The sequence below is a fragment of the Pseudomonas sp. RT4P38 genome, from assembly GCF_054897765.1.
This window is the reverse complement of record NZ_CM142703.1, coordinates 4,300,037-4,357,707: the sequence shown is the minus strand read 5'-3', so window position 1 is coordinate 4,357,707 and position 57,671 is coordinate 4,300,037. Positions and strand designations below refer to the sequence as shown.

The 57,671-nt window shown below is 61.9% G+C and carries 24 protein-coding genes and 4 pseudogenes (2 of these 28 running past the window's edge); 15 read left to right on the top strand and 13 right to left on the bottom strand.

All coding sequences use genetic code 11. From position 1 onward, the window contains the following. The 7 genes from ACYZT7_RS19995 to ACYZT7_RS19965 form a co-directional block, all read right to left on the bottom strand. Positions 1-2,873, bottom strand: the 5' portion of a protein-coding gene (locus tag ACYZT7_RS19995; protein WP_462037924.1) for a non-ribosomal peptide synthetase. 952 nt of this gene lie to the left of the window's left edge; the window shows 2,873 of its 3,825 coding nt (coding positions 1-2,873); it begins with the start codon at positions 2,871-2,873; its stop codon lies beyond the left edge, outside the window. A gap of 52 nt (positions 2,874-2,925) precedes the next feature. Further along, complete coding sequence (locus ACYZT7_RS19990) at positions 2,926-12,021, bottom strand: amino acid adenylation domain-containing protein (protein WP_462037923.1); 9,096 nt, start codon at positions 12,019-12,021, stop codon at positions 2,926-2,928. A gap of 87 nt (positions 12,022-12,108) precedes the next feature. Beyond that, positions 12,109-26,055, bottom strand: coding sequence for a non-ribosomal peptide synthase/polyketide synthase (locus ACYZT7_RS19985; RefSeq protein ID WP_462037922.1), 13,947 nt, complete (start codon positions 26,053-26,055; stop codon positions 12,109-12,111). A 58-nt stretch (positions 26,056-26,113) separates the two neighbouring features. Then, positions 26,114-29,176, bottom strand: coding sequence for a non-ribosomal peptide synthetase (locus ACYZT7_RS19980; RefSeq protein WP_462037921.1), 3,063 nt, complete (start codon positions 29,174-29,176; stop codon positions 26,114-26,116). 113 nt (positions 29,177-29,289) lie between these two features. Further along, positions 29,290-30,336, bottom strand: coding sequence for a TauD/TfdA family dioxygenase (locus ACYZT7_RS19975; protein WP_462037920.1), 1,047 nt, complete (start codon positions 30,334-30,336; stop codon positions 29,290-29,292). 17 nt (positions 30,337-30,353) lie between these two features. Then, positions 30,354-33,779 (bottom strand): condensation domain-containing protein, encoded by a 3,426-nt coding sequence (locus ACYZT7_RS19970; RefSeq protein WP_462037919.1) that lies wholly within the window; start codon positions 33,777-33,779, stop codon positions 30,354-30,356. A gap of 8 nt (positions 33,780-33,787) precedes the next feature. Further along, the gene (locus ACYZT7_RS19965; protein ID WP_462037918.1) at positions 33,788-34,765 is read right to left on the bottom strand and encodes a TauD/TfdA family dioxygenase; all 978 of its coding nucleotides are present in this window, start codon (positions 34,763-34,765) and stop codon (positions 33,788-33,790) included. A gap of 259 nt (positions 34,766-35,024) precedes the next feature. Between ACYZT7_RS19965 and ACYZT7_RS19960 the strand changes: the two genes are divergently transcribed. The 4 genes from ACYZT7_RS19960 to ACYZT7_RS19945 all read left to right on the top strand — a co-directional run bounded on the left by ACYZT7_RS19960 (position 35,025) and on the right by ACYZT7_RS19945 (position 43,035). Continuing rightward, positions 35,025-37,085 (top strand): TonB-dependent receptor, encoded by a 2,061-nt coding sequence (locus ACYZT7_RS19960; RefSeq protein WP_462037917.1) that lies wholly within the window; start codon positions 35,025-35,027, stop codon positions 37,083-37,085. Positions 37,086-37,202: 117 nt separating this feature from the next. After that, the gene (locus ACYZT7_RS19955) at positions 37,203-38,624 is read left to right on the top strand and encodes a diaminobutyrate--2-oxoglutarate transaminase (protein ID WP_462037916.1); all 1,422 of its coding nucleotides are present in this window, start codon (positions 37,203-37,205) and stop codon (positions 38,622-38,624) included. Positions 38,625-38,695: 71 nt separating this feature from the next. Next, positions 38,696-39,850: an efflux RND transporter periplasmic adaptor subunit gene (locus ACYZT7_RS19950; protein WP_462037915.1), complete on the top strand. Its 1,155-nt coding sequence runs from the start codon at positions 38,696-38,698 to the stop codon at positions 39,848-39,850. A gap of 44 nt (positions 39,851-39,894) precedes the next feature. Further along, positions 39,895-43,035 carry a multidrug efflux RND transporter permease subunit gene (locus ACYZT7_RS19945; protein ID WP_462037914.1) on the top strand — a complete coding sequence of 1,047 codons (3,141 nt, stop codon included), beginning with the start codon at positions 39,895-39,897 and terminating at the stop codon, positions 43,033-43,035. 166 nt (positions 43,036-43,201) lie between these two features. Here the strand turns inward: ACYZT7_RS19945 and ACYZT7_RS19940 are convergent. Beyond that, positions 43,202-43,327 (bottom strand): annotated as a pseudogene (locus ACYZT7_RS19940) (transposase domain-containing protein); the annotation flags it as partial. A 5-nt stretch (positions 43,328-43,332) separates the two neighbouring features. Further along, positions 43,333-43,515, bottom strand: a pseudogene (locus ACYZT7_RS19935) (HIT family protein); the annotation flags it as partial. Here ACYZT7_RS19935 and ACYZT7_RS19930 point away from each other — a divergent pair. Then, a pseudogene (locus ACYZT7_RS19930) lies at positions 43,511-43,615 on the top strand (LysR family transcriptional regulator); the annotation flags it as partial. The pseudogenes ACYZT7_RS19935 and ACYZT7_RS19930 sit on opposite strands and share 5 nt — an antisense overlap. Next, positions 43,612-43,722: pseudogene (locus ACYZT7_RS19925) on the top strand (LysR family transcriptional regulator); the annotation flags it as partial. The pseudogenes ACYZT7_RS19930 and ACYZT7_RS19925, both read left to right, overlap by 4 nt. A 456-nt stretch (positions 43,723-44,178) precedes the next feature. Here the strand turns inward: ACYZT7_RS19925 and ACYZT7_RS19920 are convergent. The 3 genes from ACYZT7_RS19920 to pdxR all read right to left on the bottom strand — a co-directional run bounded on the left by ACYZT7_RS19920 (position 44,179) and on the right by pdxR (position 48,188). After that, positions 44,179-45,444 (bottom strand): MFS transporter, encoded by a 1,266-nt coding sequence (locus ACYZT7_RS19920; protein ID WP_462037913.1) that lies wholly within the window; start codon positions 45,442-45,444, stop codon positions 44,179-44,181. A gap of 51 nt (positions 45,445-45,495) precedes the next feature. Next, positions 45,496-46,566 (bottom strand): sugar phosphate isomerase/epimerase family protein, encoded by a 1,071-nt coding sequence (locus tag ACYZT7_RS19915; protein ID WP_462037912.1) that lies wholly within the window; start codon positions 46,564-46,566, stop codon positions 45,496-45,498. A gap of 107 nt (positions 46,567-46,673) precedes the next feature. Beyond that, complete coding sequence (gene pdxR / locus ACYZT7_RS19910; protein ID WP_462037911.1) at positions 46,674-48,188, bottom strand: MocR-like pyridoxine biosynthesis transcription factor PdxR; 1,515 nt, start codon at positions 48,186-48,188, stop codon at positions 46,674-46,676. A 251-nt stretch (positions 48,189-48,439) separates the two neighbouring features. Between pdxR and ACYZT7_RS19905 the strand changes: the two genes are divergently transcribed. From ACYZT7_RS19905 to ACYZT7_RS19875, 7 genes are all read left to right on the top strand, one after another. After that, positions 48,440-49,420: a quinone oxidoreductase family protein gene (locus ACYZT7_RS19905; protein ID WP_462037910.1), complete on the top strand. Its 981-nt coding sequence runs from the start codon at positions 48,440-48,442 to the stop codon at positions 49,418-49,420. A 14-nt stretch (positions 49,421-49,434) separates the two neighbouring features. Then, a complete protein-coding gene (locus tag ACYZT7_RS19900) occupies positions 49,435-50,283 on the top strand; it encodes a TauD/TfdA dioxygenase family protein (protein WP_462037909.1) in 849 nt (282 codons plus the stop codon). An 87-nt stretch (positions 50,284-50,370) separates the two neighbouring features. Continuing rightward, positions 50,371-51,423, top strand: a complete 1,053-nt coding sequence (locus ACYZT7_RS19895) for a beta-keto acid cleavage family enzyme (protein ID WP_462037908.1) — start codon at positions 50,371-50,373, stop codon at positions 51,421-51,423. Positions 51,424-51,515: 92 nt separating this feature from the next. Beyond that, on the top strand, positions 51,516-52,844 hold the full coding sequence (locus ACYZT7_RS19890; protein WP_462037907.1) for an MFS transporter: 1,329 nt from the start codon (positions 51,516-51,518) through the stop codon (positions 52,842-52,844). Continuing rightward, positions 52,841-53,503: a DsbA family oxidoreductase gene (locus ACYZT7_RS19885; protein ID WP_462037906.1), complete on the top strand. Its 663-nt coding sequence runs from the start codon at positions 52,841-52,843 to the stop codon at positions 53,501-53,503. Before ACYZT7_RS19890 ends, ACYZT7_RS19885 begins: the two co-directional genes overlap by 4 nt. Then, a complete protein-coding gene (locus ACYZT7_RS19880; RefSeq protein ID WP_462037905.1) occupies positions 53,500-53,826 on the top strand; it encodes a Rieske (2Fe-2S) protein in 327 nt (108 codons plus the stop codon). The genes ACYZT7_RS19885 and ACYZT7_RS19880 overlap by 4 nt, the downstream gene beginning before the upstream one ends. After that, the gene (locus ACYZT7_RS19875) at positions 53,823-54,833 is read left to right on the top strand and encodes a YeiH family protein (RefSeq protein WP_415760251.1); all 1,011 of its coding nucleotides are present in this window, start codon (positions 53,823-53,825) and stop codon (positions 54,831-54,833) included. Before ACYZT7_RS19880 ends, ACYZT7_RS19875 begins: the two co-directional genes overlap by 4 nt. A gap of 150 nt (positions 54,834-54,983) precedes the next feature. Here ACYZT7_RS19875 and ACYZT7_RS19870 read toward each other — a convergent pair whose 3' ends face one another. After that, the gene (locus tag ACYZT7_RS19870; RefSeq protein ID WP_462037904.1) at positions 54,984-56,042 is read right to left on the bottom strand and encodes an AraC family transcriptional regulator; all 1,059 of its coding nucleotides are present in this window, start codon (positions 56,040-56,042) and stop codon (positions 54,984-54,986) included. A gap of 354 nt (positions 56,043-56,396) precedes the next feature. On the opposite strand from ACYZT7_RS19870, the gene ACYZT7_RS19865 reads away from it, so the two are divergent. Beyond that, the gene (locus ACYZT7_RS19865; RefSeq protein WP_462037903.1) at positions 56,397-56,963 is read left to right on the top strand and encodes an RBBP9/YdeN family alpha/beta hydrolase; all 567 of its coding nucleotides are present in this window, start codon (positions 56,397-56,399) and stop codon (positions 56,961-56,963) included. Between the two features lie 127 nt (positions 56,964-57,090). After that, positions 57,091-57,671 carry the 5' portion of a DUF1302 domain-containing protein gene (locus ACYZT7_RS19860; protein ID WP_462037902.1) on the top strand. Its footprint extends 1,423 nt past the window's final position, so only the first 581 of its 2,004 coding nucleotides appear in the window; it begins with the start codon at positions 57,091-57,093; the stop codon falls past the right edge of the window.

Here is a 57,671-nt window from a genome sequence, read left to right as displayed (position 1 = left end):
TGGCCACCGAGGGCGAAAAAGTCATCGTGGCGACCGATCGCCTCGGTCTCCAGCAGTTCCTGCCACACTGCCGCGAGCACCTGTTCGACATGACCTTCAGGCGCTTCGTAAGGCGCGAGGCTGTGGTTCGGCACCCGGGCCAGCAAGGCGCGATGATCGACCTTGCCGTTGGCTGTGCGTGGTAGTTGCGCCAGCCACTGGATATCGGCGGGAATCATGTGCGCCGGCAACATTGCCGCCAGGGATTCACGCACGGCACTGGCCTGAAGCTGGGTGGACGATTCGACGAAAGCACGCAAGCTCGGTTCGACCTGGGTGGTGTCCAGCAAGACCACTGCCAGTTTGGCGCCGCTGACGCTGCACAGCGCGGCTTCGATTTCGCCCAGCTCGATACGGTAACCGCGCAGTTTTATCTGCGAGTCAGTGCGCCCGAGGAACACCAGTTGCCCGTCCAGATCCTGCCAGGCGAAATCGCCGGTGCGGTACAGACGTTGGTCGTCGAGAGATGGATGACTGGCCCGGATGAATTTTTCGGACGTCATCTGCGGCAGGCCCAGATAACCTTCGGACAATCCCGGCCCGGCAATGTGAATTTCACCCTTGAGTCCCCGGGCCACGGGTGCGCCGTCGCTGTCGAGCAGGTACACCCGGGTGTGGGCAATGGCGCGGCCGATGGGCACGGACCCCACGCCCTGATCGGGCCGGCAGAGGGCGACGGTACTCCACACCGAGGCTTCCGTCGGACCGTATTCGTTGTACAGCTGCGCGCCGGGCTGGCGGCGATAGTGGTTGTTCACCAGTGCTGGCGGGCAGCTTTCGCCGGCGACAATCGCGGTGTTCAGCGGGCTCGGGTTGTCGCCCAATTCGTCCAGGATCAATGCGTACAGCGAGGGCAGGGCCAGCAGATGCGACACGCCGTGGCTGCGAATCAACCGGGCCAGTTGCAGCGGATCTTTCTGTTCGATTTCGCTGGCCAGGTGCAGGCAACCGCCCTGGGCCAGGCTCCAGAACAGCCCGGCGATGGAGCTGTCGAAGGCGAACGACGACAGCAGCAGAAAGCGTTGCACCGGCTGCGGATACCCCGCCAGTCGCGCCGCCAGGGAATGCAGGGCGTTGGCATGGCTGATGACCACGCCCTTGGGCTGGCCGGTACTGCCGGAGGTATAAATCAGGTAGGCCGGTTGGTCCCGCGAGACTTTCGGCTCGTCCCGAAACGGCACCGTCGGCATTGCTTGATCAATCGCCAGCGCACTCGGCTGCCAGAACGCCGGCAGGTTTTGCACGCGAGCGCGGTGGGTCAGCACCAGCCGTGCCTGGCTGTCGCGCAGAATATGTTCGATGCGCTCGGTGGGGTAGGCCGGATCGATCGGTACGTAGCAGGCACCGGCGCGCAGAATTGCGACCAGCGCCACCACCGCATCGATGTCGCGCGGCAGGAAATGCGCGATCCGCGCACCGGGCTCCAGGCCTTGGGCCAGCAGTTGCTGGGTCAGGGCACTGACTCGCTGATCCAGCTCGGCGTGGCTCAAGGTGCCGCTCGGACCGGTCACCGCCGGGCGTCCGGCGTTGGTGGCCGAAACCGTGGAGAAGCAGGCAGCCAGGTTTGGCAGGGCGAACGTGGCAGCATAAAACTGTTCTTGCGACGGGCTCAGGGTCGGCGAAGTGGCCAATGCGCCGGTCACCCGTTGTTGCTCGGCGGCGCTGCAGGTCGCCAGTCGGTTCAGGCTGGCGGCCGGTTCACGCAGGCTGTGCTCGATCACGCTCAACAGTTGCTCGGCGAGCATTTCGACATGGGCTGACGTGTAGAGCGCGGCGTCAAAATGCAGCGACAAACCGCTGGCCGAACGCGGTTGATACTGCAACAGCAACGCGCAGCCGGCGCTGACACTGTCGGCCTGTTCGATCTGCCAACCGGCATCGTTCAGGGCGCTGTGCGGCACGACCGTGAGTTCGCGATAACCCACGCCGGACAACGATGGCACATTGCTCAAGTGGCTCGGGTAGCTGTCCCGGGCATCGTTGAGCAGGCCAACGCTCTCGGTCAGTTGCTGGCATAACGCGGCAAACGACAGCTCGGGCGCAATGTCGAGCGTCAATGGTAACGGCTCGGAGAACAGGCCGAGGGCATCACCCAACACGTCCGGACGCGTCTGGTATTCGTAGGCCAGCGTCAGGCGTTCGGCTTCGCAGTAGCGTTGCCACAAGGTGACCCAAGCCGCGAGCACGATCGTGCCGGTGCTGACGCCGAGGCTGGCCGCTTGCTGATCGAGGCGTTGCAGGGTGGAGTCGTCGAACGACAGTTGCATCCGCGCCGTTTCGACAATTCCGGTGGCCGCATTCTGCCGCTGCCATGGTAAAGGCACTTCGGTAACCATCGCATTGAACTGCTCATCCCAGAACTGTCGGCCCTGGTCGTTCACCGACTCCAGGCGCCACGCCGCATAGTCGGCGTATTGCAGCGGCGGCTCTTGAGGCGCTGCTTGCAAGTAGCCCAGCGCCCATTCTTCGCCGAGGTATCCCAGGCTGGTGCTGTCCAGATGCAAGGCAGGCAGGTGCAACGTTGCCGACTGAGTATCTACGTGCAGCTCGATGCCCAGCGCTTGCCAATCATCAACCGAACCGTCGATCACCTGCATCGGCAACGACAGGCCCGGCAGTTGCTGGTACCGGGTACGCAGAATTTCGTGGCGTTGCATCAGCGCCAGCAAACTGTTTTTCAGCCGTGCGCCGTCCAGCGATTGTTCACTGCGAATGCGCAGCGTGGCACGGTGTGCTGTCGGCGTCAGACGGGTTTGTTGCAGACGCCACAGGTGAGCCTGTTGCGGCGACAGTTCGAAGCCTTCGAACGGCGTGTCTTCGTGAGTCTGAGTCATGCTGAGACCTGTACAAAAAAGTGGGACATGAGCGTCGATTGGCCGATGACCATCATTGTTCGGCATCCTTCACGACGGCGCGGCGACGGGCCTGGCCCAGGGTGCTCTGACGCGCGCTGCCGGCTTCACGTAGTGCGGCTTGAGCCTGGTCGCGGCGGGTCTGTTGCAGTTGATTGAGTGGCAGCAGCAACTGGGCGACGCTGGTATCAGCGTTCAGCACGAGTTGTTCCAGCAGGCAAACAAACAGGCTGTCAAAGAGTTCGATGTAGCCGGTGGCGTAACGCCCGGTGTCGTAGTCATACACCACCAGCAGACCTCCGCCATCGTCCACGACGTTGATCAGCAGGTCGACATCCGAAGCTTGTGGCTCCAACTCCCGTTCACTGATCGCCAGGCCCGGCAATTGCAGGTTCTGCTGGCGGGTGTTCTGCACCACCAGTTTGACCTGGAAGAACGGCGTATAACGCGCATCTCGCTGTGGCAGCAGGTCGGCCACCAAGGCGTCGAACGGCAAATCCTGATGGGCAAAGGCATCCAGCGCCACGCGGCGGGCATCGCTCAGCAATTGATCGAACGTCTGCTGCGGCGCGACGCGGCAACGCAGCACCAACTGGTTGACGAAGAAGCCGACCATGTCTTCGGTCTGTTGCTGATGACGGTTGGCGATGTCGGTGCCGACCAGCAAGTCTTCGCGTCCGGTTTGCTGATGCAGCAACACGTTCAGCGCACTGTGCAGCACCATGAATGGCGAAGCCTCGCGAGCCGTGGCCAACTCGCCGATGGCCTGGGCCAACGACGCCGGCAGGCGACTGCGATGACGCGAACAACCGCCGTGGTCGCGAGTTTGAGCACCCGACAGCAACAGTGGCGCCGGACTGGCTTGCAACTGCTGGCGCCAGTAGGCCAGTTGTTGTTGCCAGACCGGGCCCGGCAGGTGCGTGCGTTGCCACACGGCGAAGTCGGCGTATTGCAGGGCCGGGGTGTCGATGCGAGCAGCGGTGCTGCCGAAACCGATGTAGTCCGTGGCCAGTTGGTCCACCAGTTGCGCAATGGACCAGGCGTCCACCGCGATGTGATGCATGGCAATGGCCAACACATGAGTCTGCGCATCCAGTTTCAGCAACCGCGCGCGAATCAATGGCGCCTGCGTCAGGTCGAACGGTTGGCCGAAGACCTCGGCCAATTGCGCCTGGATGGCCGGCTCCTGTTCCTGCGCCGAGACCGCTTGCAGATCGGTGACCGGCAAGGCAAACGCCTGCGCCGCTTCGATCCGCTGCCAGGGTTCACCGTGATCGCTGTGTACGGTGCTTCGCAATACTTCATGGCGGGCGATCAATTGTTCGAACGCCAGGCGCAAGGCTTCGACATTCAGCGCCCCGGTCAAGGTCAAGGCGAACGGAATGTTGAAACCGCTGGAGCCAGGGTTCAGTTGCTCAAGGAACCACAGCCGCTGTTGAGCAAACGACAACGGCAGCGGTTGCGAACGGTCTGCCGCAGTGATTGGGGGCAGGGCCAAAGGTGCCGCCTGCAAACGGGCGCTGTCGATGGCGCGCGCCAGGTTCTCCAACACCGGATGATCGAAGACTGCACGCAGTGGCAGGTCCACCGCCAGTTGGCTGCGAATCCGCGAGACTACCAGCGTCGCCAGCAATGAGTGTCCGCCGAGGGCGAAGAAATTGTCGTCGGCACCGATCGCCGTCACGTTGAGAATCTGTGCCCAGATCGCGCCCAGTTGCTGTTCGGTGTCGCTGCTCAGCGATCGTTGTTCGCTCAGGTCGCTACTGTCCAGCGCACGTGCAGTCAACCCTTTGCGGTCGACCTTGCCGTTGGCGTTCTGCGGCAGCGCTTCCAGCTGTTGCCAATGCGCCGGCACCATGTACGACGGCAGGCGTTGGCTCAGCCATTCGCGCAGCACCGCCACAGGCGTGTCATCGCCGGTCCAGTAGGCGACCAGTTGCAGGTCGCCACGTTGGTCGGCGTTGACGATCACGGCCACGGCTTGCACGGCGGGATGACGTCCCAGATGATCTTCGATTTCCCCCAGTTCGATGCGGTGACCGCGGATTTTCACCTGCTGATCACGGCGACCGAGGAACTCGATCACTCCGTCTGCACGCCAGCGACCCAGGTCACCGGTGCGGTAGAAACGCGCGCCGGGTTCGAATGGATGTGCGACGAACGCAGCCTGGGTTTTCTCCGGATCGTTCAGGTAACCACGACCGACGCCGACGCCACCAACGCAGATTTCCCCCGGTACGCCCACCGGCACCGGACGCAGTGCTGCGTCCACCAGGTACAGATGGTTGTTGGCGGTCGGCCGGCCAATCGGCATGGCGTTGCCACCTTCGCTCGGCACGCTGGTCAGCGGGTGGAACGCCACGTCGTCCGAGCACTCCGCCGGGCCGTAGGCATTCATCAACGGCACATGGGCAAAGCGGCTCAGCCAGGCCTGGGCCAGCGCTGGAGGCAGGGCTTCGCCAGTCGGCAGCAGCCAGCGCAGTGCCGACAGTTGCGTGTCGGTGCGAGCGAGGTCGAGCAGGGCGCGGATCATCGTCGGCACGGCTTCGAGCACCGACAGTTGTTGGTGCTCCAGCGCTTCCAACAGGCGCTCGGGATCGTGGGCGATCACGTCCGGTAGAATGTGCACGGTGGCGCCGAGGATCGGTGCGGCGAGGAATTGCCAGACCGAAATGTCGAACGCCGGGGAGGCCGTCTGGGCAATCCGGTCCGCGCTCGACAGGCCCAGCGTCGGCACCTTGCCAAAGATGTTGTTGAGCATGCCCCGTTGTTCGACCATGGCCCCTTTCGGTGTGCCGGTGGAGCCTGAGGTGAAGATCACATAGGCCAGATCATCAGGGCTGCCCGCCACGTTAAGTGGCGTTGTATCGCCCGCCAGCCACCGGGCTTCGGTGCGCAGGCGACTCGGGGTCGCGGAGCTGGCGGCCAGTGCCGGGTCGATGACCGAGTCGGCACTTTCGCTGGTCATCAGAATCTTCGCACCGGACAGTTCGAGGATTTCGCTCAGGCGCTGTGGCGGATGCTTGATGTCCAGCGGCAGATAGGCCGCACCGGCCTTGAGCACGGCGATCATCATGCTCAGCAATGGCAGCCCGCGTTCGGCGGCCAGGGCTACCAGGGTGTCACGACCGGCGCCGGTCTCGATCAGCGCACGCGCCAGGCGGTTCGAGCGCTGGTCCAGCTCGGCGTAGCTCAGGCTGTCGGCGCCACACACGGCAGCGATGCGCTGCGGATCTTCCGCCACTTGCCGGGCGAACAGCTCGGCGTAGGTTTGATCCAGCGGGAAGTCGAGTTCACTGCGGTTCCAGTCCACCAACAGGGTCTGGCGTTCGTCCGGCGTCAGCAGCGACAGCGTGGCCAGTGGCGCGTCAGGCTGGGCGACCATCTGTGTGAGCAACTGACGCAGGTGGCCGAGCATGCGCTGCACGGTGTCGGTGTCGAAACGCGCGGCGTCGTAGGTCAGGCGAATGCCCAGGCGATCGCCGGGGTAAAGCACCACGGTCATCGGGTAGTTGGTGTGCACGCGGTCTTCGTAGATGTCGACGTTGAAGTCCACCTGACGATCCGACAGGCCGGCGTCGAAGGGGGCGTTTTCAAACACCACCAGGCTGTCGAACAGCGAGCGACCGTGCTCGATCTCACTCCAGCGCTGAATATCCACCAACGGCGCGTGTTCGTAGGCGCGCAACTCGAAGTTGTGCGCAAACAGCGCTTGCAGCCACGGCACCACAGTTTGCGAGTCGTCAACCTTCACCCGCAGCGGCAGGCTGTTGATGAACAGCCCAACGATGTTTTCCACGCCCGGCAAATCGGTCGGACGGCCCGACACCGTGACGCCGAACAGCACGTCGTCGCTGCCGCTGTAGCGGGACAACAGCACGGCCCAGGCACCCTGAATCCAGGTATTGGGTGTGAGCTGGTGCTGTTGGCACAACGCGGTCAATTCGCGGGTGTCGGCAATCGACAGCGTGACATCGAGGTTGGCCACCGCTTCGACCGCTTGCTCGGTCACGGTCGAGCGATCCACGACCAACGGCGTCGGCGCGCTGAAACCGGCCAGTTCGCGGGTCCAGAATTGCTCGGTGATGGAGCTGTCCTGGCATTGCAGCCAATGGATGTAGTTGCTGAACGATGGCAGCAACGGACGCGCCACAGGCTGGCCAAGTACGCGGGCCTGGTAGTGGGCGAACAGGTCGGCCATCAACAGGCCGAAGCACCAGGCATCGGTCAAGATGTGGTGGAAGCTGCGCACGATCAGGAATTCCTGATCGGCCACCTGGAACACCCGAAGGAAGGTCAGCGGCGGGCGACGCATGTCGAAACCCTGCCGGCATTCGGCGTCCAGCACGGCATCCAGTTGTCGCTGGCGGGTCGCTTCGTCGAGGTGACGCCAGTCGTACCAGGCGAATGCCGGGTCGGTGTCGTGGTAGACACATTGCAGCGCGGCCTTGCCGTCTTGCCACCAGAAACCGGTGCGCAGCATCGGGTGCCGGGCCAGTTGCTGCACCCAGGCGAATTCGATGGCGCTGCGGTCCAGTGCGCCGTCCCAGCGATAACGTTGCTGCATCAGGTAGATGCCGCTGTTGGGACGTAGCAGGGTGTGCAGCAACATGCCTTCCTGCATCGGCGACAGGGGCAGCAAGTCGTCGATGCCGGCCCAGTCGAAGTTTACACCGAGGGCTGTGAGGTCGTGACCGGCGGCGCGGCACAACGGGAACGCGTGGGAACCCGGGATGGCTTGCTCGGCGTCGGCAGCCAGCAGGGCCAGACGCTGCTCCAGCGCCTCGGCCCAGTGTTCTGCGCCTGGGCCACGGCAATCGATTTGCAGTTGACCGTGTTGCAGCCTGACGGACAGAGTCAGCCCGACGCCATCGATTGGCGCGCTAGCGGCGATGACCTCGCCCAACGGCCCTTCAGGGGCTTGCCATTCGCCGGCCATGACGATATGCACAGTCGGCTGCGGCAGGCTTAGCAGCGGTTCACGCAGGTAGTCGTTGTCAGCGAGATAACGCAGCACGCCGTAGTCGTCACCGGTGTGCGGGGCGGCGGCCAGTTGCGCATCAACCTGCGCGAGCAACTGCGCGGCGCTGGCGCCGGGTGTCACGCTCAGACGCAGGGGCGCGGCGTGGCTCAGCGCGCCGATTACCGTGGCCGGGTTGAAGTCGGTGCGGCTCAAAGGACTGGTGAGCGGCAAGCGTGCGCGCTCGCAGCGGCCGCGATCCAGGGTCAGCCAGACGCCTTGCTCAGCACTTTGTTGCGCCAGTTCCGCGGCGACCGCGGTGGCGACCAACGAGGACCAGGGCGCATGGCTGCGACGTTGCAGCAGGCTCAGGCGAGCACTGAGTGACGCCGGAATCTGCACGCGACTTTCAGTGGCCACGCCATCCGGTTGCGGGGCGGACGGCAGGGTTTCACCGGCGTATTGCAGCCAGTATTCCCAGGCCGATTCCAGCCCGTCTTCATCGCTGGCGTAGTTTTTCTGATGCTCGGCCCATTCATCGAGATTGCCGCCGTGACGCGGCAATTCGATTGCACGATCGTATTGCGCTTGAGCCACGGCCAGTGCCAGGTCCGTCATCAACAACGCCCAGGATGCAGCATCCAGGCGCAGTGCATGGGTGACCAACAGCACCGCGTCGCCCTGTTCCGACAGGCAGGCGTGCCAGCCTTCGCCTGATGCGTGATCCAGTGTGGCAAGGACGTTTTCGGCCAGTGCGCTCAGGTTGTCAGTGTCGAACGATTGACGGCTGGCGCTGACCGGTTTTGGCGTGGCGGGCAGGGTTTGCGCCCAAGTGCCGTCAGCCTGCCGGGCCAGACCCAGTTGCAGGGCACGGTGTTGCTGTTGCAGGGCCAACACGGCGCGGTTCAATACCTCAACGCTAATCGGTGCGTTCAACGCCACGCAGCGCCAGTGCGCCGCCAACGGGCCGGCTTCGAGTCGGGCATGCTGACCCGGTGTCAGCGGCACATTACGCGCAGCGCTGGACGTATCACGGCTGTAGTTCGCGCCTTGGCTGATCACCGCAGAAATTTCGGCGATGGTGCGGTTTTCGAACAACTGCTTGGGCGTCAACTTCATGCCGCGCTGGTGGGCGCGAGCGATGATCTGCAGGTTGAGAATCGAATCGCCGCCCAGGGCGAAGAAATTGTCGTGAATGCCGACGCGCTCGACTCGCAACACATCCTGCCAGATCTCGGCGAAGGCGATTTCCACCGCATCTCGCGGGGCCTCGTAGTTGTCCTGGCTGGTCGGGGCATCGGGCAATGGCAGGCGTGCGATGTCCGGCTTGCCGTTGGCGTTCAGCGGGATCGCATCCAGGGCGATGAAGTCCGATGGCACCATGTAATCCGGCACGCGCAGGGCCAGGTCATAACGCAATTTGTCGGCGGACATGGAGGTGCTGGCCACCAGCCAGGCGACCAGGCGCGGTGTTTCGTTGGCCGGTTGCACCACGCGCACCAGCACTTGCTGGATGTTGCTCGACAGGCGTTTGATCTGCGCTTCGACTTCGCCCAGCTCAATGCGGTAGCCGCGCAGTTTGATCTGGTTATCTACGCGCCCGAGGAACGCCAGTTCGCCGGATTCCAGCCAACGCACACGGTCGCCGGTGCGGTAGGCGCGGGGCAGGTCGGCAACGGCAGTGAAGCGCGCCGAGGTTTGCGCCGGATCGCCCAGGTAGTCGATGGCCAGGCCTTCACCGCCGACCCACAGTTCACCCGGCACGCCGACAGGCACGGTGTGGCCGTGGCTGTCGAGGACCCGCAGTTGGCGGTTCGGTTGCGGATGGCCGAGCGGTTGCATACCGGCCAGTGGCTGGTCGATGCGTGACAGGCAAATGCCCACGGCGCTTTCGGTTGGGCCGTAGTGGTTGTAGACCGCCAGGTCCGGACGCAGCGCTCGGATGGTGTCCAGCAACGCACCTTGCAGTGCTTCGCCGCCGAGCAACAAGGCGCGGCGCGGCAGCAGGCCGGCGTCGGGGTGAGCGGCGAGCAAACCGTGCAGGTGGTTGGGGGTGAGCTTGACCAGATCCGGGGTGAATTCGGCAAAGCACCGCGCCAGGGCATTCGGATCGGCACGGGTGTCGTCGTCCACCAGCAGCAGGCTACCACCGCTGACCAGCGCGCCGAACAACTGGGTGTAACCGAGGTCCGCCGCCAGGGTCGAGAGCAGCGCATGGCGCCACGGTTGTTCGGCTTGGACGCAACCCAGTTCGGCGAGAATGCCGCTGACATACGCGACGATGGCGCGATGGGACAGGCGCACGCCTTTAGGTGTACCGGTGGAACCGGAGGTGTAAATCACATAGGCGCAGGCCTGTTGATCCACCGCTGGCAGGTCGATGCCGGTGGTGCGGGCCGATGCGTCGACGACCTGAGCGGAGGCGGTATCGAAGGTCGGCACACCAATGATGAAGTCCACGTCGGCACTGGCTATCAGCGCACTCAGGCGCGAGGCCGGTTGGCCCAGATCCAGCGGCAGGAAGCAGCCACCGGCCTGCATCACCGCCAGCAGCGCGACCACTGCGTCGTTGCAACGGGGCAGGGCCAGCGCGACGCGATCACCCTGTTGCAGACCGCGCTGGCGCAAGACACTGGCCAGTCCGGTCGAAGCCTCAAGCAGTTCGTCATAGCTCAAGGCGCCGTTGGCGTCACGCACGGCTTCACGCTCGGGATGGCGGCGGGCCTGGGCGGCGATCAGTTCGTGCAGCGGAGCATCAGGAAGTTCGAGGGTCGCACCGTTGCCCCAGGTACGAGTCAGGTTCAGTTCCTGCGTCGGGCACAGCGGCACGTCGGCCATTGGCCGATTGGTGTCGCGGCTCAACTCTTCGATCAAGGTCACCAGTTGCTGCAGCAGGCGGGCACCAGCGGCATCGGACAAGCGTTTGCGCTGATGCACCAGATGCAGCTGCAAGCTTTCGTTTTCCATCGAAGCGATCAGCGACATCGGGTAGTTGTTGCGTCCGCCGGTGTGGCGTAAAGGCGCGGTGTGTTCGGCATCCGGCAGTCCGACGAGGCCTTCGTCGATCTGATCGAGCTCCCGAGGGAACGGGAAGTTTTCGAACACCATGATCGCCTCGAACAACTCGCCACCGGGCGGCAGCGCGGTCAATGCCCGCAGACTGGCCAGCGGTGTGTGTTCGTGCTCGCGCATCTCGGCGTTCCAATCCTGGATGCCCGCGAGCCATTGGCCAACGGTCGGCGCATCGTCCCAGCGAACGCGCAACGGCAAGGTGTTAATGAACAAACCGACCATGCGCTCGACGCCGCTCAGGCGCTGTGGACGCCCGGCCACGGTGACACCGATCAGGGCTTCGTCGCTGCCGTTATGGCGGCCCAGCAGGTAAGCGTAAGCCGCTTGCAGCAAGGTGTTGATGGTCAGATTGTTGTCGCGGGCGAAGCCGGTCAGGCGAGCGGTCGTTGCGGCATCCAGCATCAGCTGATGCTCGGTGCAGGGCAGGTGCGCCTCTACCGGGTCAGCGAGCAGACCACGCGGGTCCGACTCGGGCACGCGGGTGGTGTTGGCGAAATCCGCCAGGCGGCTGCGCCAGAATTCATCGGCCGATGGGCGTTCGCTGAGCCAGGCCACGTAATCCTGGAACGGACGCACTGTTTCCAGCGCCGCGTTTTGCCCGCGTCGTGCGGCACGATAAAGGTCACGCCAGTCAGCCAGCAGCGAACCGACGCTCCAGCCATCGAGCAACAGGTGATGGTGGGTCCAAAGCAACGACCAGTGCGCTTGACCGTTTTGATCGTCCAGACGCGCCAGAGTCAAACGCATCAGCGGTGCGGCGCTCAGCTCGAAAGCTTGTGCGTGATCTTCCGCCGCCAATGCCGCTAGCCCTTGCGGGTTGCCGCGCAAGTCGACTTCGCGCAGCGGCAAATCGACTTCTTTGAGGATGACCTGGTAGGCGTCGTCCAGCTCTTCCCAGAGAAACGCCGTGCGCAAGACCGCGTGGCGTTGCATCAGGGCCCGCCAGGCCTGACGGAACGCATCGAGATCGAGGTCGCCGGCCAGTCCGATGCTCATCTGCTGGTAGTAAACCCGGGACTCGGGCGCATAGGCCTCGTGGTACAGCAAACCTTTTTGCAGCGGCGTCAGCGAATAGATGTTTTCGATTTGGTCATGCATGGCAGCAGTGTTCAATCCAGAAAAACGAGGAGGCACGTGCGCCGCGAACGGCGCACTCCGAAGTCAAATACAGGTCGATGCCGGGGCTCACTTCTTCGGCCCCAGGCGTTTGAGCAAGGTGTCGAGGGTGGCCTGGTTCATGCCTTTGGCCAGCGGGAAATCCGATGGCATCAGCGCCCCTGCCTGTGGGTCGAGGCAATGCCCGACCAGTGTTTGCAGGTGTTCCAGCAGGCGAGCGGGCAAGCGGCTGTCGGCGGCCGGGGTGACGCTGTGCCATTCGACACGCAGCACACCGTCTTCCAGCCAGGCCACCACTTCACGGCCGTGGGTCACCCGGTTGGCCAACGCCACTTCCGGCGGTGGGGTCAAGGTGCTGGCGCGCAACCAGCCCTGTGGCGTTTGCTCATGCCCCAGATAGTTGAACAGCACATCACCACGGCTTGGCGGCAATGCGCCGCGCTGGCGCAGCAGCCCGTGACCGAGGCCATTGCCCGGTACGGCGCGCAAGGCCTCCTTGGCGTTGCGCACCCGGTCGCCGGGGGCACCGCTGGAATTCACGCGCAGCGGGTACAGGGTGGTGAACCAGCCAACGGTGCGGCTGACATCCAGTCCGTCGAACGGCGCATCGCGACCATGGCGTTCCAGATCCACCACGATGTCGGCGCGGTTTTCGGCCTCCGCCAGGGTGGCGGCGAGGGCGGCGATCAGTAGTTCTTCCGGTTGTGTGCGGTAAGCAGCATGGGACTCGGTCAGCCATTGGTGGGTGCGGGCGGCATCCCAACGGGCCGACAGCGTCTGACGCTCGGCGACCGTGGCCACAGGCCTGGCGTTCGCTATTGTCTGGGCGCTCCAGTAGCGGTGTTCGGCGCTGACCGTGCCGGCATGGGCGTGCATATATTCGGCCCATTGACGGTAGGACGTGGTTTTCGCCGGCAGACTCGGGTTCTCGCCACGTTCCAGCCCTTGATACAGCTGCTGGAAATCTTCCAGCAGCGGCGTCCATGACACTGCGTCGACCACCAGGTGATGCGCGACCAGATACAGGCGTTGCGGTTCGCCCTCCAGCAACGCCGCCGTGAATAATGGGCCGTGTTGCAGGTCCAGACTTTGCGCGATGCTTTCCAGTTGCTCCAAATGGTCGCAGCACGCTAGTTGCGCAGGCTCAACCGGCGCGATATGTGCCTGCCATTGCCCGTCAGCCTCTGTGAAGCGCAGGCGCAGGGCGTCGTGATGAGCGACCAGTCGATCCAGCGCAGCCTGCACGAGGGCCGGCTGCAGACGATGGTCGCTGTCGGCCAGCACCGACTGGTTCCAGTACGCCGCCTGCGGCTGTTGTTGCTCGAAGAACCACTGATGCAACGGCATCAACGACATGGCGCCGGTCACGTCACCTTGCTCGGCCAGGGTCAGCAATGGGCTGGCCACCTGGGCCAGCGCCGCCGGGGTCGGCGAACGGAACAGGTCTCTTGGTGTGAGCGAGTAACCTTGTTCACGTAGTCGGGAGATCAGCTTCAACCCGAGGATCGAATCACCGCCCAACGCGAAGAAGCTGTCCGAGGTGCCGACTTCGCGGTTACCGGTCAAGGCTTCGCCGAGCAGTTCGCTGAACAACTGGCAAAGCAGGGTTTCCAGGTCATTACGCGGTGCGGCGTAGTTTTCCTGGGGCTGCGGTAATGGCAGGACCGCCAAAGCCTTGCGGTCGATCTTGCCGTTGGTGGTCAGGGGCAGGGTCGGCACTTCGACCCACACCGCCGGCACCATGTACGCTGGCAGCTGGTTTTTGAGTTGGACGGCAAGCAACGTGTCGAAGCCCGGTTGCGCCGAGTTGCTGCTGTAGAACGCCACCAAGCGGTTGTCGATCACCAGGGTGCAGGCACCGGTGATACCAGGCTGGTTCAACAGCGCCGCGTCGATTTCCCCCAGTTCGATGCGCTGCCCGCGCAGCTTCACCTGATGGTCGAGACGTCCCAGGTATTCGATGTTGCCATCGGCGAGGAAGCGGCAACGGTCGCCGGTGCGGTACAGGCGATCACCGTCGATGAACGGACTGGCGAGGAAGCGTTCCTGAGTCAGGTCCGCACGTTTCAGGTAGCCACGAGCGACGCCTGCACCGCCGATGTACAGCTCGCCGATGCTGCCGATCGGCAGCGGCTGCATGGCTTCGTCGAGGATGTACAAACGCAGGTTGGCGATCGGTTTGCCGATCGGCACGATCACATCGTCCACCGAGCAACGCCATACGGAGACGTCGATGGCGGCTTCGGTCGGGCCATAGAGGTTGACCAGCTCCGCCGGGTGTTGGCTCATGAAGCGCCGCACCAGATCCACCGGCAACGCTTCGCCGCTGGCGAACACCTGACGCAGGCTGTGGCAGTTGACCAGGCTCGGCTCTTCGACAAAGGCGCGCAGCATCGACGGCACGAAGTGCAGGGTGGTGACCTGCTCCTGCTGGATCAATGTGCTGAGGTACGCCGGGTCGCGATGACCGTCCGGACGGGCGACCACCAGCGTGGCACCGGTGATCAGCGGCCAGAAGAACTCCCACACCGACACGTCGAAGCTATACGGGGTCTTTTGCAGTACACGATCGTTCGGGCCAATCGGGAAGGCGTCCTGCATCCAGTGCAGACGGTTCATCAAGGCACCATGTTCGTTCATCACGCCTTTTGGCTGGCCGGTGGAGCCGGAGGTGTAGAGCACGTAGGCCAGATCATTGGCGTTGACGCTGATTGGCTCAAACGCTGGCGCTTTTGGCAGTGCGTCGAGGGTCCAGGCCTGATGCCCGGCCGGCAGACGCGACAGCCACTGCGCTTGGGTCAAGGTGACCTGAGCATCAGCGTCCTCAATGAGAAACGCCAACCGCGTAGCCGGCAATTCCGGATCCAGCGGCAACCACGCCGCGCCGGCATGCACGATACCGAGCAAGGCCACGACCAGTTCCACGGAGCGCTCCATGCACACCGGAACGATGGCGCCGCTGCCAATACCGGCAGCGCGCAAGGCACGGGCAACGGTTTGCGCACGCTGATCCAGTTCGGCATAACTCAGGCGCTGGCCTTCGAACACCAGCGCCGGGGCGTTGGGGTTGAGGGCCGCTTGTTGAGTCAGGGCCGTGTGCAGATTGGTCGGGCCGCTGTAATGACGTTCGGTCGCGTTCCAGCGATCCAGTTGCTGCTGATCCTGTTGTTGCGGGAACAACTCGACCAGCGTCCGCGCAGGCGTTGTCACCAGCGCATCCAGCAAGGCACACCATTGCGCGCTCCAGCGCTGCATCGTCGACTCGTCAAACAGCGCCGATTGGTATTCCAGGGCGAGGATCATGTCGACGCCGTCGTCCTGGACTTCCCAGCTTTGTTCGAACTTGGCGTCGATCACCGGCAGCGTCTGCTCTTCGATGTTCAGGCCCGGCCATTGGCTGCTGTCCATGCGGCCGTGGTTGAGGGAGAACAAGACCTGGAACAGCGGCGTGCGATTCAGGTCACGGCGCTGGGCCACGGCGCCCACCAGGGTGGCAAACGGCAGGTCGGCATGGGCCTGGGCCGCGCGCAGATCCGCTTCGAGGCTTGTAAGCAACTGCTCGGCCGGGGCCTGTTGGTCGACCTCGCTGCCGATCACCAGGGTGTTCACCAGGCAGGCCAGCAACGCCTGGGTTTGCGGATGGTCGCGTTGGTCGGCCGGGGTGCCGAGGCGAATGTCGCGTTGACCGCTGTAACGAGCCAGCAACGCGCTCAGTGCCGTCGCGAGTACCACGTAGCGGGTGGTGCCGCGTTGACGGGCGAACTGACGGATCGCTTCGGCCCGCTGGGCGCCGAGGCTGACTGTCAGTTGTTGGGCACGACGATCCGCGTCGGCCGCGCGAGGACGGTCCAGTGGCAGATCGAGTTGGTAGTCGTCCTGGCCGAGATGGTTTTTCCAGTAATCCAGGCTGTCATTGCGCCGAGCCTGGGTGTCCGGGTGCTGCTGCCACAGGGCGAAATCAACATAGTCGACGTCCAGCGCGGTCCAGGCGGGTGACTGCCCGTTCAGGCCGGCGCTGTAGGCCTGGGCCAGTTCGTCGATCAGCAACTGCATCGCCCAACCGTCGGTGGCGCTGTGATGCAGACACACCAGCAACAGGTTTTCGACGCTGCCTTGACGTTGCAACAGGTGTGCACGCCAAGGTGCGGCGGTGGCCAGGTCGAACGGTGCCATCAGCTCGTTCTGAGCATCGGCGCACGCCGCCGCCCAGTCTTGTGTGGTGACCGAAGTGACCGCGAGCGCCGGGCCCTGATTGTCGATCAGCAACTGCGACTCGCCTTCAACTTCGACGATGCGGCTGCGCAGCACCAAATGGCGCTCGCTGACTTGTTCGAATGCCTCGCGCAATGCCTGAACCTGAAGCTCTCCATGCAAGGTCAGGGCGAACGGCATGTGATATTCACGCGAATCCGGCACCAGACGGCTGAGCATCCAGAACCGCTGCTGCGCCAGGCCCAGCGGCAACTGTGCCGGACGCGGTTGGGCGGTGATCAGTTCACCCGGCATCGCTGCGCGCAGATGGCCGGCCAACGCCGCCACCGTCGGCTGGGCGAACACCAGCGCCAGCGGCAGGCTGGCACCGAGGCGTTCACGAACCCTGGCGACCAGTCGCGTGGCCAGCAAGGAATGGCCGCCGAGGTGGAAGAAATGATCGTCGATCCCCACCAACGGGCATTCCAGCACTTCGCTGAACAACTCGCACAGCACGGTTTCAGTGGTGTTGCGCGGCGCTCTGCGTGGCTGGTCGCTTTTGGTTTCCGGCAATGGCAGGGCGGCCAGCGCCTTGCGATCGAGTTTGCCGTTGCTGTTGAGCGGCAAGCTGTCGAGTTGCACCAACAGGCTTGGCAGCATGTGCGACGGCAAGTTGTCGCTCAATGCCGTACGCAGCGATGCTTCTTCGGCGTCACCGCACCAGAAACTCACCAGACGCTGATCAAGCAGCAATGTGGCAGCGTCGCGAACGCCGGACTGTGCCAGCAGTTCAGCATCGATCTCCCCCAGCTCAATCCGCTGACCGCGCAGTTTCACCTGGTGGTCGAGACGGCCGAGGTACTCGATGTTGCCATCGGCGAGGAAGCGGCAGCGGTCGCCGGTGCGGTACAGGCGATCACCGTCGATGAACGGACTGGCGAGGAAACGTTCCTCGGTCAGGTCCGCACGTTTCAGGTAACCGCGCGCCACGCCGACACCGCCGATGTACAACTCGCCGATGCTGCCGATGGGCAGTGGCTGCATCGCCTCGTCGAGGATGTACAGGCGCAGGTTGGCGATCGGCTTGCCGATTGGCACGATCAGGTCGTCCACCGAGCAACGCCATACCGAGACGTCAATCGCCGCTTCGGTCGGACCGTAGAGGTTGACCAGTGCCGCCGGGTGTTGGCTCATGAAGCGCCGCACCAGGTCCACCGGCAGGGCTTCACCGCTGGCAAACACCTGACGCAGGCTGCGGCAGTTGACCAGGCTTGGCTCTTCGACAAAGGCGCGCAGCATCGACGGCACGAAGTGCAGGGTGGTGACCTGCTCTTGCTGGATCAATTGGCTGAGGTACGCCGGGTCACGATGACCGTCCGGGCGAGCGACCACCAGCGTGGCGCCGGTGATCAGCGGCCAGAAGAATTCCCACACCGACACGTCGAAGCTGTATGGGGTCTTTTGCAGTACACGGTCATTCGGGCCAATCGGGAAGGCGTCCTGCATCCAGTGCAGACGGTTCATCAAGGCGCCGTGTTCGTTCATCACGCCTTTTGGCTGGCCGGTGGAGCCGGAGGTGTAGAGCACGTAGGCCAGGTCGCTTGGGCTGACGTTGATCGGTTCACCGCTTTCTGCTTTTGGCAACGTATCCAGCGTCCAGGCCTTGTGCCCGACCGGCAAACGCGCCAGCCACTGCGCTTGGGTCAAGGTGACCTGAGCATCAGCGTCCGCAATCAGGAACGCCAACCGTCCCGCCGGCAACTCCGGGTCCAGCGGCAACCACGCCGCGCCGGCATGCACGATGCCGAGCAAGGCCACAACCATTTCCACGGAGCGCTCCATGCACACCGGCACGATGGCGCCGCTGCCAATACCGGCAGCGCGCAAGGCTTTGGCCACGGTTTGCGCGCGCTGATCGAGCTCGGCATAACTCAGGCGCTGGCTTTCGAACACCAGCGCTGGAGCGTTGGGGCTGAGGGCCGCTTGCTGGGTCAGGGCCGTGTGCAGATTGGTCGGGCCGCTGTAATGACGTTCGGTCGCGTTCCACTCGACCAATTGGCGTTGACGCTCCGGCACCGTCAACGGTGACCAGTCGCCAAGGCGGGCCTGGGGAGCATCGAGCATTGTTTCGAGCAATTGTTGCCATTGCCCCAACCAACGTCGGGCCGTGGTTTCGCTGAACAGCGCGGTACGGTATTCGAGCAACACCGACAGCACCTCGCCGTCATGCACTTCCCAGTTCAGATCGAACTTGGTCGCCTGAGCGGTTACTGCTCGTTCACGGACCTGCAATTGTGGCCATTGACTGGCCGAAGTGTCGGCGTTCTGCATCACGAACAACACCTGGAACAACGGTGTCTGAGCGAGGCTGCGTTCCGGCGCCAGGTGCTCAACGACCTGATCGAACGGCACGTCCTGATGCTGCTGGGCGTCCAGTACGTTATTGCGCACCTGGCTCAGCAAGCCTTCGAAATCCAGCGTGGGATCGAGATCGGCGCGCATCACCAGGGTGTTGACGAAGCAACCGATCAGCGGCTGCAGTTCGGCCAGCGGACGCTGGGCCACTGGGCTGCCGATCCGCACGTCACGCTGGTTGGCATATCGGCCCAACAACAGTTGCGCCGCACTGAGCATCAGCATGTACAGGGTGGCGCCGCGTTGCTGGGCGAACTGCCGCAAGCGTCCCACCAGCTCTGGCGGCAGTTGCAGTTGTACCGCACCGGCGACCGGGTCGAGCTGGTTTGGCCGGCCTTGTTCGGTGGGCAGGTCCAACAGGTAATTGCCGTCTTCCAGTTCCGTGCGCCAGTACTTGAGTTGACTGCGGAACAACGCCTGCTGCCCTGATTCACGCTGCCACAGCGCGTAATCCGGGTATTGCAACGCCAGGTTCGGCAGTGTGGCGACGGTGCCTTGGCATTGCGCGGTATAGAACTGCGCCAGCTCATCCAGCAGGTTCTGGCTGGAGGCATCGTCGGTGGCGCAGTGATGCACGGTCAGTAACAGCAACGCCTGGGTGCGGCCGCTGCGTTGTATCAGCGTGGCGCGGATCGGCACTTGAGTGGCAAGATCGAAACGGTGTCCGGTTTCGGCGTGGATGGCATCAAAGGTCAGCTGTTGCCAACTGTCGTCGCTGGCCGCGTCCAGTGCCGCCACGCGCAAGGTGAGGTTGACCTGCGGTTCGATGATCAGCCCCAACTCGCCATCGGTCTCACGCACGATACGGCTGCGCAGGATTTCGTGGCGTTGAACCACGCTGTTCAGGGCCGACTGCAAGGCCTGGGTGTTCAGCTCGCCGTCGAACTGCACGGCGCTGACCACGTTGTACTCGCCACCGCCAGCACTCAGTTGTTCGAGGAACCACAAGCGTTGCTGTTCGAACGACAACGGCAAACGGGCGGGACGTGCCATCGGGACGAAGGTCGCCGCTGGCGCTTGCAGCGGCTCACCCAACAGGGCGGCCAGTGCATCGAGGCTTGGGTGTTCAAACACCGCACGCAGCGGCGGAACCGTGGTGAACTGTTGGCGCAGACGGGCAAACAGTACCGCCGCCAACAGCGAGTGACCACCGAGGTAGAAGAAATGACTGTCGCGACCAATCTGGGTGAGCGGCACGTTCAGCAGCTCGGACCACAGAGTGGCGAGTTGCTGTTCGGCGACGGTGCGTGGCGGGTCCTGGGCGTCGGGTTCAGCCTGGATATCCGGCGCGGGCAGGGCTTTGCGGTTGAGTTTGCCGTTGTCGGTCAGCGGCAACTCATCGAGCAGCACAAACGCTGACGGCACCATGTAGTCGGGCAGGGCGGCGCCGATGGTTTTGCGCCAGGCGTTGATGTCGGCCTGCTGATCGCAGGTGACGTAAGCCACCAGGCGCTTGTCGCCGGGCACGTCTTCACGGGCCAGCACCACCGCCTGACGCACCCCCGGTTGAGCGCCGATCAAGGCTTCGATTTCACCCAGCTCGACGCGGAAACCACGGATTTTCACCTGATGGTCCATGCGCCCCAGGTATTCGAGTTGGCCGTCGGGCAGCCAGCGCACCAGATCGCCGGACTTGTACATCCGTGCCCCCGCCAGCGGCGAGAACGGGTCTTCGATGAACACCTTCGCGGTCTGTTCGGCGCGATTGAGGTAACCCAGGGTCACGCCGGCACCGCCGATGTGCAGTTCCCCCGGCACGCCGACCGGCATCGGGTTGAGGAAGGCATCGAGCACGTACGTGCGCACGTTGGCGATTGGCCGCCCGATGATCGGACGCTGCGGGAAGTCGTCGACGGCGCAACCGGTCGCATCCACCGTGCATTCGGTCGGACCGTAGGTGTTGAAGAAGCGGCTGCCGGCAATCGACGGCAGACGCTGCCAAAGCTGCGCATCCACCGCATCGCCACCAAACAGAACGAAGCGCGGCAAATACACTTCGCCACGACGCACACCGTCACTTTCGAGCAGGGCCTTGAGCTGCGCCGGAGTGCATTCGAAGGCTTCCAGGCGGGTTTCGCGGAAAAACTGCGCCAGGGCCTCGGGGTCGTAGCGCACGTCTTCCGGAGTCAGGTACAGGCTATGGCCGTCGAGCAGCAAGATGAGCTCGGCCACCGAACTGTCGAAGGCAAACGAGTAGTTGAAACTGGTGCGCATCGGCTGATCGGTATAGCGGCGATACAAGCCATGGATGCGCGCCCAGGCCAGGTTGACCACCGAGCCGTTGGTAACCAGCGTGCCCTTGGGCTTACCGGTCGAACCGGAGGTGTACATGATGTAGGCCAGGTCATCGGGACCGGCCAGTGGCGTGAGGTTGCTGTCCGGCTGATCGGCGAACAAGGCCGCGTCACTGTCCAACCGCAGACGCGGCAGTTCGGCGCCCAACTGTTCCATCAAGCCTTGCTGGCCGAGGAACAACGCCGGTTGCGCGTCTTCGAGCATGTACGCCAGACGATCCACCGGGTAGGTCGGGTCCAGCGGCACATAGGCGCCACCTGCTTTTAGAATGCCGAGCAATCCGATCAACAACTCCAGCGAACGCTCGACACACAGCGCCACCGGACGATTGGCGACCACACCGCGACTGCGCAGGTAATGCGCCACCTGGTTGGCCCGGCGGTTCAGTTCGCCGTAGCTCAGGCTGCGACCTTCGAAACACAGCGCGTCACGCTCCGGTGTGCGTTCGGCCTGCTGTTCAAACAGCTGGGCAAAGGTCAGGTGCTGTGGCACTTCCATTTCAGTGCGGTTCCACTCGACCACCGTGCGCTGCCATTCCGTGGACATCAGCAGTGGCAGGGCAGCCACAGGGCGTTGCGGCTCGGCGAGCATTTGCTCGAGCAAGTGCTCCAGGCGGGCGAGGGTCTGGCGGGCGCTGTCGGCGGCGAACAGGTCCAGGGCGAACATCAACTCCAGTTGAATCGGCGCATTGGCCGGGCACAGCACGTGCAAATCCAGATCGCATTCGGAATGCTTGAGCGGTGTGTCGAGGGCTTCGAACTCCAGCCCCGGGAAGCGCAAGCGCGACTCCATGGCCAATTGCTGCGCGACCATCACTTGATACAGCGGCGCATGGCTGAGGCTGCGTGGCAGTTGCAGGCTGTCGACCAATTGCTCGAATGGCAGGTCTTGATGCTGCAAGCCTTCGCGCAAGCGCTTGGCCACCTGACCCACCAGCGCGGTGAAATCTGCTTGTGGTTCAAAGTCGGCACGGATCGCCAGGTTGTTCAGCAAAATACCGAGCAGGCCTTCGGTGCCCGGTTGTTCGCGGTGCGTGACCGGGGTGCCGATCAGCACCGTGGCATCGCCACTCAAACGGTGCATCAGCACCGCGAAGCCGGCGAACAACACGGTGAACGGCGTGGTGCCCAGGCGACTGGCGAAGGCTTGCACCCGGCCACTGAGGTCGGCACTGAGTTCACGCTGTACGATCCCGGCACGGTAAGTTTGCATCGACGGCCGTGGATGGTCGGTCGGCAGTGCCAGCAACGGACTGCCTTCGCTGTTGCGACGATCCAGCGTGGTGGTCCAGTAATCGAGCTGGCGCTTGAGCTCGGCACCTTGCAGGTGTTCGCGCTGCCAAAGGGCGAAGTCGGCGTACTGCACCGGCAAGGCCGGCAGTTGGGCGGGGGCGCCGTTGCAACGGGCTTCGTAACCCAGGGCCAGCTCGCGCAGGGCGATGGTCGCCGACCACGCGTCCGAGACCAGGTGATGCAAGGCGATGCCCAGCACGTGTTCACCCGGCGCCACACGTAGCAGACGCGCCCGCAGCAGCGGCGGTGAAGTCAGGTCGAACGGTTGCTCAAAGGTTTCTTGCAGGGCATTGAACTGCGCACCTTCACGAGCCGTCGCGCCCAGGCCCGACAAATCATCGAACGGCAATGCAATGTTCAGCGAATCACTGATGTGCTGGCTGGGCACGCCATCCGCGCTGCGGATGCCGGTACGCAGGATTTCATGACGCACCAGCAAGTCATTCAGGCTGGCGTGCAGCGCTTTGACGTTGAGTTCACCTTTGAGGTGCAGGGCGAACGGGATGTTGAACAGCGTCGTGCCCGGCGTCAGTTGCTCGATGAACCACAGGCGCTGTTGCGAGAACGACAGCGGCAGCAGCGCCGGACGTACCTGGGCCTTTGGCACGCTGATTGCGACGGCTTGTGGTGCGGCGGCGTCAGCCTGGCGCGCGGTGATGGCGACGGCCAGCAGCGCTACCGTCGGTTGTTCGAACAGCACCCGCAACGGCAGGTCGAGTTTGAAATGGCTGCGCAGGCGCGCGACGATCTGAGTGGCCAGCAGCGAGTGGCCGCCGAGGGTGAAGAAGTTGTCTTCCACGCCAACGGTGTCGCGACCCAGCACCTCAGCCCAGATTTTCGCCACAGCGGCTTCCAGCTCATTTCGCGGTGCGATGCTTTCCTGAGTGTCAGCCTGCCAGTTCAGTTCCTGGGCGGCGAGGACCTTGCGATCGACCTTGCCGTTGTTGTTCAGCGGCAAGCGTTCCAGACACACGAACGCGGCCGGCACCATGTACGGCGGCAGTTGTGCGCGCAGGTGTTCGGTTATCCCCTCGTTGCCCAAAGTATCGTCATGGGCCGACCAGTAAGCCACCAGCCAGGCTTCGCCAACGCTGTTTTCGCGCAGCAGCACGGCGGCTTCGCGCACGTTAGGGTGCTGGGCCAGACGGTGTTCGATTTCCGTCAGTTCGATCCTGTGGCCACGCAATTTCACCTGCTGGTCGCGGCGGCCGAGGTATTCGATCACGCCATCGCCACGCCAGCGCCCGAGGTCGCCGGTGCGGTACAGGCGACCTTCTAGCTGAGGATGGTCGATGAACGCATCAGCGGTGCGCTGCGGATCGTGCAGGTAGCCGCGACCGACGCCGACGCCCCCTACACAGATTTCCCCAGCCACACCAATTGGCACCGGCCGCAACGCTTCATCCAGCACGTACAAGCGGTTGTTGGCGGTCGGCTGGCCGATGGGCATATGGCTGACGTTAGCGTCCGGTGCTTCGAAGATCGGCTGGAAGGCCACGTCATCGGCGCATTCGGCCGGGCCGTAGGCGTTCATCAGTGCGATGTCGGGGAAACGTGCAAACCAGTCCCGGGCCACGGTCGGCGGCAGCGCTTCACCAGTAGGCAGCACCCAGCGCAGGTCGGGCAGTTGCAGATCGCACGGGCAAAGCGCAAGCAGTGTACGCATCAGGCTCGGGACGATTTCCAGCACACTGAGGCGTTCGCTGGCGATCACTTGCAGCAGGCGTTGTGGGTCATGCGCCACGTTGTCCGGCAGGATGTGCACCGTGGCGCCCAGTACTGGCGCGGCAAGGAACTGCCACACGGAAATGTCGAACGCCACCGAAGCGGTCTGTGGAATCCGGTCTTCGGCGCTCAACCCCAGCGCCGGCACTTTGCCGAAGATGTTATTGAGCATGCCCCGTTGTTCGATCATCACGCCTTTGGGCGTACCGGTCGAACCCGAGGTGAACAGTACGTAGGCCAGGCTGTCCGGGCCACCGTGCAACGGCAGCGGCGAATCATTGCCAGCCTTCCAGCAGGCTTCGGCGAGCAGGGCGTCGGGCGCCTGATCGAGGCCGCTGAGCAACTGATCGAGCAGCGCGCTGCACCCTTCACTGGCCACCAGCAAAGGTGCACGAGACAGGCTGAGGATTTCCCTCAGGCGTTCTGGCGGATGATTGACTTCAAGCGGCAGCATCGCGGCGCCGGCCTTGAACACGGCAATCATCATGGTCAACAGCGCCAGACCACGCGGGGCCACCAGTGCGACCAGTTGATCTTCACCGGCACCGGCTTCGCGCAAGGCGTGGGCCAGGCGAGTGGATCGCTGATCCAGTTCGGAATAGGTCAGGGACTCACCGTCGCAGATCGCGGCAATCTGCCCGCCGCGTTGAGCGACTTGGAGGGCGAACACTTCGGCGTAGCTGTGATCCAGCGGGAAGTCGTGGGGATTGACCGCCCACTCACCCAGCAGTTGCTGGCGCTCATCGGCAGCCAGCAGTTCGAAACTGCCCAGCAACGCCTCCGGTGCGGCAAGCATGCTGCGCACCAGGCTGGCGATATGGCCGAGCAAGCGCTGCACGGTCGGTGCCTCGAAACGCTCGCGGTCGTAAGACACCCGAATGCCTAGCTGCTCGCCGGGCAGGATCACCACGGTCAAGCCGTAGTGGGTGTGCACACTGTGGTCCATGCCTTCGAGGCTGAACTGGAAACCGCCTTCCAGAATCTGTTCGTCGATCGGTGCGTTTTCGAACACCAGGATGCTGTCGAACAGGGTTTCGCCGCGGGGGAAATCGCTCCAGCCCTGGATGTCGGTCAGCGGCGTGTGTTCAAAATCACGCATGTCGACGTTCAGCCCTTGCAGCGCGCTCAGCCACTGGCCGAGCGATGCTTCGGGATCCACCGACACCCGCAGCGGCAGGGTGTTGATGAACAGACCAATCATCTCTGCCACTCCGGTCAGCTCCGCCGGACGACCGGCCACGGTGACGCCGAACAGCACATCCCGTTGACCGCTGTAACGTGACAGCAGCATCGACCAGACGCCTTGGAAGAAGGTGTTCGGCGTGATCCGGCGGCTACGGCAGAACGCCGTCAGAGCCTGGGTTTCTGGCTCAGTCAGGTGAATCAGATGATCGTCCACCAGCACCGCGTCGATGTAGCGGTCGCGGGCCACGCCGTTGTCCACGGTCAGTGGCGTTGGTGCATTCAGCCCTTGCAGCTGGCCGCGCCAGAACTGCTCGGCCTTGCCTGCGTCCTGGCGTTGCAGCCACTGGATGTAATCGCGGAACGGGCGCGGGCTCTTGAGCTCCGGCGTGCGCTCATTGCACAGCGCTTCGTAGACTTTGAGGAAGTCCACGGTCACCAGGGAAATGCACCAGGCGTCCATCAGGATGTGGTGGAAACTGCGAATGAATTCGTAGGACTCATCGGCCAATCGCACCAGGCGAAAGCGAATCAGCGGCGGCTTCGACAGGTTGAAACCGACTTTCTGCTCCTCTTCCAACAACGTGCGGATCCGCGCTTCCTGTTCATGCGGGGCGAGCCCACGCAGATCGAGGGTGTCTAGGGGAACCTTGACGTCGCGATGGATCACCTGCACGGGTTGCTTCTGGGTTTTCCACTGGAAACTGGCGCGCAGGGAAGGGTGCAGCACCACCACCTGGCGCCACGATTCAAGGAACGCCACTTGATCAATGGCACCGCCGATGCGGTAGCGATCCTGCATCAGGTACACGCCGGAATCTTCGTGCAGCAGGGAGTGGAACAGCATCCCTTGCTGCAACGGCGACAGTGGGTAGATATCTTCAATCGGATTGGCGGTAGTTTTTTCGGTGGTCATTGAAAGCGTCCTGCAAAAAAAGGGGCAACGGCGATGGCGCGGCGGCGAGGGAAACCGGTCACAGGTCGGCCTCGTTCAGTTCAGCCATCAGCGCTTGCATTTCGTCATCGGACATACCCGAAGCGCTGAACTCGGTGCTGTCGGCTTGCGGTTCAGCGGCGACGGCGGCCAGTGGCTGTGCGACTTCGGCCATGGCGGCAATGGTCTGGCGCTCGAACACATGTTTGGCGGAGAGCGCGATGCCTTGCTCATGGGCCTGGGCCACCACTTGCAGACTCAGGATCGAGTCGCCGCCGATGGCAAAGAAGTTCTCGGTGACGCTGACGGTCGACAGCTTCAAGACCTTGGCGACGATCGCTTGCAGGGTGGTTTCCAGCGCATTGCGCGGTTCTACGTGGGCGCCTTCGTCGAACTGGTCGGGGTCGGGCAATTGGCGAATATCGAGCTTGCCGTTGGGCGTGCGCGGGAAGGTCGACAGGGTCAAGACCCGGGCGGGCACCATGTACGACGGCAGGCGTTCACCGAGGAAGCGCTTGATCGTTTCCGAGTCCGGCGCGTAGCCATGCGCCGCCAGAATGTAGGCCAGCAGACGCTTGCCGGCGGCGTGCTCTTGCACGATCACCGCAGCTTCGCGCACGTCGCTATGGCTGCACAGTTGACGCTCGATTTCCCCGAGTTCGATGCGGTAGCCGCGCAACTTGACCTGATGGTCCTTGCGGCCGAGGAACGCCAGGCGCCCGTCCGCCAGCCAGCAGGCCAGATCGCCCGTGCGGTAGGCGCGGGTGCCATCGGCCAGGGTGACGAAGGCCTTGGCGGTTTCTTCGGGCTTATTGCGATAACCCCGCGCCAGCGTTGGGCCGGCGAGGACGATTTCGCCTGGTTCGCCGATGCCGCTGGTGACGCCGTGTTTGTTCAGTATGCGCAGGTCCATGCCGGCAATCGGCCGGCCAATGGTCAATGTCCGGCTCGGGTCCAGCACTTCATAAGTGGCCCAGACCGTGGCTTCGGTGGGGCCGTATTCATTCACCAGTTGCGCGTGCGGCAAGGTCTTGCTGTGCTGGGCGATCAACGAAGGCGGGCAGGCTTCACCGGCGACAATCCAGCACTCAAGGCTGTCGGCCGCCCCGGCCCGCTGCAACTGATCGAGTAACGCCTGATACAGCGAGGGCAGCGATAGACCGTGGCTGACCCGATGCTGGGCAATGAGCTGCGCCAGACGGGCCATCTCCAATTCTTCGCCCGTCGCCGGCAATACCAGACGCCCGCCTTGGGCCAGGGTCCAGAATATCCCGGCGACAGAGCTGTCGAAGGCAAATGAAGACAACAGCAGGTAGGCGCGTACAGGCGCTTCATAAGCGGCCATGCGTACCTGCGTGGAGAAACTCAGTGCACCGTGGCTGATTTCCACGGCTTTCGGTGCGCCGGTGGAACCGGAGGTGTAAATCAGATACGCCAAGTCGTCTGCACCGGGCATGGGCAGAGGCGGCAGGTCGTTGGTGTTGGAGGTCGTCAGTTCATCCAGCACGAAGCGTTGCAGGCTGGCGGGCACGCTGTCGGCCAGCTCGGCGCTGACCACGATGTGTGCAATGGCACTGTCGGCGAGCATGTAGGCGCGGCGATCCGCCGGGTAGGTTGGATCAACCGGCACGTAAGCGCCACCGGCCTTCAATACCGCAAGCATGGCGATGATGGCGGCGTTGCTGCGGGCGAACAGAATGCCGACGGGCACGCCCGGACCGATCCCGGCCGCCGCCAGTTGATGGGCCAGATAAGTCGCGCAGGCATCGAGCTGGGCGTAGCTCAGGTCGCCGTCCTGGTCGCTGAGGGCGACAGTGTTCGGCTGCTGCTGAACCTGACGGGCAATCAGCTCGACCAGGGTCACCGGCTCAATCGACGGCAAGCTCGGTTGGGCACCGATAATCTGTGCCTGAAGCGGTCCGTTCAGTGGCAGATGAGCCCAGGCTTGCTGCGGTTCTGCCAGCGCGCCCAGCAGCAGTTGCCGCCATTGTTCGGCGAGACAGGCCGCCGCTTCACTGCTTAACGTGTGGCGGTCGTAAACCACTTGAACGCGCAGGCTGTCGGGCAATTGACGGACGTCCAGGCAAGCCTTTACCGGGCTCATTACTGCGCTGGCATGACGCTCCTGGATATCGCCCGAGCGCCAGGCGAAGGCGTAACCTCCCGTCAGGCTTTGGGTGTAATAGTCCTGCCAGCCAGCCGTGCGTTCGATCATCGCGCCGACGTGCTGACTTTGCTCCAGCAGGGTCGTCTGAGCATCCAGATCGATGCGCACCGGCAGGCACTGCTCGAACAAGCCCAAGGCGTTTTCCAGTTCCGGGCCACGGCTTTCGTGGATCAATGTGATCGGGACCTGCTGCTGGCCGGCGAGTCGTCCGAGTACTGTGGCCCAGGCTGTCAGCATCAGGTTTGAGGTCAGGGACGGATGGCGGGCGAGATCGGTGGGCACTGCGATCTCCATGTGTGCCGGCGCAAATCCGCTGCCGATGGTGGCTTCAAGCGACAGCTGCAAGGTCGGCTGTTCGGTTTCGCTCAATGGTTTCCAGAAGTTCACGCCCGGATGGTCCGGCTCGTCTTCCGTCAGGCTCCAGCGCCACTCGGCGTAATCGGCGTATTGCAGCGATTCGGACAGGTCGAGTTGGGTGTCTTGCAGCAATACGCCCGCCAGCAGTTTCAGGCTGGCGAGGTCGAAGTGGCTGCTGGCGGCGGCCAGGTCCAGCACCGATTGTTCGTTCGGCAGTTGCACCAGCGTCACGGCAAGCGGATTCGTCCAGTCGCGGGCCTGCGCGGCAAGGTGGGTCAGCTCGATTTCCTGTTCGGCGCAGCTGTGCTGACGCAAGTCCTGAACGGTCACGGCCAGTGCGCAGTTGTCGTGAATCACTTGCACCGGGTGGCGCAAGCCCGGCACCGGTGTCAGGTGCGTGCGCAGGATTTCACTGTCGGCCATCAATGTCAGTAGACGGCTGTTCAGTGCGTCGACGTCCACCGGCCGGGATAACGACCACTGCAAATGGCAACTGAACGAGTGTTCGACCGCGTCGTTGATGTGCGGGTACACCGATGCCTGTTGCGGCGAAATACGAAAACCTTGAAGTCCGCTCATGTTCGACTCGACTAAAAATGGGGCTTGAAACTGGTCCACGACAGCGGCGCCGGAGGCTCGCCGAACAGATGTCAGGCAAGCCTCTGGCGAGCAGCTGGTGTACCCGTTGAAAGTCAGACGGCAACGTCACTCTGCAGCAGGGCTTCGGCCATGCCGGTCATGATTGCGCGCTTGCCGGTGAAGGGTTCACGACCGTGTACCGCGAGCATGTTGTCGATGAACAACACGTCGCCCTGCTGCCAACTGAACCGCACCAGCGAGTCGAGGTAGGCTGCTCGCAGGGACTCCAGTACTGGCGGTTCGATCGGTTCGCCGTCGCCATAAAAGGTGTTGGTGGGCAGGTCGAGGTCGTTGAAGTTGCTTTGCAGCGAATCGCGGATCGCCGGGGGCAGGGTGCTGATGTGGAAGAAGGTCGCGTGGTTGAACCAGACTTCTTCGCCGGTACGCGGGTGACGCACCAACGCCGGCCCACGCTGGCGGGTGCGCAAGCGGTTGTTTTCTTTCCATTCCACTTCGATGCCAACGCTGGCGCAGTAGGCTTGCACTTCGCTGCGGTCTTCGGACTGGAACACGGTCTGCCACGGCAGGCCGAAACCGTCGCCATAGTTGCGCACGTAAAGCACGCCTTTTTCCCGGAACCGCGCTTCGATCTCGGGGCTGATGCTTGCCTTCACGGCACGAGTCGAGCCGATCGGCGTTTCGCCGCCGGTTTCGGACGGGATATGGCAATAGAAGAACAAACGCAGCGGAAAGCGTGGCGAATAGGAATGTTCGTTGTGCGGGAAAATCATCTGGTCGGCCGGGTAATCGGTCGAGGTGTAGATGTTGCCGCCGACCCGGGTGCGCGGCGAGGCACGGAACATGTATTCCAGCGCGCCGGGGGAGAGGGCGGCGATCACCTGATCGAATTGCTCCACAGACAATACGGAGAAGCCGCGAAACAGCAGGGCGCCGTATTGCAGCAGTTTCTTCTCCAGGCTTTCACGTTCCCGGGTGGCCCAGGCAACCAGATCGACGCCGCTGACCGCCGGCTCGATCACCAGCGGCAAGGCGTGGTCGGGGCTGAGCAAACGCTCGCTGACCAGTTGCTGTTCCGAGACGTTCATGGCTTTGCGGCGCACAGCGCCGAGGGCGCGAGACGATGGGGGCACGATAGACATAAAGGCATCCAACTCGGTTAAAGGGTCAAGGAGCGACGTTTGGTTTGCATCAGCTGGCTGCGCCCGGCCAGGGCTTGTGACTGTTGGCGTTCGCGCTGGAACGTTTGATCCCATGCGTCGAGGCGTTCGACCAGTGCCGGCAGCGGCTCGTCCAGTAGGTTGCGGGTTTCGCCCAACAGACGCGTCCACAGATGTTGCAGGCGCAAGGCGCGATCCTGATCGAAGCAGTCGCCGCGGTATTTGAGGGTTGCGTCGATGCCTTCGGCGCCATGCACCAGATCGAGCACCAGGTGGAAATCGCCCGGTGCCTGCGCCACGTCCAGCGCGGTCATGTGCGCACCAGCGATATCGGTCGGTGTTACCCGCGATGGTTGATAGTTGAGCTTGACCTGGAACAGCGGCGAGTGACCGGGGCGGCGCTCCGGGGCCAGTGCCGACACCACCAGATCGAATGGCAGGCCCTGATGGGCATAGGCCAGTCGTGCTTCATCGCGGACCCGCTCAAGAAGGATGGTCAGGGTCGGCTCACCGTGCAGGTCGCAGCGCAGGGTCAATTGGTTGACGAAGAAACCGATAACGTCGTTGTGTTCCGCCAACGGCCGGCCGCTGACATCGGTACCCAGCAGAAATTGCTCCTGGCCACCCAATTGCTTGAGCACCAGTTGATAGCTGGTCAGCAACAGCATGAACAGCGTCATGCCGTGTTCGCGGGCCATGGCTGCGAGGTGTTCGCAGGTGGCCTGAGGCACGGTGAAGTTCAGGCTGTGCTCGCCTTGAGTCTGGCCGCTGCCACCCAGGTCGAGGGTTTGAGGCACATGCGCCAGATGCTCACGCCAGAAATCCTGTTCGGCAGCAATCCGTTGTGCGCTCCAGTGCCCGGCTTCCCAGTGGGCGAAATCCAGGTACTGCACCGGCAGTTCGGTGTTGGTGACGCCGGCCAGTTCCGCCAGCAACACTTGCGCCGAGCGGCCGTCGAACGCGATGTGATGCAGGGTCAGCAGCAGGTCGTGTCGCTCGTCGTTGCGGCTGAGCAGTTGTGCGCGCAGCAGCGGGCCGGTTTCCAGTTCAACCGGCGTAGCGTGTTCATTGGCCAGACAATCGTGGAGTGCTTGCTGTTGCTGCGGCTCGATCCGGTTACGCAGGTCGTGCAAGGTCAGTGGTACGGCGCTGGCCGGCAACACCTGTTGCTGCGGGCCATTGACCCCGTCGCGATACACCGTACGCAATACGCTGTGACGGTTGACCAGCGTGTTCAGCCGTAGCGCCAGGGTTTCGACGTTGAGCGGACCTAGCAGACTCAGGTGCAACACCAGGTTGTGTCGGGTGTCGTCCGGGTTCAGTTGACGCAAGAACCACAGGCGGCTTTGGGCGAAAGATTGGCGACGTTGGCTGACGTTTGCATGGGTGGTCGAGGCGCTGGGCGCCGGGGCCGACTCGCTCAGGTATACCTGCAAGGCCAGCGCCCATTCGGCCAGGGTTTGTTCACCGAACAGGCTTTGAATATCGAGGTTCCAGCCCAGATCCTTGTGCAGGCGGGCGGCGAAGTCGGCCACGCTGATGGAGTCCAGACCCAGGCCGATCAAGCTCAGTTCGAAGTCTGCCGCAAGGTACGGATTGACCTCGCGCAAGGTTTGCTCAAGCCATTGGCGGCAAGCAGTCTGCGCGCGTTGCGGCGTGCCCACGAGGTGCTTCAGTTGATTGAGGGCAATGGTTTCACTGTTTGGTGCGGTCTGCCCACCGCTCTGGGCGATGATGCTCAAGGTGCCGGCGGCCAGTTGTTTTCGCGCGCCTTGACGGGCGATCTTGCCGCTGGTGGTCATCGGGATGGTGCCGGCTTCCAGCAGCACAATCTGATCGATGCCGCAGTCGGCGGCTTCGCGCACGGCGTTTTGCATCGACGCAAACAGCGCAGGATGATGCGCCGGGTCGACGAACTTGCGTTGTGGCTCGGCGACGATCACCAGTTTCTCGCGGCCCAGCAGTGGGTCCATTTCCGAAAACGCGGCGATGCGCCCGGTACGAATGCCCGGCTCGGAATCGGTAATGGCGAATTCGATGTCGTGGGGGTACAGGTTGCGTCCGTTGAGAATCAGCAAGTCCTTGAGACGCCCGCAGATCACCACCTGACCTTCGTGCATGAAGCCCAGGTCGCCGGAACGCAGGTAATGGCCCGGCTCGCCGACAATGCGTGCTTCAAAGGCTTCGCGACTGGCTTCTGGATTTTTCCAATAGGCTTCGGCGTTGCTCGGGCCCCTCAGCCAGACTTCGCCAATGCGGTCGTCGGCGCAGCGCTCGTGACTCTGAGGATCAGCAATGGCAATGTCATGCAAGGCCTGCGGGTAACCGCAGGCGACGAATTCCACGGCGGCGGCATCGGTGACCGCCAGAGCAACACGACCGGTTTCCAGCACTGCTTTATCCAAGCGAAGCACCACCGGCAGCGCGTCGGCTGGCGTGGTGCTGACGCACAGCGTGGCTTCGGCCTGGCCATAACCGGGACTGATCGCCAATGGGTTGAGGCCGCAAGCGGCAAAGCGCTGGGCAAAAGCTTCAAGGGTGCCGGGGTGGATCGGCTCGGCGCCGTTGATTGCGTGTTGCCAGGCACTCAAGTCGAGCTGGGCAATCAGGTTGTCGCTGACCACCCGATTGCACAGGGCATAGGCGAAGTTGGGGGCAAAACTGGCGGTGGCGCGGTAGCGGCTAAGCGCCTGAAGCCAGGTCGAGGGCGCATTGACGAAAGTCTGCGACGCCATCAGGTAGCAGGGCATGCCGCTATAGAGCGGGGCCAGCATGCCACCGATCAAACCCATGTCGTGGTACAGCGGCAACCAGTTGACCATGCCGCCATGCTCATCGAAACCATAGGCCTGGCGCATCAGTTCGACGTTGGCGATCAGGTTGCGCTGACGCACTTCAACGCCTTTGGGTGTGCCGGTGGAACCCGAGGTGTATTGCAGAAAAGCCACGGTTGCACCGTCGACATCCGGATGCATCCATTCACTGGCCGGCGGCAGACCGAGGTCCTGAACGGTCGACACGTCGACCTTGCCTTCCACCAGCTCCAGCAAACCCTGGCAATGATCCGCTGGTGCCAGAATCAGGCCCGGCTGTGCATCCACCACCACGTTACGCACGCGATCGAGGTGGCGCGGTTTGCGCGACGGTGGCGGGAACAACGGCACGGCGATCATTCCGGCATATAAACAGGCGCAAAATGCACGGGCATAGTCGAGACTGCTGGGCAGCATCAACAACACCCGATCTCCCGGCGCGTAGCGCGATTGCAGCGCGGCAGCCAGGCAGCGGGATTGTTCGTGCAACTGGGCAAAGGTCAGGGTTTCGCCGATCTCGACGCCGTCCGGCAAGAAGTGCAGGGCAGCACGCTGCGGGAAGTGCTGGGCATTGGCCTCCAGTACTTCGATCCAGTGATTGAATGAGAACATGGTGGTATTCACGCCATGGCAACGATGACTTTACGGTCACCGGTGTAAGGATTGCGGCCGTGTGCGACCAGTCGATTGTCGAGCATCAGGATGTCGCCGGGTTGCCAGGGAAAGCTGATGGCGGTCTGGCGATAGACCTCGCGCACGGTGTCGAGTACCTCATCGGGAATCGCCGAGCCGTCACCGAAGTAAACATGGCGGGGCAGGTTCTCTTCACCCACCGCGGCGAGCAGGCTGGCGCGCACGCCCGGCTCGATGGCCGAGACATGAAACAAGTGCGCCTGATTGAACCAGACCCACCCACCGGTATCAGGGTGCTGCAGCACGGCGGCGCAACGCTGGCGTGTGCGCAGGTCGCCGTCGGCTTTCCATTCCCACTCGATGTCGTTGTCCCGGCAGTAGCGTTCAACCTGGGCGCGGTCCTCGGTGTTGAACACTTTCTGCCACGGCAGATCCAGCGCGCCGCTGTAGTTACGTACATAGAGCAGCTCGCGACTGGCGAACAGTTCGCGGATCTCGGCGGGCATGCGCTGGTAGATCAGGCGGCTGTCGGCAATCGGTGTTTCGCCACCGGTCTCACTGGCCTTGATGCAGTGAAACCAGATGCGCGAAGGCCACGGTCGGGTGTAGGCCTGCTCGTTGTGCAAGGGAATGAATTGATGGGCCGGGTATTCGGTAGAGCTATAGACCCCGGCGAAGACTTTGCTGCGTGGCGTGGAACCGAATTCGTAACTGGCCAGCGGTGCGCCGAAACTGGCGGCGAAGCGCTTGAAGTCGATAGGTGTGGAGACAGTGAATCCTCGAAACAGCACGCCACCTATGGTGGTCAGCGCGTGGGGCAACGTGTCGCGAACTGACGGGTCGAGATTATGAATCGACTGTCCCGGCGTCGCCTGCACCAACACGGGTAACGACTGCTCGTTGCCATCCGCTGGAGCAATGGAGAAAGACTCGGAACGCCCGCTCAGGTGTTCGATTGAGGTCATCCTTTGCACTTCCTTTTTTATCTTTACTCGGCCAGTCGGGCGGCTTGGGCAGACCTTGGAAACAGGGCAGAGGCCGCCGTTGCAGAGTTCGACTGAAATGTATTCGCTCTGATACACGGCGGCATATTAGATGTTAATGAGATAGATTATCAATACTATTTCTTTAAGTTTTTTTTTGGATTAGACTCCGCCCCGCTGGCCCGAATGAGCATTTAGCCGGCCGGAAAAACAAAAAATATCTGTCGCATGGGAGCGGGGCGTGAATTTCAAAAAGAACACAATTGCGTTGGCTGTGGGTTCGGCGGTCTGCCTGGCTAACAGCGCATGGGCGGCCGAGCAGTCGAACACAATGGAGATCGCTCCGATCACGGTGACGGGTGAAAAAATCAACCGCTCCCTGGAGAAAACCCAGTCGAGTGTCGTTGTGGTGACCGGCAAGCAACTGCGCGAGAAAGAGGACCACGACCTGGTTGATGTGTTCGCCCGTACGCCGGGTGTTTACAACCAGTCCGGCAACGAAAACTGGGGTATTCGAGGCGTGCCGGTATCCGGTTTCGAAGACCAGGGCCCGGCCACGCTCAACGGTGCGGTTTCGGTGTTCGTCGACGGCGCCGTGCAACCGAACCGCGCACTGACCCTCAGCCCGATGCCGCTGTGGGACGTCGAGCAGGTCGAAGTGTTCCTCGGTCCGCAGTCCACTACTCAGGGCCGCAACTCGCTGGCCGGTGCGGTCGTCATCCAGACCAAGAACCCGACTTTCGAACCGAGCCTTTCATTACAGGGCAACATGGGCAACTACGGTGAGAGCGGAGGGGCGCTTGCCGGTGGTGGCGCGATCGTCGATGACAAGATCGCCGGTCGTATCGCCGTGGATTACCAGGACGGTGACGGTTACATCGACAACATCGCACTCGATAATGACGCCAATCCGACCCGCACCTACAATGCCCGTGGAAAACTGCTGATCCTGCCGAACGACGATCTGGATGTGCTGCTGACTTACGCCCATGGTGAAAGCCGCAAGGGCGACAACTCGGTCATGCGCGAAAACGGCAAGGTCCGCTATTACGACGTGTCGTCCGACACCAAGGCTTACGACAAACTCGAACAAGACACCGTCAGCGCCAAGGTGGATTACCGCCTGGACGACAACTGGTCCATTACCAGCCTCACCGCCAATACCAGTTCGGACTATGACGCCCGCCTGGACTTCGACCAGACAGCCGATGCCAACGAGGTCGTTCTGCGCAAGCAGGATGGTGACCTGTTCAGTCAGGAGCTGCGCCTGAACTACACCGGTGACACGGTGAAGAGCTTCATGGGTGTCTACTACGGCCACAACACCAACAATTTCAACGACCGGTTGTTGTTTGACAACGAACTGATCGGCACCGTCAAGGGCGATACGACGATAGAGAACAAGGCGGTGTTCGGTGAAATCAACTGGACGTTCGCCCCGCGCTGGACACTGATCACCGGGCTGCGCTACGACCACGAGAAGAACGACACCGATATCGAACAGGACGACTTCTCCACCTCGGGCAAAACCAGCAAGTCGTTCGATGCCGTATTGCCGAAGCTGGGTATCGACTATGAACTGGCTGCCCATCAGTACGTAGGCTTTATGGTGCAGAAAGGTTATCGCGGCGGTGGCGTCAACGTTCGTACCGGTACCGGTCACGAAGCTTATGATCCTGAATACACCACCAACTACGAGCTGTCCTACCGCGGCTCGTTCTTCGACCAGACCCTGCGTACCCGCGCCAACCTGTACTACACCGACTGGAAAGACCAGCAGGTCAGTGTGCTTGATCCGAACACCGAGTTCGCTCACGTGTTCAACGCCGGGCGCAGTGACATCAAGGGCCTGGAAGTCTCCGTCGAGAAGGACTTCACCGAACAGCTGACCCTGACGGCCGGTGCCTCCGTTACCGATGGCAAGTACAAGGACTTCGTCACGGGCGATGGCAGGGACATGAGTGGCGAGGACTTCCTCTATTCGCCCAAGTACAAGATGTCGCTGGGCGGTACCTATCGCTGGAATGATCGGTTGACCCTGAACACCGACGTCATTTACCAGAGCACCTCGCCGTCGGAGTACGAGTTCGATGACGCGGGTCAAGTCACTGATGAGCGCAAGAGCGACGCTTACTGGCTGGCCAACTTCAACGCCGAGTACAAGGTCACCAAGAACGTCGCCGTATCCGGCTTCGTGAAAAACGCCTTCGACAAGGAATACGTCACCAACAACCGTAGCGGCGACATCATCGATGTCGGTGCCCCGCGCACTGTGGGTCTGGTTCTGCGTTACGACATGTAAACCCAAGGGCGCGGGGAAGCCGATTCCCCGCGTCCGGCTTCACGGCTGTCGTTCCCTGAAACGTTCGTTTTCAGGCAGTCCTGGTCCTTTTCAAACCCAGCCTCCCTGGAGGAAATCATGAGTGCTTTTTCGAATGTCATCTCGGGTGGCGCGCAACAGCTACGCCTGTTGCATACCGGTCTGTCGAGCCCTTACTGCCTTGATCCGACGCCGATGCTGGAACGTCAGCAGCAGCAGGAATCCAACGCCCGCAGTTACCCTCGGCGCATTCCGCTTGTGCTTGAACGAGCCCATGGTATTTATGTGCAGGACAGTCGCGGACAAGTGTTCGTTGATTGCCTGGCCGGCGCCGGCACCCTGGCGCTGGGCCACAACCATCCAGTGATTATCGAAGCCATAACCCAGGTCATGGCCGCGGGTGTGCCGATGCATACTCTGGATCTCATGACGCCGGTGAAGGATGCATTCGTACAGGAAATCTTCGGCTGCCTGCCGGCTGACTTCGCGCGTAATGCACGCATACAGTTTTGCGGCCCAAGCGGGGCCGACGCCGTCGAAGCAGCTCTGAAGCTGACCCGCACCGCCACCGGACGCCATTCGGTACTGGCCTTTGAAGGGGCTTACCACGGCATGACGCTGGGGACACTTTCCATTAGCGGTAACCTGTCACCGAAAAATGCTCTCGGTGCCCTTATGCCAGGTGTTCAGCGCCTGCCGTTTCCCCATGACTACCGTTGCCCGTTCGGTGTGGCCGGTGATCAGGGTGTGACGTTGAACGTGCGTTACCTCGAACATTTGCTCAACGACCCGGAAAGCGGTGTCACCGCACCGGCAGCAATGATTCTGGAACCGATCCAGGGCGAGGGCGGGGTGATTGCCGCGCCGGACCGCTGGCTTCAGGAGCTTCGTCGATTGACCAAGGCCCACGGAATTCCGCTGATCGTCGACGAGATCCAGTGCGGCATAGCCCGCAGCGGCCGGATGTTCGGTTTCGAGCAGTCCGGCATCACGCCGGATGTCATCACCCTGTCCAAAGCGATCGGCGGCGGTCTGCCGCTTTCGGTCATGGTCTACAACGATTCGCTGGATGTCTGGCAACCGGGTGCCCACGCCGGCACGTTCCGTGGCAATCAACTGGCAATGGCCGCTGGCACCGCGACCTTGCGCTTCATCCGCGATCAAGGCTTGGTGGCACGCGCCGAAACCGCTGGCGCGCATCTGCGTAAGCAGTTACAGATGCTGCAAAGCGAATTCGCCTGGATTGGCGATGTTCGCGGTCGTGGTTTGATGCTCGGCATGGAAATCGTCGACCCGCAAGGCGCCCTCGACGTACAGGGTCACCCGCCGGTAGACGCGGTCCGGGCCAAGGCCTTCCAGCAGGCTTGCCTGAAGCACGGTTTGATCGTCGAGCTCGGCGGACGCCACGGTGCGACCGTACGCTTCTTGCCGCCGCTGATCATCACCGAACAGGAAATCGATTTCGTCGCACAAATCCTGTACCAGGCAGCGAGCTCGATCAATGAGCGCTCCACGCGTTAATGATCTGCCGATGCACAGGGTTTGCCGACATGGAACGGCAAGCCCGTTTTTGTTTTGAACAGGGACTGATAATGCGTAAGGCTTTAGCGACGATAAAACCGACGTGGGTGCTGGCGACCGTATTGGCATTGAACGGCTGTGGAGCACAGGATCAGTCCGCTGAACACAGTACGTCGCCGCCGCAGGTCAAGACGCTCACCGTGCAACCCCGACCGTTTGCCATGACCTCAGACCTGCCTGGCCGAATCGAACCGGTGCGCATCGCCGAGGTGCGCGCACGGATTGCCGGTGTTGTGTTGACCCGACATTTTGAAGAGGGCAGCGACGTCAAGGCTGGTCAACTGCTCTTCAGCATCGACCCGGCACCGCTCAAGGCCGCCTTGATGCGGGTCGAAGGCGCCCTGGCCAAGACTGAGGCGGATGTATATCGCGCCAACGCTCACGTACAGCGCTACAAACAACTGGTGGAGATCAACGCCGTCAGCCCGCAGGTATTCGACGACGCGGTCTCTGACCTCAAGAGTGCCCAGGCTAATCGTTTGGCCGCTCAAGCCGATGTAGCGACTGCCCGACTCAACCTCGGTTACTGTCAGGTGCGAGCGCCGATCAGTGGCCGTATCGGCCGCGCCCTGGTCAGCGAGGGCGCATTGGTAGGTCAGGACGAAGCCACGCAAATGGCGCGGATTCAGCAACTGGACCCGATTTATGCTGACTTCACCCAGTCCGTCGATCAGATAGTGGCCTTGCAGCAAGCCGTGGCCAGTGGTCGTCTGACGCTGACCGGTGCGGGTGCAGCCAAGGTTACGGTACAGGTCGGCAGTCCGGCGCAAACCCGACAAGGCAAGTTGATGTTTTCCGATGTTTCGGTCGATCGAAGCACCGGGCAAGTCACCTTGCGCGGCGAGTTTCCTAACCCGGACAGCGTTCTGCTGCCGGGCATGTATGTACGGGTCGTGGCGCCGGCGGGGGTCGATCCGCAGGCGCTGTTCGTGCCGCAGCAAGCGGTTCAACGCGGTGCCGACGGCCAGGCCCGGTTGATGCTGGTGGACGCCCAGGGGATGGTGCGTGAACGCGTGGTCAGCACCGGCGCGATGCTCGGCTCCGACTGGCAGATCACCCAGGGACTCGTGGCCGGCGAGCAAGTGGTGGTCGAGCGCGCCGACAAGCTCAGTGTCGGCACCAGGGTCAACATAATCACCTTGGCCGAACAGCAGGCCCATAACTGAGGGCGTGACGCTTTTACCCACGGTTGTTAGCCAGGATCTTACCGATGCCCGATTTTTTCATTAACCGTCCGAACTTCGCCTGGGTCATCGCGTTGTTCATCGCGCTGGCAGGAGCGCTGACCCTGGGCACCTTGCCGGTCAGCCAATACCCGGACGTGGCACCGCCGCAAATCAGTGTCAGTGCCAGCTACCCCGGTGCCTCGGCGCAGATCATCAATCAGAACATCACCAGTCTGATCGAGGAGGAACTCAACGGCCTCAAGGATTTGCTGTATTACGAATCCAACAGTGCCAACGGCAGTGCCGAAACCACCATCACCTTCAAGCCGGGCATCGATCCCGACATGGCGCAGGTCGACGTCCAGAACCGCTTGCAACGGGTAGTCGGGCGCTTGCCCCAAGCGGTGATCGAGCAAGGCCTGAAAGTGGAGCAGGTACGTGCCAATTTTCTGATGATCTATGCCTTGTCCTACACCGATGGGCAGCAGGATTCGATCGGGCTGGCGGATTACGCCGCGCGGGGCATCAATAACGAGATTCGCCGCGTGGCCGGGGTAGGGCGGGTGCAGATGTACACCGCAGAACGGGCTATGCGCATCTGGGTCGATCCTGCCCGGCTTGTGGGTTACAACCTGTCGATGGCCGATGTAAGTAAGGCCATCGCCGGGCAGAACGTGCAAGTGCCCGCCGGCAGCATGGGCGAACGTCCGGGGCCTGCCGAGCAGCACATTACCGCCACCGTCATGGTGCAGGGTCAGCTCGAATCCGTGGAGGCGTTCGGCAACATTGTGCTGCGGGCCAATGACGACGGCTCCAGTGTCAGGATTCACGATGTGGCCCGAGTCGAACTGGGTCGTCAGGACTACCGCTTCGACGCTCGCCTGAACGGCAAACCTGCGGCGGCCATGTCGGTGCAGTTGGCAACCGGTGCCAACGCGCTGCAAACGGCGGCGGCGATCAAGGCCCGGCTGGATCAACTGTCGAGCACGCTGCCAGCGAACATGACGCTGAGCGTGCCTTATGACACCTCATACTTTGTCGACGTGGCGATCAAGCAAGTCATCTACACCTTGATCGAAGCCATGGTGCTGGTGTTCCTGGTGATGCTGCTGTTTTTGCAGAATCTGCGTTACACGCTGATTCCGGCCATCGTGGTGCCGGTCTGCCTGTTGGGCACCCTCGCGGTGATGGCGCCGCTAGGGTTTTCGATCAACATGATGACCCTGTTCGGCATGGTGCTGGCCATTGGCATTCTGGTGGACGACGCCATTGTCGTGGTAGAGAACGTCGAGCGCTTGATCACGCAGGAGCGCCTGTCGCCCAAAGACGCGACCCGCAAAGCGATGCAGCAGATCAGCGGGGCGATTGTTGGCATCACCCTGGTACTGGCGGCGGTATTCCTGCCGTTGGCGTTCATGGGCGGTTCGGTGGGGGTGATCTACCAGCAGTTTTCCATGGCGCTGTCGGTGTCGATTCTGTTCTCCGGGTTCCTGGCGTTGACCCTGACGCCGGCCCTGTGTGCCACCTTGCTTAAACCCTTCGACCCGGCGAAAGAGCTACGACCCAACCGCTGGGCGAACGGCTTCAATCGGCGCTTCGATGCCTTGGCCCGGCGCTACGAGCGGTTCAGTTCGAGCTGGGTCCGTCGCAGCACTCGCAGCATGGGCATTTACCTAATATTGTTGCTGGTACTCGCTTTTGCCTATCACCGATTGCCATCCTCATTCATGCCGTCCGAGGATCAGGGCTACATCATCACGGATATCCAGCTACCACCTGCGGCTTCGGCTTCGCGCACGGATGTGACGGTGCAATCGTGGGAGCACTATGCCCTGGCGCAACCCGCCACGGATCAAGTGCTGGCAATCATGGGGTTCAGTTTTTCCGGGGTCGGGGCTAACGCGGCGTTGTCGTTTACCAGCCTCAAGGATTGGTCGGTTCGCGGCGATGGCCAAGCCAGCGACGCGGTGGCCCGACGCGCGAATGAGGCTTTTGAGAACGCCGCTGACGGCACGCTGTTCAGCGTGGTGCCGCCGCCGGTGGACGGCCTCGGCACCTCGAACGGTTTCGAGTTACGGTTGCAGGATCTGGCAGGGCAGGGGCACGAAGCGCTGTTGAAGGCCCGAACCCAATTGCTGGAGGCGGCCAAGGCGTCGCCGGTGATCGATTACCTGATGGAGGATGGCCTGGCGGATGCGCCGCAGATCAATGTCAGCATCGACCGCGAAAAAGCCGAAGCCCTCGGTGTGAGTTTTGATGTGATCAGTTCAGCGTTGTCCTCGGCGCTGGGCTCGGAACAAATCAATGAGTTTGCCAATCAGGGGCGGATGCAGCGGGTGATCGTTCAGGCGGACAGCATCAGTCGCCAGACGCCTGAAGCGCTGTTGCGCCTGCAAGTGCCCAATCGACAGAACCGATTGGTGCCACTGGAAGCGTTCAGCCGTTTCGAGTGGCAGGTCGGGCCACTGCAGATCGCGCGCTACAACGGGTCGGCGTCGCTGCGTTTTTCCGGTGATGCCGCACCGGGTTACAGCACCGGTCAAGCCATGGAAGAACTGCAGAAAATCGCCCGTCAGTTACCGGCCGGTTTTAGCCTTGAATGGGCCGGGCTGTCACTTCAGGAACAACAGGCCAGCGATCAGGTGCCGCTGCTGGTGGCGTTATCGTTGATTGTGGTGCTGCTGGTGCTGGTGGCGCTGTATGAAAGCTGGACGATTCCCTTTGCCGTGCTGTTGATCGTGCCTGTCGGCATGCTCGGTTCGGTAGCCGCGGTGACGATCATGGGCCTGCCCAATGATGTCTATTTCAAGGTGGGGCTGATCACGATCATTGGACTGGCGGCGAAGAATGCAATCCTCATTGTCGAGTTTGCCAAGGCACTTCACGTTCAGGGCGCGAGCCTTGCGCAAGCGGCGGCTCAGGCCGCGCGTCTGCGTTTTCGTCCGATCGTCATGACGTCCCTGGCCTTCATTCTCGGCGTGGTGCCTCTGGCTATTGCCACTGGTGCGGGAGCTGCCAGCCAGCGAGCGATCGGCACAGGCGTGATCGGCGGTATGCTGGCGGCGACAGTGCTCGGGGTCTTGTGGGTACCGGTGTTCTTTGTCTGGGTCTTGTCCGCGGCAAATCGGTTGCATAGTCGCCGTGTCAGCCTCACCGAGCCCGTGGCAGACGATGGAACGCGGTAATGTGGATTCAGCTCCCACGTTACATTTTGCGGGCGCCGTTATGCCGGGCTGATGTGTCGGTCAGCAGTTTTTTCGATGTGCTTTGATTGTCGGGTAACTGGTCGCTGAGGTCCCAGATTTCGTAAGCGATCCACGAACTACACCTACCTCCAGATGAGGCAGTCGTTTACCGTGGCATCTCTGGCGAGCAGTTCCATGGCAGCAAGGCTTCGTAGTCCCCAACCGATTGTGCCTGCGGCAGTCTTTCCAGTACGTGGCGCAGCCACGTATAGGGCTCCTGGCCGTTGACTTGCTGTCCTATCTGAATAACCTGCGTAACCCATCGATGACCTGATTGATCGTTGGTCCTTGAGTTGCCGGTGGCTCCGGATTCTCGCCAAATTCACGCCAGATGAACAGCGTCAGTTCCGCTCCATCAGTCAGCGACTGCGCATTCTGGTTTGTTGAGAAGGTTTCCAGAATTCTGTATCTCGCATCCTTACGGCTGCTGGCCGACCTGGACGATGCCGAGACTAGCCTGTCCAGCGCCTCGGCGCTGCCCTGGGGGCGGCTGCGAGTGGATGTGCCCAGCCCTCTGGCCAGGCATTTCCGCCGAACCGGCATATCAGCATCAAGCTGCGCGTGTTTATCGATTGGGTCGTTGAGCTGATGGCACAACATGCGCCTATCCCGGACAGGCCATATTAGTGAGGCGATTCAGTATTGAGGCCGCTTTGACCAATGACGGCTCATGGCCGTTCTCTGCCGGTCGTCACTACGGCGTGTGCTGGTCAAGTCGATGACGGGTACCCAACCGACGACGTTCGTTTGATGACAAAGGCTGCGGTGGAAGCTGTGGATCGGGTGTGCCGATCTGGGTTCAAGTACGGCAAAGCCTGCGGTGCTTGTGACAGTGAAGAGCCGGATCGGCAGGGTCGGGGCCAGATGAATCCAGGCGTCATGTTCGATTCTGAGCATGTCGACCTCAACCGCCCGGTGCAAGACCCGCATGCCGGGTGGTGTGGCAGGAGAGCAGCCAAGGGCTGCCCCCTATGCCGATTGGCGGGGGATCATTGAAATCCAGCGTCATCCAGTGCCCCTTTGACCGAGTCCTTGCAAAGAAGAGACCTTGCTCAGGCCTCTTCACGGTTACCTGGAAGATTTTCAGGTTTGCGGTACGGTATTCCCGTCAGCAACCGTGGCTTTATTCTGAACGGCTCGACACAGCAGGCTGGACACGATGAACCCAAGAATAGCCAACAGACTCATCAAGCCGAAGACGTAGTTGTAGCCTTGCTGGCCGGGGAAATGGTCGAGGATCGCGCCATAGATGACATAAGCGAACATGCCTGGCGCATAGCCGATCAGACAACCAATACCGAAGGCAGAGCCTGTGATGTGCTGGGGAATGCCGATTTCACCCATGGGCGCCCAGAACACGCCGCGCATGGAGAATACGATGAGTGCGAAGGAGAGGGTGGCCGCCATGCCCGCATAGATGAAATCGTGGCTTTTAGGGATGAGCATGATCACCCCCATGATTGGCAGCAGAGCCAGGAATGCCCATTTCATATAGCGGCTGGTGCTCTTGAACTGCTTGTCGGCAATGAAGCCTCCGGCAGGACCGCCCAGGATCTTGAGAAAGTATTGATTGATGATGCCGTAAGCGCCCACCAGTACCACGGGCAGTTCGTACATGTCCTTGAGGTAGGGAATAAAGTAGGTCAAACCGCAGTACACGATGTAGACCATGAACACGTTGAGGCTGACCAGCCAGATGCCCGGGATCTTAATGGCTTCGAGCAGGTTGGAGAGGCCATTTTTAGACTGTGTATTCGACTGTGTGGTACCGCCCTTGAGCAGAAACCAGGTCAGGGTACCGGCAAGAATGTCGATAACCGAATAAAAGAGAATCGCCGATTTCAGACCGGCCTCACCGGAGCCCATGGCGACGAAGACGCCCAGCGCAGAAAAGGCGACCAGGGTATCAATGACGCCGCGTCCGCCTTCCAGAAGTCCGAACAACCGACCCTGTTCCTGATCGTCACCCAGATTGCGGATGGCTTTAAGCAGCGAGGGCCAAAAGATGCAATCGGCACAGACGGCCAACAGGCAGAACACGATCAGCAAATTGCTGAAGGGTGGAAAGGTTGCCAGGTAAAGCCCCAGGCTGCCAGTGCCGAGCAGACCGATGGGGATCAGCTTGCGCGTGTCGTACCGATCTGCGAGCAGGCCGCCCACGACAAAAAGCGCCGTTGCGACAATGGCATTGGCGCTCAGCAGCAGGCCGATTTCGGTATGGGTCAATCCCATGAACTCTTGCATGGGCACATAGAAGGCGTCCTTGAGGCTCGCCAGTTTGTAAATGGTGCCCCCACCGAGGATGAGAATCAGGAATCTGAGCCATTTGGCCTTGTCACGAGTTGTCATTATTGTTCTCCAGGCGTAATTGGGTAAGCAGTGCTGGTTGTCACGTCAGGTTCAGGCGTTTGTGCGGTTGTCCAGGGTCAACTCGGCCAGGGTCCGAAACTCGGCCAGCAGGCTTCGTACATAGGTGACCTGGTTGTTTGCCCAGCGGTGTTCATCGGCCAGCATTCGCTCCAGCGAATAGCCGACTGGCAGCGCCGTTTCACTCATTTCCCGGTACGCAATGAAAGGGTCGGCGGCTTCGTCGGTCTGACGGAACGCCGGGGCTACATAGTGGTTTTCCTGCTCAAGAATGAACGCGATCACTTGGGGGGTTGATTCGCCGAGCATCAACAGTTCGAACAACATGCGTGCGTTGGGTAGATCGTCTTCGTCACAGCCCTGCAGCACACCGTAATGGCCGAATCCGTTTTGCTCGGGGACGATGCGCACCCCCTTGAGGTGGGTCTGGCGTATGTGCGGCGCCAAGGTGCGGAGCGCCTGCAGGGGCTGTTCGCAGGCATTGATCATGTTGCCGAAGTCGAACAAGGCATGCAGCCGAGGGTGGTTGAGGCGGTTCAGCAGTTGCACGATCTCGGCGCTCTTAAGTTCCTCATGCTGTTCGAAGTCGAAGAACAGGTCATGCTTGTCTGCCTGCTGCGCGAGGTAATGCAGGTCTGATTCGATCACGTCCATGACCCGTGACAGCGTTCCCTCGTAGCGTGAGTAAACACGAATGTTGCGCACCCCCAGGGCCCTGGCAATGTCTATCACCTGATCGACATCTTTTTTCAGTGTGCTGCTGATTTCCAGGTGCACATCCAGTCCGAGCGCAGTGGCCTTGTCAGAAAACGCCTGAAGCTGCGTGGGTGTCATTTGACTCAGGCTGTTTTCCTCGCCATCGAGCAAGTGCAGGCTCAGACCTTGCAGCTCATGGCGATAGGCGAAGTTCAGCAGGTCGGTAGGCGTGACGCGGCCATGGGTGAGGTTGGTCAGCAAGGGGTAGGCATGGGCAAACAGGCGCAGTTGCCCAAGTCGGTCGAGCAACTGGCGGGCCAGTGCTTCAGTCAGTGCGGGAGGTGCCCCGGCCTCGACAGCCTTGTGGCTGAGCAAGGCATGGAATCGTTCCTGGATTTTATTGTTCATTCGAGTCATTCCTGGTTCAGACGCCGGGTCTACCGGCGCAGCCTTTATCGCGCCAGTCAGGAACTCTCGATAGATCCATTATTATTTAAATGATAAGACCACTCTGCTCACCTGACGGGGTTCTGGCGCAGGTGCCCCATTTTGATCAGCGCCTGAGCCAGTGCCTCGACGCGCTCCTTGGCCTGGTCCTCCGGCGTGCCGGCGAAACCGATCAACAGGGCCGGTGGCAGGTAATGCTGCAGGCAATAGTCGCTCAGGGCATAGGTGTGGATGTTGTGCCGGGCCAGTTCCTTGGCGATGGCGTCGTCATCGAGCTCGGGTGGCAGCCAGGCGATCAGGTGCATGCCGGCTTCTACCGGGGTGAGGGTGAAGAAACTGCCCAGGCGCTGTTGCAGTTGCTCAACCAGTGCTGCCTGACGGGCCTGGTACAGCGTACGCATGCGGCGGATGTGTCCGAGGAAGTGGCCTTCGCGCATGAAGTCCGCAGTCGTGGCCTGCAGGAGCGTGGGCGGGCTGCGATCCATGACCGCCCGCAGGGTGCAGAAGGGTTCGACCAAGGCATGCGGCAGTATCACGTAACCCAGTCTTAGTGAGGGGAATAGGACTTTGCTGAACGTCCCGACGTAGATCACTCGAGCCAACTGGTCCATGGCATAGAGCGCGGGGAGGAGGCGGCCGCTGTAGCGAAACTCACTGTCGCAGTCGTCCTCAATGATCCAGCTTTGGTTGCGCGCGGCCCAGTCGATGAGTTCCTGGCGCCGCGCATAACTCATGGTGACGCCCAACGGATGCTGGCGAGAAGGCGTGGTAAACACCAGGCGGGCGTCAGGGCACTCGGCCACGCCTTGGCGGATATCGATCCCCTGTTCATCAATACGCAATGGGACCACCTGAGCACCTTGGGCCTGGAGCGCAATTCGCGCCGCGATATGTCCCGGATCCTCCATCCACACGCTATCCTGCGGATTGAGCAACAACATGCCCAGCAGGTTAAAGGCTTGCTGGGCGCCGGAAACGATCACCACTTGCTCGGCACTGCAGTCGATACCACGGGCATCAAAGACGTAGTCGGCAATCGCCGTGCGCAAGGCCTGTAACCCTTGCAGTTCGCCATAACCGAGCATGGCCTTGGTCGGCTTATGCAAGTGGCGGTTCATCAGGCGCTTCCAGACCGGTTGGGGAAACGCGTCATAAGTGCTGTGGCTGGGCAGGAACGAGGTTGGGCTGCCAGGGGCCCAGTCGGCATAGCAAACCCCCTGGAAATGAGTGCTGCGTAGCGACAATACGGACTGACTCAGCTGGGACAGACGGGGAGGCTGGCGCTGCGAGTCATTGTCGGCAATACCACGGCTTTCCCACTCATTGCCGACATAGGTACCGGCCCCGGTACGCGACGCCAGAAAGCCTTCGGCAATCAGTTGATCGAAAGCATTGAGAATGGTGATCCGCGACAGCGCCAGCTCTTTGCTCAAGGTCCGGGTCGACGGCAGGCGCACGCCCCCTTGAATTTTTCCACTGAGAATCTGTTTGCGAATCTGCAAGTAGAGTTGGCGGTACAGGGGCATGGAGCTGGCACGGTCCAGTTCAATACCCGACAACAGCAAACCTGCGGAGGATTTCATTACATGCTCGTCTGGATGGAGTGTGGTTTGACCTGGAACACCGTCAGGCACCGAGGTGCGCAGGGTATCGAGAGACACCGGATAAGTCATCCACCGCAGGCGTCGATGCCGCGCACACCCGCCGGCCAACTGTCACGAAATGAAAAGCCATTGTCGTCTGATGAGAAGCGGCTCGCCAGACTGCGTCCTACAGTCCAATCAGCGCAAATCGACGCAGCACGCCAACATTGCAGACTGGAGAATAAAAAAACATGGCCAACGCCGTACGCTTCTACGAAACCGGTGGTCCCGACGTTCTTCGTTACGAAGAGGTCGAAGTCGGTGATCCCGGTCCAGGCCAGGTTCGTCTTCGCCATGTGGCGGTCGGCCTGAACTACGCTGACACCTACTTTCGCAATGGCACCTACCCGATCCCGATGCCTAATGGCATGGGGGTTGAGGCCTCCGGTGTGGTTCAGGCCATCGGCGAGGGGGTTACCAACGTTCACGTGGGTGATCGCGTCACCTACACCGGTTTTCTCAATACTCTGGGTGCCTACAGTACCGAGCGTCTGATCCCGGCCGCACCGCTGATCAAGCTGCCGGAAACCATCAGTTTCGAGACCGCAGCAGCCATGACCATGCGGGGCCTGACGTCTTCGTACTTGATGCGGCGCATTTACGATTTCAAGGTCGGCGACAGCATTCTGCTGCACGCCGCCGCCGGTGGCGTGGGCATGATCGTTTCGCAGTGGGCCAAGCTGCTCGGCCTGACCGTCATCGGTACCGTGTCCACCGAGGTCAAGGGCGAAATCGCCCGGGCCCATGGCTGCGACCATGTCATCAATTACAGCCATGAAGACGTCGCCCAGCGCGTGCGTGAGTTGACTGACGGCGTGGGGGTCAACGTGGTGTTCGACAGTGTCGGCAAGAACACCTTCATGGGTTCGCTGGATTCGCTCAAGCGCCGCGGCCTGATGGTCTGCGTTGGCACGGCATCCGGTCCGATCCTGGCCTTGGATCCGGTACTGCTGGCAATGAAAGGCTCGTTGTTCATGACTCGTCCGGCCCTGGCCGATTACATCGCCGACCCGGCGGAAAAAGCCGCCCTGGCTGGCGAATTGTTCGACCACGTTGGCAGCGGTCGGATCAAGATCGAGATCAACCAGCACTACGCTTTGCAGGATGCCGTGCAGGCCCATCGCGACCTGGAATCACGCAAGACCACGGGCTCGTCGATTTTCGTCATTTAAGGGAGTCGTCTGCCATGAAAGTCGAACAATTGACCTGCAGCATTGGCGCCGAACTGATCGGCGTCAACCTCGCCGATGCGGTGCATGACGACGGTCTTTTTGCCGAGATTCGTGCTCAGTTGCTCAAGCATCGGGTGGTGTTCCTGCGTGATCAGGACATCAGTCGCGCCGAGCACGTGGCCTTCGCCCGCCGCTTCGGTGAGTTGGAAGATCATCCGGTGGCCGGCAGCGATCCGGATCATCCCGGGCTGGTGCGCATCTACAAGAACCCGGACCAGCCGATGGACCGCTACGAAAACGCCTGGCACACCGACGCGACCTGGCGCGAGGCGCCGCCGATGGGCTGCGTGCTGCGCTGTGTAGAGTGCCCGCCGGTGGGCGGCGACACCATGTGGGCCAACATGGTCGAGGCCTACGCGCGCTTGCCGGAGGACGTGAAGGTGAAGATCGCCGACCTGCGCGCTCGCCACAGCATCGAAGCAAGCTTTGGCGCCGCCATGCCGATCGAAAAACGTCTGGCGCTCAAGGCGATGTACCCGGATGCCGAGCACCCGGTGGTGCGCACCCACCCGGAAACCGGGGAAAAGGTGCTGTTCGTCAACGCCTTCACGACGCACTTGAGCAATTACCACACCCCCGAGCGGGTACGCTTCGGTCAGGACGCCAACCCTGGCGCGAGCGAGTTGCTGCGCTACCTGATCAGCCAGGCCTATATCCCCGAGTATCAGGTGCGCTGGCGCTGGAAACCCAACAGCATCGCCATCTGGGACAACCGCAGCACCCAACACTACGCCGTCATGGATTACCCGCCGTGCCATCGCAAGATGGAGCGTGCCGGAATCATCGGCGACAAGACCTACTGATCGACCCCTTCTGCATTCGCACTCGTAAACACGTCTGCCCGGCACGATCCCGGGTGGGCGCGACAATCATAAAAACAGGAGTAACTCATGCAATTCTTCGACGATTCCCTGCACCCGGAAAACATGGAAAAGGTGGTCATCACCGTGGCCCCGTACGGCCCGGAATGGATGCCGGAAGACTTCCCCGAAGACATCCCGCTGACCATGGCCGAACAGGTGCAAAAAGCGGTCGAATGCTATGAGGCCGGTGCCACCGTCTTGCATTTGCACGTGCGTGAGCTGGACGGCAAGGGTTCCAAGCGACTGTCCAAATTCAACGAATTGATCGCCGGCGTGCGTGAAGCCGTGCCGGACATGATCATCCAGGTCGGTGGTTCGATTTCCTTCGCGCCGGAAAGCGATGGCGAATCCGCCAAGTGGCTCTCTGACGACACACGACACATGCTGGCCGAGCTGACGCCAAAACCGGATCAGGTCACGGTGGCCATCAACACCACCCAGATGAACATCATGGAACTGCTGTATCCGGAATACCTGGAAGGCACGTCCCTGGCCAATCCCCTGTATCAGGCCGCCTACAGCGAAATGACCGTACCGGCAGGCCCGGCCTGGGTCGCCGAACACCTCAAGCGTCTGATGGACAACGGCATCCAGCCGCACTTCCAGCTGACCGGCATGCACGCGATGGAAACCCTCGAGCGTCTGGTGCGCAAGGGCGTCTACAAGGGCCCGTTGAACCTGACCTGGATCGGCATCGGTGGCGGTTTCGATGGCCCCAATCCGTTCAACTTCTTCAACTTCATCCACCGCGCGCCAGACGGTTGCACTCTGACCTCCGAGTCGCTGCTCAAGAACGTCATGCCGTTCAACACCATGTCCATGGCCATGGGTATGCACCCGCGTGTGGGCAATGAAGACACTATCATTGATCACAAGGGCGATCGTTTCGGCTCAGTTGCGCAGATCAAGCAGACCGTGCGCATCGCTCATGAACTGGGTCGCGAAATCGCCACCGGCAAAGAAGCGCGTGAGATCTACCGCATCGGCGTGCAGTACCAGAGCATCGAAGAAACGTTGCTGGCCAACGGTATGGCCCCCAACCGCAAGGCCGGGCAGAAAGGTGTGCCGCAACGCGGCTGATCGGCAGACGAAGCGGGAGATCAATGACCTCCCGCTCGCTGCACTGCAACACGCTTGATAACAACAATAAAACAAAGCTTTGAGGAGGCTGCATGGCCTTTCACCCAATCGCCGCAGACGATGACGACTGTGCTGTCGGTGTTGCGCGTCCGTATGCCTGGATCGTCTTTGCACTGACGTTCGGGCTGTTGATTTCCGATTACATGTCGCGCCAGGTGCTGAACGCGGTGTTCCCGATGCTCAAGGGCGAGTGGGCCCTGAGCGACGGTCAGCTCGGCCTGCTCAGTGGCATTGTCGCCCTGATGGTGGGGCTGCTGACAATTCCCCTGTCATTGCTGGCGGATCGCTTCGGCCGGGTCAAGAGCCTGGCGCTGATGGCTTTGCTGTGGAGCCTGGCGACGCTGGGCTGCGCAGTGGCGCAAGACTATCAGCAGATGTTCATTGCACGATTCATGGTCGGTGTCGGCGAAGCGGCGTACGGCAGCGTTGGCATCGCGGTAGTGATTTCGGTGTTTCCCAAACACCTGCGTGCAACGCTGGCCAGTGCCTTCATGGCGGGCGGCATGTTCGGTTCGGTATTAGGGATGGCGCTGGGCGGTGCAATCGCCGCCAAGCTTGGCTGGCGCTGGTCGTTTGCCGGCATGGCGCTGTTCGGCCTGCTGCTGGCAGTGCTTTACCCGGTCATCGTCAAGGAAGCACGCATTGCGCCGCAACGTGCCTCCCTGGCGGCGAACAAGGCGGCGGTAGCGGTCAAGCGTCCGTTGCGTACGCTGTTTTCCAGCCGTTCGGTGATCGCTGCCTACATTGGCAGTGGCTTGCAGCTGTTCGTCGGCGGCACCGTCATTGTGTGGATGCCCAGTTACCTCAATCGCTATTACGACATGGCCACGGACAAGGCGGGCGGCGTCGCGGCGATCATCGTGCTGTGCAGCGGTGCGGGGATGATCCTGTGCGGCATGCTCAGTGATCGACTGTCTCGCCATTCGCCGGAGCGCAAAGTCGCCTTGGCCATCGCCTATTGCCTGGGCAGTTGCCTGCTGTTGTCGGCGGCGTTCGCCCTGTCACCAGGGCCTGTGCAATTGGCGCTGATCTGCCTGGGTATGTTGATTGCCGCCGGCACGACCGGCCCTTGCGGAGCCATGGTTGCCAACCTGACCCATTACTCGGTCCATGGCACGGCCTTCGCCACGCTGACCCTGGCCAACAACATGCTGGGGCTGGCGCCGGGGCCGTTCATCACCGGCAAGCTTTCCGATGTGATCGGCTTGCAGGCCGCCTTTCAGTTTGTGCCGCTGGTCAGCATCGCGGCTGCGGCCGTGTTCTTTTATGCCAAGTGTCATTACCACAAGGACATTGCCCGGCTTAAGGGCGAGCAAGTCCACGATTCGATGAGCAAAGCGGTGTTAGAGGTGAAGTTGTGAGTGGTCGTTTACGTATTGATGTGTTCTTCGATTTCATCTGCCCCTGGTGCCTGATCGGCAAGCGTCAACTGGAGCATGCGCAGGTACAGTTTCGCAGTCGCCACCCGGATGTGCAGATCACCACGGTATGGCATGGCGTGCAGTTGCTGCCTCAGTTGCCGGTACAAGGTGAGCCCTTCGCCGACTTCTATCGCAAACGTCTGGGCAATGCCGACGCTATGACCATGCGCCAGGCCCAGGTACAGCAGGCTGCCGCGGCGGTTGGACTGACCATCGACCTCAGCCACATCGAGACGATGCCCAACACCGCAGACGCCCATCGTTTGTTCGAACGAGTCAGCGTACTGGGCAATGCTACTCAACGTGAAATGTTGCTCGAACGGCTGTTCGCCGCTTATTTCCGCAAACGCGAAAACCTGGGGTGCCGCGAGACCTTGCTCGCCATTGCCCGCTCCTGCGGCGTCGATACGGACGTGGTGCTCGATTGCCTGAAGGGCGACGCCACGCCATTTGAAGGCTTCCCCGGCGCGACCAGTGGCGTGCCGAGCTTTCAGTTCGACCGCCGCATGACGGTGATCGGTGCACAACCTGCTCAGGCGCTGCTCGGGGCCATGAACGAAGCACTCAAGGAAAGTGAGCGCGAGCGGCATCCGGCATGACGCGGCGCATTCCCGTGCCTGCCGGAAAACTCCCGCAGGCGGGCGGTCGTGCGCTGTTCGAATTCGATGACAAAAGCCTGGCGTTATTCAACGTCGAAGGTGACGTGTTCGCCATCGACGACAGTTGCCCGCACCAGGGTGCCTCGCTGTGTGGCGGGCGCCTTGAGGGGCGGGTGATTCAGTGCTGCGCCCACGGCCTGCGCTTCGATTTGCGCAGCGGTTACTTGCTCAATTCCACCGCTGTCAAAGTCGCCAACTACCCGGTCGAGATCATCGACGGCCAGGCATTCATCGTCATCGTTCCCGAGGAGGCCGCGCCATGAGCGCCATCGCTCTCACCCGTATCCACAGCCGAACGCGCGAATTGGCGCCAGGTTTTGTCGTCAGCTTGATCGTTGCTGCCGCAGCGTCCTTTTTGTCCGAGCACTACGGTGCGCCGGTGATGTTGTTCGCTTTGTTGCTGGGCATGGCGCTGAACTTTCTGGCCGGTGACGGTGCCTGCAAGGCTGGCATCGAGTTCACGGCGCGCACTGTGTTGCGCATTGGTGTGGCGCTGCTGGGTATGCGCATCACGCTCGAACAGATTGCCGCGCTGGGCTGGAAGCCTGTGGCGCTGGTGGTGATTGTGGTGGTGGTGACGATCGGCGTCTCGGTGATCGCGGCCAAGGCCATGGGATTCCAGCGTTTGTTCGGCATGCTCACCGGTGGCGCCACCGCGATTTGTGGTGCATCGGCCGCGTTGGCGCTGGCGGCGGCATTGCCCAATCATCCGCAGAAAGAGCGCGCGACGTTGTTCACGGTGATCGGGGTGTCGGCGCTGTCGACCCTGGCGATGATCGTGTACCCGATGATTGCCAACTGGCTGTCGTTGTCGCCACAAGTGGCGGGCGTGTTTCTGGGGGCGACCATCCACGATGTCGCCCAGGTCGTCGGTGCCGGTTACAGCATGTCGACCGAGACCGGCGATACGGCCACGGTGGTCAAGCTGATGCGGGTCGCCATGCTGCTGCCGGTGATCGTCTGTGCGGCCATGATCACCCGCATGCAGGGCGCCGACCCGACCGGCAAACGGCCGCCGCTGCTGCCATGGTTCGCCGTCGGGTTTCTGATTCTGGCCTGTATCAACAGCACCGGCTGGGTGGCCCCGGTGGTGCAGGGATCGGTCAATGAATTGTCGCGCTGGTGCCTGGTGGTTTCCATCAGCGCCCTGGGTATGAAGACCCAGCTCAAGGAGTTGGCCGCTGTCGGCATCAAGCCGATCCTGTTGATGGTGGGGGAGACGGTGTTCCTTGTCGTGCTGGTGCTGTTGTTGCTGCGTTGGGGCCTTTAGAGCCTGACGCGATACGCTTTATGGCAGGGCTGCACTGCGGTCGACTCCTAGTCGCAGTGGGGCTCCCGACCGGTGTCACAAATACCGGTTTTTTGCGGCGACTGCACCAGCAGTCGCCGCTTTTTTTTTGTGGAAGTCCTTGGGTCCCTTTCAGTCGTCCCAGGGTTCTGTGGAGCCGGGCAGGGCGCTCGGTTCGCTGGGTGGCTTGGGTTGTTTTTGCGCGCTGCGCCAAGCGGCCGGCGGCATGCCGAACTGGGTGATGAACCAGCGTGTGAAGGAACTCGCCATGGAGTAGCCGAGCATGTCGGCGATCCGGCCCAGCGAGTAATTCGGGTTTTCCAGGTAGCGCAGCACCAGGTCTCGGCGCACGTCGTTGATCAGGTCGTTGAAGGCGCAGCCGTCGTCTTTGAGGCGTCGTTGCAGGGTCCGAACATTCATGCCCTGGGTCTGGCCGATCTGCTCGATGGTGGCACGTCCCATCGGCAACAACAGGTAGATGGCTTTGCGCACCTCGAACAGCATCGAAGGGCCTTCGTGGTTCAGCAGCGAGTCGAGGTAACTCTGGGCGTAGCGCGCCATGGCCGGGTCGGCATGCGGGTTGGTCATGTCGAGGCTGGCATTGGGACAGACAATGCCATTGAACTCGCTGCCGAACTCCAGTTTGCAGCCGAACAGACGGCGATGCAGTTGCAGGTTGTCGGGAGGCTGGTGTGTGAAGTTGACACTGTAGGGATGCCAGTGTGCGCCGAGCAGGGCGGCACACAGGCGGAACATCACCCCGATGGCCAGTTCATTGGCTTGTCGGCAGGGCATCGGCGATTCGGTGACCACCTCTTCGCGAATGATCACCATCTTGCCAGCCTCCTCAATGAAGAGGGCCAGCGAATCGTTCATCAGATGACGGTAGTGCACCAACACTTGCAACGTATCACGCAGCGTACGCTGGTGGCTGAGCAGCAGACTGACCACGCCGAAGTCCGAGAGCTGGCGCGACTCGGCCATGCTCAGGCCGAAGCTCTGGCAGCCGCTGGCGACGGCTGAATCCTCCAGCAAACGCACGGCGGCATCGATGGGAATGCGATGTTCAGGGGCTTGCAGTTTGGCTTTGCTCAAGCCGACGCTGGCCAGGACATCGCGCGGGTTGAACCCCAGGTACTGAGTGACCTCCAGGTAGTTGGTCAAGACGGCGGCGCGAACAAGCTTGGGCATGCGAAGGTCTTTCCTGGGCCGGTTGCGATTCAAGTTTGCGTGGCGACTATATCCAGCACATCAACAATTGAACAGTTGTGACGTTGTCGAGGGCGCTCGCCCAATGCTGTCCAAAATCACACCGTCGTTGTGCAGCAATCGACGCTCACCCATTGATTACAGTGAGCTGTAGAGAACCTGCGGGGATATTCGACCAATGGTCGCTGTGCGCCAACATCTGGAAATTTGTCATGAAAAGAAAAGTGCCTGACGTCCAATGAAAAGCGCCTCGGGCGGGCGCTCTTTAATGTCAGTCCTACAAAAAGCCCCTGGCGATAGAGCCAGTCGAGTCATCGAGAAAGCGAAGGTGTTGACGTGGACAAACTGCAAACTGCCGCAACCGTTCTGATCGTACCGGGTCTGCGCGAGCACGTTGCCGAACATTGGCAAACGCTGCTTGAAGCCAGGCTGTGCAAGGTACGCAGTGTGCCGCCGCTGGACACCGACAAGCTCGATTGCAGCAAGCGGGTCGAAGCGATTCAACACACACTTGCGCAGATCGACGGGCCAGTGATTCTGGTCGCTCACAGCGCCGGCGTGTTGATGGTTGCGCACTGGGCTGCGCGGCACAGTCGGCCGATCAAAGGCGCGCTGCTGGCCACTCCGCCGGACCTTGATGCCCAATGGCCGCAGGGCTACCCCTCCGCTGAAACCCTGCGCACCCAGGGTTGGGACCCTCTACCCAAAGGCCGGTTGCCGTTCCGCAGTCTGGTGGCCGCCAGTACCAACGACCACCTCGCCAGCCTGGATGCCGCCACGCGCATGGCCGAAGGCTGGGGCAGCGATCTGCTCAATCTCGGCGAAGTGGGTCATCTCAATCCTGCTGCCGGGTATGGGCACTGGCCACAAGCCGAAGCACTCATCCTCGAACTGGACCGCTGATTCAGGCGCCGGTTGGCCCGCGCCATCCGGCATTTGCCCTCACTCCTGAAAACGTAAACCCCTCGAACAAGGGGTTGCGCGAGGGCGGCTGCGCTTAAAACAAATACAAAAAGGCGGAGACAACGCAATGCACAACAATAAGAGTCACGGGTTCGCACCCTCGCGTTACACCTTGTTGGCCTCGGCCATTCTGGCCGCAGCCGTGCCGGTCGCGCAGGCGGTCGAGCTCGACACAGGTAACCCGGACTGGACCGTGCGTCTTGATAACACCGTGAAGTACAACTACGGCGTACGCACCGAAAGCGCCGACAAGCGCATGTTGGCAACACCGAACAACAACGACGGTGACTACAACTTCCGCAAGGCCGGGACCAACATCACCAACCGTATCGACCTGTTGACCGAGATGGATGTGGTCTACCAGAACCATATGGGTTTCCGTGTCAGCGCCGCCAGTTGGTACGACAAGGCCTACGAGAACACCGGTTCCAATTCCAACCCGTTCGTCAACGGCAACGACGCAAGGTCGGGGCTGGTCGCCAACGACCCACGTCTGGCCGCGGTCACCGGTGACAACGTCGGCAACGGCAGCCCGCACCTGAGCAACTATGCCCAGCGTTACTACACCGGTCCCTCCGGAGAAATCCTCGATGCCTTCGTGTTCTACAGCACCGAAGTGGGCGAGGAGTCGCTGCTGAGCGTCAAGGC

Coding starts and splice junctions, on each gene's coding strand:
- ACYZT7_RS19975 (WP_462037920.1), bottom strand. CDS start 30,336: ATGTCTATCGTGCCCCCATCGTCTCGCGCCCTCGGCGCTGTGCGCCGC.
- ACYZT7_RS19905 (WP_462037910.1), top strand. CDS start 48,440: ATGGCCAACGCCGTACGCTTCTACGAAACCGGTGGTCCCGACGTTCTT.
- ACYZT7_RS19970 (WP_462037919.1), bottom strand. CDS start 33,779: ATGTTCTCATTCAATCACTGGATCGAAGTACTGGAGGCCAATGCCCAG.
- ACYZT7_RS19915 (WP_462037912.1), bottom strand. CDS start 46,566: ATGAACAATAAAATCCAGGAACGATTCCATGCCTTGCTCAGCCACAAG.
- ACYZT7_RS19875 (WP_415760251.1), top strand. CDS start 53,823: ATGAGCGCCATCGCTCTCACCCGTATCCACAGCCGAACGCGCGAATTG.
- ACYZT7_RS19990 (WP_462037923.1), bottom strand. CDS start 12,021: ATGCATGACCAAATCGAAAACATCTATTCGCTGACGCCGCTGCAAAAA.
- ACYZT7_RS19920 (WP_462037913.1), bottom strand. CDS start 45,444: ATGACAACTCGTGACAAGGCCAAATGGCTCAGATTCCTGATTCTCATC.
- ACYZT7_RS19965 (WP_462037918.1), bottom strand. CDS start 34,765: ATGACCTCAATCGAACACCTGAGCGGGCGTTCCGAGTCTTTCTCCATT.
- ACYZT7_RS19890 (WP_462037907.1), top strand. CDS start 51,516: ATGGCCTTTCACCCAATCGCCGCAGACGATGACGACTGTGCTGTCGGT.
- pdxR (WP_462037911.1), bottom strand. CDS start 48,188: ATGAAATCCTCCGCAGGTTTGCTGTTGTCGGGTATTGAACTGGACCGT.
- ACYZT7_RS19880 (WP_462037905.1), top strand. CDS start 53,500: ATGACGCGGCGCATTCCCGTGCCTGCCGGAAAACTCCCGCAGGCGGGC.
- ACYZT7_RS19900 (WP_462037909.1), top strand. CDS start 49,435: ATGAAAGTCGAACAATTGACCTGCAGCATTGGCGCCGAACTGATCGGC.
- ACYZT7_RS19895 (WP_462037908.1), top strand. CDS start 50,371: ATGCAATTCTTCGACGATTCCCTGCACCCGGAAAACATGGAAAAGGTG.
- ACYZT7_RS19945 (WP_462037914.1), top strand. CDS start 39,895: ATGCCCGATTTTTTCATTAACCGTCCGAACTTCGCCTGGGTCATCGCG.
- ACYZT7_RS19985 (WP_462037922.1), bottom strand. CDS start 26,055: ATGACCACCGAAAAAACTACCGCCAATCCGATTGAAGATATCTACCCA.
- ACYZT7_RS19980 (WP_462037921.1), bottom strand. CDS start 29,176: ATGAGCGGACTTCAAGGTTTTCGTATTTCGCCGCAACAGGCATCGGTG.
- ACYZT7_RS19955 (WP_462037916.1), top strand. CDS start 37,203: ATGAGTGCTTTTTCGAATGTCATCTCGGGTGGCGCGCAACAGCTACGC.
- ACYZT7_RS19870 (WP_462037904.1), bottom strand. CDS start 56,042: ATGCCCAAGCTTGTTCGCGCCGCCGTCTTGACCAACTACCTGGAGGTC.
- ACYZT7_RS19950 (WP_462037915.1), top strand. CDS start 38,696: ATGCGTAAGGCTTTAGCGACGATAAAACCGACGTGGGTGCTGGCGACC.